General features: G+C 63.8%; 41 protein-coding genes and 1 other RNA gene. 11 read left to right on the forward strand and 31 right to left on the reverse strand.

The window, feature by feature from the left end; translation table 11 throughout:
- On the forward strand, nt 1–424 hold a 424-nt coding region (locus tag BMYO_RS08460; protein ID WP_233428228.1), incomplete at its 5' end, for a transposase.
- A gap of 256 nt (nt 425–680) precedes the next feature.
- On the opposite strand, the gene BMYO_RS08465 is transcribed toward BMYO_RS08460, so the two are convergent.
- Both BMYO_RS08465 and BMYO_RS08470 read right to left on the reverse strand, forming a co-directional pair.
- Nucleotides 681–1,643 carry a ribokinase gene (locus tag BMYO_RS08465; protein ID WP_094668052.1) on the reverse strand — a complete coding sequence of 321 codons (963 nt, stop codon included), beginning with the start codon at nt 1,641–1,643 and terminating at the stop codon, nt 681–683.
- 99 nt (nt 1,644–1,742) lie between these two features.
- Nucleotides 1,743–2,960, reverse strand: coding sequence for an MFS transporter (locus BMYO_RS08470; RefSeq protein WP_169834106.1), 1,218 nt, complete (start codon nt 2,958–2,960; stop codon nt 1,743–1,745).
- A 274-nt stretch (nt 2,961–3,234) separates the two neighbouring features.
- On the opposite strand from BMYO_RS08470, the gene BMYO_RS08475 reads away from it, so the two are divergent.
- On the forward strand, nt 3,235–4,770 hold the full coding sequence (locus tag BMYO_RS08475) for a DUF4153 domain-containing protein (protein ID WP_094668053.1): 1,536 nt from the start codon (nt 3,235–3,237) through the stop codon (nt 4,768–4,770).
- A gap of 151 nt (nt 4,771–4,921) precedes the next feature.
- On the opposite strand, the gene BMYO_RS12355 is transcribed toward BMYO_RS08475, so the two are convergent.
- Complete coding sequence (locus BMYO_RS12355; protein WP_267889625.1) at nt 4,922–5,056, reverse strand: hypothetical protein; 135 nt, start codon at nt 5,054–5,056, stop codon at nt 4,922–4,924.
- Here BMYO_RS12355 and BMYO_RS08480 point away from each other — a divergent pair.
- Nucleotides 5,037–6,683, forward strand: a complete 1,647-nt coding sequence (locus tag BMYO_RS08480; RefSeq protein ID WP_158216973.1) for an alpha/beta hydrolase — start codon at nt 5,037–5,039, stop codon at nt 6,681–6,683. The two genes, BMYO_RS12355 and BMYO_RS08480, sit on opposite strands and share 20 nt — an antisense overlap.
- Nucleotides 6,684–6,800: 117 nt before the next feature.
- Here the strand turns inward: BMYO_RS08480 and BMYO_RS08485 are convergent, their stop codons facing one another.
- The 3 genes from BMYO_RS08485 to BMYO_RS08495 form a co-directional block, all read right to left on the reverse strand.
- Nucleotides 6,801–9,164: a DNA gyrase/topoisomerase IV subunit B gene (locus BMYO_RS08485; protein ID WP_094668055.1), complete on the reverse strand. Its 2,364-nt coding sequence runs from the start codon at nt 9,162–9,164 to the stop codon at nt 6,801–6,803.
- Between the two features lie 171 nt (nt 9,165–9,335).
- Nucleotides 9,336–10,763 (reverse strand): RNA polymerase sigma factor, encoded by a 1,428-nt coding sequence (locus BMYO_RS08490; protein WP_094668056.1) that lies wholly within the window; start codon nt 10,761–10,763, stop codon nt 9,336–9,338.
- Nucleotides 10,764–10,970: 207 nt separating this feature from the next.
- The gene (locus tag BMYO_RS08495) at nt 10,971–11,585 is read right to left on the reverse strand and encodes a DUF4192 domain-containing protein (RefSeq protein WP_308810456.1); all 615 of its coding nucleotides are present in this window, start codon (nt 11,583–11,585) and stop codon (nt 10,971–10,973) included.
- A 385-nt stretch (nt 11,586–11,970) separates the two neighbouring features.
- Between BMYO_RS08495 and BMYO_RS08500 the strand changes: the two genes are divergently transcribed.
- Both BMYO_RS08500 and BMYO_RS08505 read left to right on the forward strand, forming a co-directional pair.
- Complete coding sequence (locus BMYO_RS08500) at nt 11,971–13,083, forward strand: polyprenyl synthetase family protein (protein WP_094668058.1); 1,113 nt, start codon at nt 11,971–11,973, stop codon at nt 13,081–13,083.
- Between the two features lie 89 nt (nt 13,084–13,172).
- On the forward strand, nt 13,173–15,485 hold the full coding sequence (locus BMYO_RS08505) for a protein kinase domain-containing protein (protein ID WP_094668059.1): 2,313 nt from the start codon (nt 13,173–13,175) through the stop codon (nt 15,483–15,485).
- A gap of 338 nt (nt 15,486–15,823) precedes the next feature.
- Here the strand turns inward: BMYO_RS08505 and BMYO_RS08510 are convergent, their stop codons facing one another.
- Nucleotides 15,824–16,573: a lysophospholipid acyltransferase family protein gene (locus BMYO_RS08510; protein ID WP_094668060.1), complete on the reverse strand. Its 750-nt coding sequence runs from the start codon at nt 16,571–16,573 to the stop codon at nt 15,824–15,826.
- Between the two features lie 49 nt (nt 16,574–16,622).
- Between BMYO_RS08510 and BMYO_RS08515 the strand changes: the two genes are divergently transcribed.
- Nucleotides 16,623–17,444, forward strand: a complete 822-nt coding sequence (locus BMYO_RS08515; RefSeq protein WP_094668061.1) for a hypothetical protein — start codon at nt 16,623–16,625, stop codon at nt 17,442–17,444.
- A gap of 145 nt (nt 17,445–17,589) precedes the next feature.
- Here BMYO_RS08515 and BMYO_RS08520 read toward each other — a convergent pair whose 3' ends face one another.
- The 6 genes from BMYO_RS08520 to BMYO_RS08545 all read right to left on the reverse strand — a co-directional run bounded on the left by BMYO_RS08520 (nt 17,590) and on the right by BMYO_RS08545 (nt 26,239).
- A complete protein-coding gene (locus BMYO_RS08520; protein WP_094668062.1) occupies nt 17,590–18,909 on the reverse strand; it encodes an ABC transporter substrate-binding protein in 1,320 nt (439 codons plus the stop codon).
- 114 nt (nt 18,910–19,023) lie between these two features.
- The gene (locus tag BMYO_RS08525) at nt 19,024–20,007 is read right to left on the reverse strand and encodes a carbohydrate ABC transporter permease (RefSeq protein WP_094668063.1); all 984 of its coding nucleotides are present in this window, start codon (nt 20,005–20,007) and stop codon (nt 19,024–19,026) included.
- On the reverse strand, nt 20,000–20,932 hold the full coding sequence (locus tag BMYO_RS08530) for a carbohydrate ABC transporter permease (RefSeq protein ID WP_211276839.1): 933 nt from the start codon (nt 20,930–20,932) through the stop codon (nt 20,000–20,002). Before BMYO_RS08530 ends, BMYO_RS08525 begins: the two co-directional genes overlap by 8 nt.
- A 250-nt stretch (nt 20,933–21,182) precedes the next feature.
- Nucleotides 21,183–22,229: an anthranilate phosphoribosyltransferase gene (trpD, locus tag BMYO_RS08535; RefSeq protein ID WP_094668065.1), complete on the reverse strand. Its 1,047-nt coding sequence runs from the start codon at nt 22,227–22,229 to the stop codon at nt 21,183–21,185.
- Nucleotides 22,230–22,423: 194 nt separating this feature from the next.
- Nucleotides 22,424–23,989, reverse strand: coding sequence for an MFS transporter (locus tag BMYO_RS08540; protein WP_094668066.1), 1,566 nt, complete (start codon nt 23,987–23,989; stop codon nt 22,424–22,426).
- A gap of 234 nt (nt 23,990–24,223) precedes the next feature.
- The gene (locus tag BMYO_RS08545; protein WP_158216974.1) at nt 24,224–26,239 is read right to left on the reverse strand and encodes a glycosyl hydrolase 115 family protein; all 2,016 of its coding nucleotides are present in this window, start codon (nt 26,237–26,239) and stop codon (nt 24,224–24,226) included.
- Between the two features lie 170 nt (nt 26,240–26,409).
- On the opposite strand from BMYO_RS08545, the gene BMYO_RS08550 reads away from it, so the two are divergent.
- Entirely contained in the window at nt 26,410–28,668 is a 2,259-nt protein-coding gene (locus tag BMYO_RS08550) for an extracellular solute-binding protein (protein WP_094668068.1), read from the forward strand.
- A 323-nt stretch (nt 28,669–28,991) separates the two neighbouring features.
- Here the strand turns inward: BMYO_RS08550 and secA are convergent, their stop codons facing one another.
- The 11 genes from secA to BMYO_RS11545 form a co-directional block, all read right to left on the reverse strand.
- On the reverse strand, nt 28,992–31,931 hold the full coding sequence (gene secA, locus BMYO_RS08555) for a preprotein translocase subunit SecA (protein WP_094668069.1): 2,940 nt from the start codon (nt 31,929–31,931) through the stop codon (nt 28,992–28,994).
- A 190-nt stretch (nt 31,932–32,121) separates the two neighbouring features.
- A complete protein-coding gene (gene hpf / locus BMYO_RS08560; RefSeq protein WP_094668070.1) occupies nt 32,122–32,784 on the reverse strand; it encodes a ribosome hibernation-promoting factor, HPF/YfiA family in 663 nt (220 codons plus the stop codon).
- Between the two features lie 214 nt (nt 32,785–32,998).
- Nucleotides 32,999–33,373, reverse strand: an RNA gene (gene rnpB / locus BMYO_RS08565) — RNase P RNA component class A.
- An 82-nt stretch (nt 33,374–33,455) separates the two neighbouring features.
- Nucleotides 33,456–34,025 (reverse strand): regulatory protein RecX, encoded by a 570-nt coding sequence (locus BMYO_RS08570; RefSeq protein ID WP_233428229.1) that lies wholly within the window; start codon nt 34,023–34,025, stop codon nt 33,456–33,458.
- 281 nt (nt 34,026–34,306) lie between these two features.
- Complete coding sequence (gene recA, locus BMYO_RS08575; protein ID WP_094668072.1) at nt 34,307–35,515, reverse strand: recombinase RecA; 1,209 nt, start codon at nt 35,513–35,515, stop codon at nt 34,307–34,309.
- Between the two features lie 377 nt (nt 35,516–35,892).
- A complete protein-coding gene (locus BMYO_RS08580) occupies nt 35,893–36,126 on the reverse strand; it encodes a DUF3046 domain-containing protein (RefSeq protein WP_094668073.1) in 234 nt (77 codons plus the stop codon).
- Nucleotides 36,127–36,434: 308 nt separating this feature from the next.
- On the reverse strand, nt 36,435–36,947 hold the full coding sequence (locus tag BMYO_RS08585; RefSeq protein WP_094668074.1) for a helix-turn-helix domain-containing protein: 513 nt from the start codon (nt 36,945–36,947) through the stop codon (nt 36,435–36,437).
- A 122-nt stretch (nt 36,948–37,069) separates the two neighbouring features.
- Nucleotides 37,070–38,419: an MFS transporter gene (locus tag BMYO_RS08590; RefSeq protein WP_158216975.1), complete on the reverse strand. Its 1,350-nt coding sequence runs from the start codon at nt 38,417–38,419 to the stop codon at nt 37,070–37,072.
- A 111-nt stretch (nt 38,420–38,530) separates the two neighbouring features.
- Nucleotides 38,531–39,064 (reverse strand): CinA family protein, encoded by a 534-nt coding sequence (locus BMYO_RS08595; RefSeq protein WP_094668076.1) that lies wholly within the window; start codon nt 39,062–39,064, stop codon nt 38,531–38,533.
- Nucleotides 39,065–39,383: 319 nt separating this feature from the next.
- Nucleotides 39,384–40,052, reverse strand: a complete 669-nt coding sequence (gene pgsA, locus BMYO_RS08600) for a CDP-diacylglycerol--glycerol-3-phosphate 3-phosphatidyltransferase (RefSeq protein ID WP_169834108.1) — start codon at nt 40,050–40,052, stop codon at nt 39,384–39,386.
- Nucleotides 40,053–40,300: 248 nt separating this feature from the next.
- Entirely contained in the window at nt 40,301–43,402 is a 3,102-nt protein-coding gene (locus tag BMYO_RS11545; RefSeq protein ID WP_158216976.1) for an FtsK/SpoIIIE family DNA translocase, read from the reverse strand.
- Between the two features lie 157 nt (nt 43,403–43,559).
- On the opposite strand from BMYO_RS11545, the gene BMYO_RS08610 reads away from it, so the two are divergent.
- Nucleotides 43,560–44,306, forward strand: coding sequence for a Fic/DOC family protein (locus BMYO_RS08610; RefSeq protein ID WP_233428232.1), 747 nt, complete (start codon nt 43,560–43,562; stop codon nt 44,304–44,306).
- Nucleotides 44,307–44,453: 147 nt separating this feature from the next.
- On the opposite strand, the gene miaA is transcribed toward BMYO_RS08610, so the two are convergent.
- Entirely contained in the window at nt 44,454–45,440 is a 987-nt protein-coding gene (gene miaA / locus BMYO_RS08615) for a tRNA (adenosine(37)-N6)-dimethylallyltransferase MiaA (RefSeq protein WP_094668078.1), read from the reverse strand.
- Nucleotides 45,441–45,528: 88 nt separating this feature from the next.
- A complete protein-coding gene (gene miaB / locus BMYO_RS08620) occupies nt 45,529–47,025 on the reverse strand; it encodes a tRNA (N6-isopentenyl adenosine(37)-C2)-methylthiotransferase MiaB (protein ID WP_169834110.1) in 1,497 nt (498 codons plus the stop codon).
- Nucleotides 47,026–47,241: 216 nt separating this feature from the next.
- Between miaB and BMYO_RS08625 the strand changes: the two genes are divergently transcribed.
- Nucleotides 47,242–47,916 carry a GTP pyrophosphokinase gene (locus tag BMYO_RS08625; RefSeq protein ID WP_308810463.1) on the forward strand — a complete coding sequence of 225 codons (675 nt, stop codon included), beginning with the start codon at nt 47,242–47,244 and terminating at the stop codon, nt 47,914–47,916.
- 462 nt (nt 47,917–48,378) lie between these two features.
- Here the strand turns inward: BMYO_RS08625 and BMYO_RS08630 are convergent, their stop codons facing one another.
- The 5 genes from BMYO_RS08630 to BMYO_RS08650 form a co-directional block, all read right to left on the reverse strand.
- A complete protein-coding gene (locus BMYO_RS08630) occupies nt 48,379–49,431 on the reverse strand; it encodes a DMT family transporter (protein ID WP_094668080.1) in 1,053 nt (350 codons plus the stop codon).
- 148 nt (nt 49,432–49,579) lie between these two features.
- Entirely contained in the window at nt 49,580–50,479 is a 900-nt protein-coding gene (locus tag BMYO_RS08635; RefSeq protein ID WP_094668081.1) for a Bax inhibitor-1/YccA family protein, read from the reverse strand.
- A 178-nt stretch (nt 50,480–50,657) separates the two neighbouring features.
- Nucleotides 50,658–53,042, reverse strand: coding sequence for an ArnT family glycosyltransferase (locus BMYO_RS08640; RefSeq protein WP_233428230.1), 2,385 nt, complete (start codon nt 53,040–53,042; stop codon nt 50,658–50,660).
- A gap of 59 nt (nt 53,043–53,101) precedes the next feature.
- A complete protein-coding gene (locus BMYO_RS08645) occupies nt 53,102–54,016 on the reverse strand; it encodes a dolichyl-phosphate beta-glucosyltransferase (RefSeq protein ID WP_158216977.1) in 915 nt (304 codons plus the stop codon).
- A gap of 144 nt (nt 54,017–54,160) precedes the next feature.
- Nucleotides 54,161–54,973: a DUF5067 domain-containing protein gene (locus tag BMYO_RS08650; protein ID WP_094668083.1), complete on the reverse strand. Its 813-nt coding sequence runs from the start codon at nt 54,971–54,973 to the stop codon at nt 54,161–54,163.
- 258 nt (nt 54,974–55,231) lie between these two features.
- Here BMYO_RS08650 and BMYO_RS08655 point away from each other — a divergent pair, with 258 nt between their 5' ends.
- Together BMYO_RS08655 and BMYO_RS08660 are read left to right on the forward strand one after the other, a co-directional pair.
- Entirely contained in the window at nt 55,232–56,875 is a 1,644-nt protein-coding gene (locus BMYO_RS08655; protein WP_233428231.1) for a sensor histidine kinase, read from the forward strand.
- 89 nt (nt 56,876–56,964) lie between these two features.
- Complete coding sequence (locus tag BMYO_RS08660; RefSeq protein WP_169834114.1) at nt 56,965–57,624, forward strand: response regulator transcription factor; 660 nt, start codon at nt 56,965–56,967, stop codon at nt 57,622–57,624.
- Nucleotides 57,625–57,671: the final 47 nt, after the last annotated feature.

Here is a 57,671-nt window from a genome sequence, read left to right on the forward strand (position 1 = left end):
ATACGCCGTGTTGAAGAACCCCGACCATCTCACCGACCGGCAGGACGAATCCCTCGCCGCATTGAGGAACACGGATCCCAAGGGCCAGCTCTACCGCGCATGGCAGCTCAAGGAACTGCTGAGGAACCTGCTCAAGCACCCGCTCGGACAGGCCACCGCGGAACTCAAACACTGGGTGTTCTGGGCGTCCCACAGCCGCATCCCCGAGATCGTCGAACTCTCCCAAAAGATCCGCAGACGGCGGCCCGACATCCTGCGCACGATCGAGCTGGGCTACTCCAACGCCAGACTCGAGGCGTTCAACAACAGGATCAAGGTCACCATCCGCATGGCCTACGGCTTCCACCACGTGGACAACCTCATCGCCCTGATCATGCTCCGATGCGGCGGCCTCGACATCCGACTACCAAAGCCCACAACCTAACCCACGAAAACAGCACAAGCCTCATTAATAAACGAATTTCTGGCGCGGCATACTAGTGGTCCGTCTCACAAATAATTGAGGGTCCCAACTTCTGTCTCTCCCCCAGTCAGCTTCGCTGCCAGCCCCCTCATCAGAGGGGTCAACTCTGTATGCCCGCCATGATGATACGGAGCTCACCAGCCTCCCCTCGTCATAGGGGGCCAACACCACTCAAGCAATGACAAGACGGACCACTAGATGAAACAAATCCGTGGCGTCAGCTGAAGTATGAGACGATCTCCTCGACGGTGCCGTACGCGGACTGCGCACCGAGCTTGGTGGCGGCATACGCGGAGACGTACGAACCGATCTGGGCGGACTGGAGCAACGTGTACCCGGCGGCGAGGCTGGCGAGCACGGTGCCCATGAACGAATCCCCACAGCCGGTGGTGTCAACGGCATCCACCTGCACGGCGGAGACGCGGTGCCAGCGCCCGTCCTCGATCACGATGGAACCGGAGGCACCGAGCGTCACGATGGCCCGGTCGAACCCGTAGTCCACGAAGCGCGATGTCACCTCATACCAGTCGTAATCGGCACCGCCGTCGTCCGGCAATCCGAGCAGCTGCGCCACCTCATGCTGGTTGACGAGCAGGATGTCGGTGGCCTCCACGAGTTCGTGGGGCAGCTCGTCCATGAACGGGGAATCGTTGAGCAGCACAGTCACGCCCGCGTCGTGTGCGGTCTCCGCGGCCGCGATCACAGTGGAGATCGGGCTTTCGAGGCACAGTCCCAACACCGCGCACTCGGCGATGGTGGCACGGTGCGACTGCACATATCCGGCGGTAGCCTTGGCATTGGAGCCCGGCGAATAGACGATGGTGTTCTCGCCCTCGGCGCTCACCGTGATAAGCGTGGTGCCGCTGGGGCCCTCCACATGCAGGATGTCGGTGGTATCCACGCCGGCCTCGTCGAGCTTGCCGATCAGGAAGTCCGCGTTGGCGTCCTCCCCCACCGCGCCCAGCATCCTCACGTTCGCGCCGAGGCGGGCGGCTGCGGAAGCCTGATTGGCTCCTTTGCCGCCTGGCAGAATCCGCATGGCACCACCATTGACGGTTTCACCGGGTTTGGGCAGCCGCTTGGTGGTGACGGTGTAGTCGGCGTTCATCGAGCCGACCACGATCACCGAGGCGGGCGCCTCGCCCAATGCTTCCAATCGGGCCCGAACCGGCTCGGGCATACGTTCATGCTCTTCTCTGTTTTCCATGGGCCCTTAGCATAGTAGCGGGCGGGCCCAAGTGGATTCGAGACGGCCGACACAAGGGCATCGGGGGGCATCTCAGCCGCGCAGCTTGCGCAGGCGTTCGTGCATGATGACCATGAGCACGAGGAACAGCAGCAGATACCACGGGTACAGGCTGATGGTCACATACTGGGCGATGACGCCGAACAGCGGCGGCATGAGCAGCGTGCCGAAATAGGCGCAGGCCATCTGCACGCCCACAATAGCCTGTGAGTTCTCCTCGCCGAAGTACGCGGGCGTCGAGTGGATGACGCACGGGTAGATCGGCGCGCAACCCAGTCCCACGATGATCAGACCGGCCACGACGCCCATGTGATGCGGCAGCGGCAGAAACATCGTGACCACGCCGAGGAGCACCAGCACCTGGCCGATGCGGATCATCACCGGGTCGCGGAACCGCATGGTCAGGAATCCGGAGAGCGCACGCCCCACGGTGATGCCCACGTAGAACAGGCTGGCCCAGTTGGCCGCCGTGACCTTGTCCACGCCGGCGTGCATCACCATGTAGCTGGACGCCCATAGGCCGGCGGTGCTCTCGATGGCGCAGTAGCAGAAGAACATGATGAGGATTTCCTTGGCGCCACGGATCGCCAGCACACCGGCCACGCCAAGCGGCTTGCGTTCCGCGCCGGCGGGCGAGGTCGCGTCGGCCCCGGCACCCTCACCGGCCGCGCTGTCACCGCCATTTACCTCGGCCACCGCGCGGCCGCGCGACTGCCATAGCGGTAGGCTCAGCACCAGGATCACCGTGAGCACGATCTGCAGGATGGCGATGTACCGGTACCCCCACGGCCACCCCTGCCCGTTGGAGAGCGCGTAGCCCATGATGTACGGGCCGATCGAGGCGCCGACGCCCCACATGCAGTGCAGCCAGCTCATATGGCGGCTCTCGTAGTGGATGGCGACATAGTTGTTGAGCGCCGCGTCCACGCCGCCCGCACCCAGACCATACGGCACGGCGATGAGCAGCAGCACCCAGTAGTTCGGGGCCACGGAGAAGCCGGCCAGCGCCATGGCGGTCAAGGCCACCGAAACCGCGGTGATGCGCCCCGTGCCGAAACGCAGCGTCATACGGTCGGACAGCAACGCCGAGACGATGGTGAACATCGAAATGACCGCGGAGATGCCACCCGCCCACGAGACCGGCACCGCAAGGTCCTGGCTCATGGTCGGCCACGCCGCGCCGAGCAGCGCGTCCGGCAATCCCAAGCTGATGAACGCCACATATATCACCGCAAGCAGCAGACTGGCCATTACGCGATTCCTCCCATCGTCGCAGACAACGTTGTGATAACGATGTCACCAGATTACCAAGTGGTCACTAGCCAACACGCGGACGAACGTACATTAATTCTCACCACAACCTCTGGCACAGGCGTCACGCCACGCAACCGCGCACGTCACGGCCGCGCGGCACCGCCGACGCCGCAATGCAGCCGCACGGCATATCGAAATTCGATATGAAACAACTGTAAAGAATCGTTTTACGATAGACATATATCGAATATCGATATCATACGATGCAGGCATGAGCACCACCACCAAGCAATATCCGGACGACACAACCCCCGAAGCGGGCACCTCCGCATCACTCGCAACCACCCAATCCACGGTCGCCTCATCCGCAACCGCCTCATCCGCAACCGCCTCATCTGCAACCACCTCATCTGCAACCGCGCAGTCTGCGGACACGTCACCCGCGGAGTCACCGCTCCCGAATGAAGCATCATCCGCCGCACCGACGCCTTCAATGCGCCGTCGCAGCGCCCTGATCGCCGCGGCGCTCGTCATCCCGTTCGTCTTCGACCAGCTCATCATCGTCCCTCCTTCGTTTACGAGCGGCGCGGGCACCACCGGCTGGCTTCCATGGGGCGTCCTCTGCCTTGTCATCCTCGCGACCGGTGTCCTGCTGTTCGCCGACAGGGCCCGCCGCACGCCGATGTGGTGGATCGTCGGCGCCGTCGCCGCGTTCTGCGCGGCATGGCTGGTCGCCCACGATGCCTCGTTGGCGGCCGATTGGCGCAACGCCTCCGGTCCGACGCCGAACTTCTGGTACTCGCTGATCACCGGCTACCTTGCCCTGCCGGCGTTGCTCATGCTGTTTCTGCAGCTGTCGAGCGCAACCTTCGACATCCGTCGTCCGGCCACGCTGATCGCGGACTGGTTCCTCGGATGGACGGTCAGCCCGTTCTCGCGCTGGCCGCTGCTCATCGACACGCTCGCACGGCTCGTCGATACGGCAACGCATCCGGATGGCAACGATGTCACGTCGCGATCGCCGGAGACCACACTGCGCAAAATCGGCATCGCGCTGCTCATCAGCCTGCCGATCCTCTGCCTGCTGACCCCGCTGCTCATGCAGGCGGACGAGGTGTTCGCCTACGGCGTGACCCACATGTTCGAACATATCGACCTCACGGGGTTCCTCTTCCATGCCGCCGTGGTCGTCATCCCCGCGCCGTTCCTGTTCTCATTGCTGGCGAGCGTGGAAACCCGGACCACGGAGCCGGAACTCGACGGCCTGCGGCGGGCCGAGCGACGCCGTCCGTTCGACCCGACCATCGCCGCGGTGGTGCTCGGACTCGTGCTGGCGTTGTACGCCGTGTTCTGCATCATCCAGTTCACGTTCTTGTTCGCCGGCGCGGGTCTGCCTGCCGGCTACACGTACGCCGAATACGCGCGTCAGGGCTTCTTCCAGCTGCTGTTCGTGGCCGCGCTCAATCTGGCGGGCTACGGCGTCGTGATGACGTTCGCGCCACGCACCAGAACGATGATCGGCCTCGAAATCGGCCTCATCACGGCGACCGTCGTGATGCTTGCCTCCTCGGCCACCCGTCTGGGCCTGTACATCGCCGCCTATGGAATGACCTGGCTCAGGTGGCTGTCGCTGACGTTCATCGCGTTGCTCGCGGTAATCCTGCTGCTGGCGCTGGTCCGTCTTTTCCGCGAACGTCTGCCGCTGATCGCCGTCGGATTCATCCTGGTACTCGTCTGGTGGGTGGCGCTGGGGCTGAGCGATCCGGACTGGGTAATCATGTCGTGGAACGCTAAACTGGGGGTATGAGCGCCCCAAACCCGCAACAGCCGCAACAGCCACAGCAGCCTTCATACGGCCCATCCGCTTCACCGCGATCCGGGCAATCCCCGCAATCTCCAGAACAGCCATACGCCACGCAGCCAAACGGCCCGCACGTCCAGACGCCCCGACCCTACGGTCAAACGGCGCGGCCCATGCCGCCGGCATCGTTCGCACCGCCGACATCACCGGTGCCGCCGGCCTCCCCGATTTCGTCAACAGCCGCCGTACCGCCGACGCCGCCCCGGCGGAGGATGCCGACCTGGCTCGTCATCGTCATCGCCCTCATCGTGGCGATCGCGCTCAACATCGCCATCATCTTCGGCATCACCAAGGGCGTGGGCGCGCTCATCCGCTCGGCCGGCGAACATGTCAGCAGCATCCACATCGACGACATGACCGTTCACGGCACCACCCCCGCTCCCGCCCCAGCTGCACGGCCCGATTCCGTAGGCGCCGCATTCGACAAGTACTATACGCAGGGCTACTCGTGGAAGCCATGCGATCAGGGCGACGCCTGCGCCACGTTCAAGGCCCCGTCCGACTGGTCCGACCCGAATTCGAGTCCCATCGAACTGCATGCAGCCATCCATTTCGCCGACGATATGCCCATGGGCACGGTGTTCGTCAACCCCGGTGGCCCGGGAGCTTCGGGCGCGGACTGGCTCAACGACTTCGTCAAGTACACCGCGACCGACGACCTGCGCGGGTCTTACGACATCATCGCCTTCGACCCCCGCGGCGTGGCCGATTCCACGCCCGTCACCTGTGGCGACGATCCGAAGCTGCTGGACGAGTACTTCCTCGCCGGCCCGATTGCCGCCGACAATATCGACCAAAGCCGCGCGCTCGCCGACCGGTTCGCCGCAGCTTGTCGCGCGTCGAGCAGCGATATCATCGACCACGTTGACACGCAGTCCGTGGCACGCGACCTCGATATGATGCGCGCGCTCGCCGGGCAGAATTACCTGAACTATCTCGGATTCTCGTACGGCACCTACATCGGCTCCACCTATGCGGCCCTGTTCCCCAAGCAGACGGGCCGCATCGTGCTGGACGGCGCGATCAACCCCGCTGAGGACGCGTCCACCTCGACCATCGAGCAGGCGGTCGGATTCGAGAACGCACTCACCTCGTATCTCGACTACTGCCTGAAGCATGACGGGACGAACGGTGGAAGCGACGACAGCAACGACAGCGACAGCAACACCTGCCCGTTCAAGGGCATGGACGCGGCCGGCGCGAAGCAACGAATCCAATCGTGGCTCTCGGAGGCGGATCGGCGCCCGTGGCCCACATCCAGCGGCAAGACGATGAACAGCGTCACGATGATGTACGGCATCATCATGCCTCTGTATTCGCAGGAGAACTGGTCGTATCTGACGAAGGGGTTCGGCGAGCTCGCTTCCGAAGGCAAGGCCGACACACTGCTGTTCCTGGCCGACACGTATCTGGGCCGTGCGCCGAACGGCACCTACACGGACAATTCGATGGAGGCCAATCTGGCCGTCAACTGTCTGGACGACCCCGCCACCTCGGATATGGACAAAGAGGCGGAGATCGCCAAGGAGCTCAATGATAGGGCGCCCACGTTCGGCAGGTTCATGGCGTACGGCAACATCGGCTGCGAGGCGCTGAGACAGGACCGATCCCATATCGAACGGCTCGACTATTCCGCGCCCGGAACCGATCCGATTCTCGTGGTGGGCACCACGGGCGACCCGGCCACACCCTACCAGTCAGCGGTGAATCTCGCGAATCTGCTGAGCTCCGGCGTACTGCTCACCTACAAGGGCGAAGGGCACACGGCATACTCCCGCACGAATTCCTGCGTGGCTGATGTCGTGGACGACTATCTCACGAAGGGCGAGGCGCCCAAGCAGGACGTGACCTGCGGCTGACAACGACGTGGCGCCGGCACACGGTCGAAACCCGCATGCCGGCGCCACCTCATCAGCCATCAGTCAGAGCGCCGGAGCCGCCGATGCGGCACATGGCAATCCGACTGAGACCATCCGTCACGTATCGATCTTGGAGCGATCGAAGTCATCGGCGTTGTCCACGATGAACTGCTTGCGGGGCGGCACGTCGTCGCCCATGAGCAGGCTGAACACCTCGGAGGCCTGCGCGGCGTCCTCCATGCGGATGCGGCGCAGCATGCGCGTACGCGGGTCCATGGTGGTGTCGGCCAATTGGTCGGCGTCCATCTCGCCCAGACCCTTGTATCGCTGGATGTCGTCGGCGTAGCCGATATGCTTGGCGTCCAATTCGGCGAGCTTGTCGGCCAGCTCGTCGTCCGAATACGTGTACAGGTACTCGCCCTTGTGTGAGCCGGTGAGCGCGATGCGATGCAGCGGAGGCACGGCCGCATACACGTAGCCATGCTCGATGAGCGGGCGCATGTACCGGTAGAACAGCGTGAGCAGCAGGATGCGGATGTGCGCGCCATCCACATCGGCATCGGTCATCATGATGATCTTGTGGTACCGGGACTGTTCGATGTCGAAGCTCTGGCCCGAGCCGGCGCCCACCACCTGGATGATGGCCGCGCACTCCTTGTTGGACAGCATCTGCGTGATGGACGCCTTCTGCACGTTGAGGATCTTGCCTCGGATCGGCAGCAGCGCCTGAAAGCCCGCGTTGCGCGCGGCTTTGGCGGTGCCGAGTGCGGAATCGCCCTCCACGATGAACAGTTCGGCCACGTCATCGTTGCCCGGCTGGCAGTCGGACAGCTTGGCCGGCATCGACGCGGATTCGAGCGCGTTCTTGCGCCGCGTGACCTCCTTGGCCTTGCGCGACTGGATGCGCGCATGCATCTCGCCCACGATCTTCTCGAGCACGCGGCCGGACTGTTCCTTGTAGCCGCGCTTGGCGCCGGTGATCATCTCGCCGAACTGCTTGTCGGTGATGCGGGTGACGATCGGCTTGACCTGGGCTGTGCCGAGCACGTCCTTGGTCTGGCCCTGGAACTGGGGTTCGGCCACGCGCGCGGTGACCACGGCGACGAGACCGGCCTGGATGTCGTCGCGCTCCACCTTCATGGCGGAGTCCTTGAGGTTCACCTTGAGCCTGCGGGCGTTGTCCTCCACGGCCTTGCGAATCTGCTTGGTGATGGCGTTCATGAAGCCGTCCACATGCGTACCGCCGCCGGGGGTCTCCACGATGTTCACGAAGCTGCGGATCACGGTGTCGTACCCGTTGACCCAGCGCAGGGCGATGTCGATGCCGCAGGTGCGTTCGATCTCCTGGGCGTGCAGCTCGCCGCCCTCGCCCACTGCCTGGGTCTCCTCCTTGTAGGTGCCCTCGCCTTGGATGCGCCAGATGTCGGAAATGGGCTCGCCCTTGGACAGGAAGTCCACGAAATCCTTCACGCCGCCGGTGTGGCGGAACTCCACGACGCGCGGGTGGGCCGGCTGCTCGCCGAACGCGCCGTCGGACATCTCGCCGGAAGCGCCGAAGGAGAAGTCCTCGTCCCGTTCGCCGGCGTCAATGGCATTCCCCTCGCTCCCGTCCGAACCGTTTTCGGATGGGACGTCCCCGATCCGAGCGTCCGCCACGGATGTCGGCTCCAGGACATCGGCTTTCGCGCCGGTGCCCGACGAATCCTCCACGTCCGACGGCCCGATCGTTTCGGATGAGACTCCGTCGCCTGTCTCCGACACGTTCTCGTCCGGCACGTTCTCGTCGATGATGGCGATCTTGAGCCCCGGCACCAGGAAGCTGGTCTGACGCACGCGGTCCACAAGCTGTTCGTATGAGAATTCGGCGGTCTTGTTGAAGATCTCCGGGTCCGCCCAGTAGCGGATGCGGGTGCCGGTGGTCTTGGGACTCACCGTGCCGATGATCTCGAGTTCGGTCGGACGGTTCTTGCGAGTGCGTTTGAACGGCGAATCCGGGGAGGGATTGGCCGGGTCGGCGTCCGTGTAGACGCCCGGATGGCCTTGGTGGAAAGCCATGTGATGGGTTTTGCCGTCGCGGTCCACCTCCACGTCGAGTCGCGAGCTCAGGGCGTTGACCACCGAGGAGCCCACACCGTGCAGGCCGCCGACCGCGTTATACGAGGAATTGCCGAACTTCGCTCCGGCGTGCAGCTTGGTGAGCACCACCTCCACGCCGGACAGTCCGGTCTTGGGCTCCTTGTCCACCGGGATGCCTCGGCCGTTGTCCGCCACCTCCACGGAACCGTCAGTGTGCAACGTCACGACGATATTGGTGCAGAAGCCAGCCAGAGCCTCATCCACCGAATTGTCGATGATCTCCCACAGGCAGTGCATAAGACCCTGGGAATCGGTGGTACCGATGTACATGCCGGGACGCTTGCGTACCGCGTCCAGACCCTCAAGGACGGCAAGGTCCTTGGCGCCGTATTCTTCTGTGGCCATAGTCCTTTTCTATCTCTACACACATCAGGCATCCCCGCCGGGCGGGGCACCGAAATGGATGGCTCCGTCGCGGGATCGCGCTGCCGAGCAGCGGCCAACGGATGGCTCCGTCGCCGGACAGTCCACTGGACTGTCCCACTCCTCGCGTGATCGCGCTGCCAAGCGGCGCGATCACTGATCCAAGAAGTCGCGCAGCGTCTGCGAACGGGACGGGTGGCGCAGCTTGGACATGGTCTTGGATTCGATCTGACGGATGCGCTCGCGGGTCACGCCGTACACGCGGCCGATGTCGTCCAAGGTCTTGGGCTGGCCGTCCTCCAGACCGTAGCGCATCTTGATGACGCCGGCCTCGCGCGGCGAGAGCGTCTCGAGCACCTGCTTGAACTGCTCCTGCAGCAGCGAGAACGCCACGGCGTCGGACGGGGCGATGGCGTCGGTGTCCTCGATGAGATCGCCGAACTCGGAATCGCCGTCCTCGCCGAGCGGGGTGTGCAGCGAAATCGGCTCACGACCGTACTTCTGCACCTCCTGAACCTTCTCGACCGGCATGTCGAGCTCGCGGGCCAGCTCGTCGGGCGTGGGCTCGCGACCGAGGTCCTGCAGCATCTGGCGCTGGACGCGGGAAAGCTTGTTGATGACCTCCACCATGTGCACGGGCACACGAATGGTACGGGCCTGATCGGCCATGGCGCGGGTGATGGCCTGACGAATCCACCATGTGGCGTACGTGGAGAACTTGAAGCCCTTCTTCCAGTCGAACTTCTCGACGGCGCGGATAAGGCCCAGATTGCCTTCCTGAATCAGATCGAGGAAGAGCATGCCACGGCCGGTGTACCTCTTGGCCAGGGAGACCACGAGTCGCAGGTTGGCCTCGAGCAGATGGTCCTTGGCCTTCTTGCCGTCGGCGGCGGCCCACTTGAGCTCGCGCTTGCGCTTGAAGTCCATCTTGTCGCTCTCGGTGTCGAGCAGGTGCTGGGCATACAGGCCGGCCTCGATGCGCTCCGAGAGGTCCACCTCCTGCTCGGCGTTCAGCAGGCTCACGCGACCGATCTGCTTCAGGTAGTCCTTGACCGGATCCGCGGTGGCGCCCGCGGAGATCACACGACGCTTCGGATTGCCGGCGGGGATGATGTTCTCATCCTCGTCGTCCGTGTCGGAGACCACGTAGGCGCCCTTCTCCTTGGGCACTTCGGGGGTCTTCGGCTTGGACTCCTCCTCATCCTCGTCGTCCACGTCCTCATCCTCGAGGTCGTCGTCCTGCTCGTCCTCTTCCTCGGCCAGATCGTCGTCCTCGGCGTCGACGTCGTCCACGTCCTCGTCGAGGTCATCCACGTCGAGGTCGGCGTCGACGTCGTCCTCATCCTCGTCGAGGTCGTCGTCGAGCTGGGACTTCTCGTCCTTGACCTCGTCCTCGGCGGTGTTCTTGGCGGCCGTCTTGCGCGTGGTCTTCCGGGCCGGCCCCTTGGTCTCGGTCTTGGCCGACCGTGTGGTCTTGCGCGCGCCGGTCTTGCGCGTCGTGGTCTTGGAGCTGGCCTTCTTCTCCGTGTCTTCGCTCGAATCGGTTGCCTGCTTGGTTGCCGTCGTTTCCTTCGTGGCCAAAACTGCTCCTCCTGATCTCTCGCCGTGGGCCCATATACCATATGGGCCCACTTCTGGCAAGGGCAAATCGTCAACTATGTGAGTAAACCACCCTCTACGGACGATTATTCCCGCAGCGATCGCGTCGGGACGCCGCCGGAACCGTGGGAACAGCCCGGCGGCGCGCCTCCGCGTCCGCCATTCGGCCCGTGCCGGGCGTCTATACGACTATCCGCCCATCGAAGGCCTTCCGGTCTGGCACCATGCGGGCGCCACGCCCCTGTCGGCCGCCGAGAAGATCATCGCGGCCAGCGAACAGTCCTCGTCGAGCAACAGGCATTGCAACGCGAACTCCATCGCCTTGGGCTCGCCCATCCACCACAGCACGTAGGAGGCCACCGCCAACGGTTGCACGCAGTACGGCACCGGCGCGGCGATGGCCATCTCGAGCATCAGATCGACGCCCGTACTGCAACGGTCCATGTCCGGCACGATGCCTTCGTCCTCGAACGCCCACGTCAGCAGCCGGCTCATGGTGCGTTTGGTGCGTGCCTGATGCGGGCGCGCGGCGAATTCCATCAGCTGGCTTTTCGGACAGTGCCGCTCGTCGATCACCAAGGACAGGATGAGCGCGTCCCGGATCGACAGGGTCTCGCGCATCCCTGCCACAAGGGCCATCATCGTGCCACGCTCCACCGGACTGCGGCCGTCCAGCCCCTCGAGCCAGTCGTCCAGGGGCTCGTCCACCCAGTCGGCGTTGGCCGCCTGAATGCCGCGACGGTGACGGTCCTCGCGGAATTCGGCGACCATGCGCTCAAGCTCGTCGTAGTCGAACGGGTCCATGAACTCCTCCCCGTCCTCGCATTCGAAGTCCAGATATCGCCCCTGCTCCCGGTATTCGTCGAAGCAACGCTCCTCGGCGCGGGGCCGGCCCGGTCGCGTCTCGCGCGGGCGCCGTCCGCGGCCGCCGCGTGCGGAAGCGTGCGGTTGCTCGTATGGCATTTCATATGACATGTTGTCCTCCTTGACGACGCATGGTTTGTCGCCCATGCATGGCTATGCGCGGCGCCGGTTCTCCGGCCGCGCCCGCCCGGATTGGGGCGTGATGCCCACTATGGCGCGGCAACGGTGATGGCGCCGCTCCGATCCGGTCATGTGGTTCCAGCTTCGCGGCCCTTGATTTTCCAACGTTCTTGTGTTCTCCATACCCTGTGGATAAGTTAGAGGCATGTGGACAACCGATCATGACCTCGCCATCATCGAACCGCGCATCGTCGAACTGGTGCGTGAATTGACGGACGCCCCCGCCACCGGGGCGGTGGCCGTCGCGCTCCGACCGGTGATGGACCAGGTCGTCGAGCAGGCCGTGGCCTCCAGCGAGGGCGGCAAGCGGCTGCGCGCGCTGCTGACGCTCGCCGCGTTCGACGCGCTGCGGGCAGACACTGCCGCCGACTCTGGCGACCCAGCCGACTCTGCCGACCCCGAACGCGCGTCGATGGCCGATCTCGCCTGCGCCATCGAAGTGTTCCAGACGGCGGCGCTGGTGCATGACGACATCATCGACGAGTCCGATTTGCGCCGCGGCAAGCCGAGCGCCCACCGCGCGCTCGAACATGCCGTGCACAGCGGGGTCATCGGCCGTGGACTCGGCCTGATGCTGGGCGACATCCTGGCCACCGCGTGCATCGAGATCGCGCGACGCGCATCGCAAGGGCTCAATAACGCGGCATCCATCGACGAGGCGTTCCTCACCATGCAACGCGAGGTGGAAATCGGCCAGGTGCTCGATCTGGGCGTGGAGATGACCCCGTTGGATGATCCCGAGGCGCTCGCCGACGCCTCACTCAACGTGTTCCGCTGGAAGACCGCCAGCTACACCACCATCGCCCCGCTGCTGTTCGCCTTCCTCGCCGCCGGCTTCGCCCCGGAGCGCGCGCGGGCCCACGCGCTGGCCATCGGCGGGCCGCTGGGCGTCGCATTCCAGTTGGCGGACGATCTGCTGGATGTCATCGGCTCGAGCCGCAACACCGGCAAGCCGGTGGGCGGCGACATCCGCGAAGGCAAGCGCACGGTGCTGTTGGCCGACGCGTTGGCCGGCGCACGAGCGGACGAGCGGACGGAGCTCCTCGCCATGTTCATGGCATCCCATCGCAGTGAGGAGCAGGTGGCGCGCGCGATCGCGCTGTTCGAATCCACCGGCGCCATCGAGCGGTCGCGCGCACGCATCGGGAGCCTCTGGCGCGAATCCCGCACGGCCATCGCCGCCCTCGGCCTGTCCGGGGAGCGCGAACGGAGGCTGTCCGACGCATGCGCCCGGTTCGTGCCCGAATCGATGCGGTGAATTCTTCGCAATCCTCCCCGGCATGCGTAGCCCGGCCCATGTAGACTGAACATGTTCAGCAGTGATTCAAAGGAACCGAACAGCACAACATGAGTGAGAACGAGCCCGCACCAATGATCGAGGGACGCTACCGCATCGTGCGCAACATCGCCGAGGGCGGCATGGCGACCGTCTACGAGGCCGTGGATGAGCGTCTGGGACGCACCGTGGCGCTCAAGGTCATGCACACGCAGCTCGCGCAGGGCCCGCATCGGCAGCAATTCGTGGAGCGGTTCCGCCGCGAGGCCAATTCCGCGGCCGCGATCGCCAATCCCCATGTGGTGCAGGTCTATGACACCGGCGAATACAACGGCCTTGATTTTCTGGTGATGGAATACGTGCATGGTGTGAACCTGCGCCATGAGATGAACGCTCAGGGCACGTTCTCGGTGCGTGAGACGCTGCGCGTGGTGGCGGAAACGCTGGACGGACTCGCCGCGGCGCATCGCATCGGCGTGGTGCACCGCGATATCAAGCCCGAGAACATCCTGCTCAACGACCGCGGGCATGTGCAGATCACCGATTTCGGTCTGGCCAAGGCCGCCAGCCAGGCCACGCTGAGCTCCACCGGCATGCTGCTGGGCACGGCCGCCTATCTGGCGCCCGAGATGATCGAGAAGAACCAGGCCACTGCACAGGGCGACCTGTATTCCGTGGGCATCATGGCATGGGAGATGCTGGCCGGCAAGGTGCCGTTCGACTCCGACAATCCGGTGACGCTGGTGTTCAAACATGTGCATGAGGACGTGCCGTCCGTGACGACCGTGTGTCCCGGCATCGACCCGTCCGTGGCGGCGTTCATCGCCCATCTGACCGCGCGCAGGGTCGAGGACCGGCCCGTCGACGGCATGACCGCAGCCGAGGAGCTGCGCCGGATCGCCGCCAAACTGCCGATGTCGGCGTGGCAGTACCGTCTGCATACCGAACCGGCCGGCACCGGACGGACCGACGCCACCGCCCCGGCGCTGGTGGGCGCCATCGGTTCGCCTGCAGGTGACGCTTCCCATCGTGCGGCCGCCGCAGGTGCGGGCGATATCAGCGACACCACGCTCCCGTCCAAGACGAACGGTGGTGGTGCCGGTGCATCCTCAGGCACTTCTGCCACCACCGCTGTTCCCGCTTCCCCGTCCTCGCAGCCGGCGTCCCGAGGGATTCCTGCTCCCCCTGCGCCTCCGGTGGCACCCACCACGGCCATCGACCCCGGCAAGACGCAGGCCGTGCCGCAGCCGGGTAGCGAAACGCAGGTGCTCTCCCCGCTCGACCCGTTTGCCCAGGCCATCACGGACGCGGACGGGTCCGTGTCCGCATCCGATGGCGGAACGCCGGAAATCGGTCAGCATGCGGACGATGCCATCATCGCGAAGCCCTGGTGGAAGCGCGCGCCGTTCATCGTCACGATGGTGGTCGTGCTGGTGCTCGCCCTGATTGGCTCCGGTGGCGGCTGGTGGTGGTTCGCCGGGCCGGGCAGCTACTGGAATGTGCCGCAACCGCAGGACGTCACCTGTTCGTCCGACGGCGCCGCATGCCCATTGACCGGCGCCGACTGGACCACCTACGAGAGCACGCTCAAGGCGCTGGGCATCCCCTACGAGACCACGCAGGAATACAGCGATGACGTCACCGAGGGCAAGATCATCTCGGCGTCCGTCGCCGGCGACGATGCGGTGGTGAACAGTCGCATCAGCAAACGGCACGACCAGAAACTCGATATCGTGGTCTCCCGCGGTATCAGGATGGCCACCATCCCCGCCGACATCCTCGACGCGAACTCCGCCAACGGCAAAAGCCCGCTCGACGCCCTGAAGAAGGCCGGATTCACGAACGTCAAGCATGATTCGTCCAAGGACGAGTACTCGATGGACAAGCCCGAAGGCGCGGCGCTGACCATCTCCCCCGATCCGGGGACCACGGCCAAGCACAACGCCGAGGTGACCGTCACGTTGAGCAAGGGCCCGATGCCGGTGAGCATGCCGGACATCGTGGGCAAGACCAAGGACGAGATGCAGGCGGCGCTGAGCGAGCTCAAGCTCACCGCCAACGTCACCGAGCAATACGACGACAAAATCCCGGCCGGGGAGGTCATCTCCGCTTCGCAGCAGGCCGGCGCGCAGCTCAAGTGGGGCGACACGGTGGACGTCGTGATCTCCAAGGGCCCGGAAACCACGGTGCTGCCCAACGTGGTGGGTATGAAGTACGACGACGCCGCCGCACAGCTCAAGAAACTGGGCTTCACGGTGAAGAAGTCGGCGCCGTTGGGCGACATCACCCATGAGGTGCGTGTGCAGAGCCCCAAGGCCGGCGAAACGGTCCGTCTGCGCGACGAGAACGGCACCCCGACCACCATCACCCTCACCGTGGTGTGACCGGTGTGCTTTTCCCTCGGATTCCGCAGATTCCGAGGGAAATCGATGAATCCGGTAATTGTCGCTTGATTCCGATGGCTCCGATTGTCCATTACTTCGTGATGATGCCAAGACTTCGTGGGATAATCCTCAGCCAAATGGGACGAAACGTAAGTCAGCGACGATGCCATGTTACGTTTCGTGCCGTTTGACCATGCCAAAACGGGACGAAACGTAACATCATGTCGTTGGAAAGTTACGTTTCGTCCCGTTATCGTCGGCAAGGCATCGTGACGTCCCCTATCGGATTGCATTGTGGCCCGGCCAAGCGAGCCGCAAGTCCAAGGAGCCAGACAGAACTACTTGCCAGCCTCCCCGGACTCCGACTCGGCGGTACCGGCATCGGCGGCCTTTGCCTCCTCGGCCTCCTTGGCGGCCTTGAGCTCCGCCTTGACCTTCTGGGCGTACTCGTTCACGTATTCCTGCCCGCTCATCTCACGAATCGCGGCGGACACACGGTCCGTGAGCGCGCGCAAATCGTCGTGCGTGATCTCGTCGGCCGACTTCTTCTCCACATCAATCGGCTTGCCGTATTTGACCTGGGTGCGGCCCTTCTTCGGAATCGTGGTGCCGATGGGTTGCAGCAGATTCGAGCCGATGATGGCGGTCGGCACAATCGGACAGCCGGTCTCCAGCGCCAGACGTGCCACGCCCGTGTGACCCTTGTACATGCGACCGTCGGGGCTGCGCGTGCCTTCGATGTGAATGCCGAACAGGTGGCCGTCCTCGATGATCTCGCGCGCATGCTCAAGCGCACCAAGCGACTTGTTGCCGCCGGAACGGTCCACCGGGAACACGCCCACGGACGTGAACCACCACTTCTTGAACTTGCCCTTGATGCCCTTGCCCTCGAAATACTCGGCCTTGCCCATGAAGTGCACCATGCGCGGGCAGGTGATCGGGATGAGCGCATCATCGATGACGGCCAGATGGTTCGCGGCGATGATGGCGCCACCGGTACGCGGCACGTTGTTGAGGCCCGTGACGGTGGGGCCAAGACGATGACGGGCGATGGGACCGAAGACCTTGACGAAGAACCAGTACAGCACTTGGCGTTTCCCTCCCTGCGCGGTGGGGCGACAGATTACAGTGGTATATATGACTGACCTCAACAATACCAACGCGGCTGACGAGCCCACAACACCGATGCCGAATGACGGTGCGAATCCCGGCGATTCGGCTGGCGTCCCCGCCGACGGGGATGCTCACACCCCGGCGTCGGGCACCCCCTCGGCCGGTTCCCCCGCCCCGGCTGACCTCGGCAACCTCGACGAGGCGTGGGCGGCGTTCGAGGCCGAGCACAAGGCCGATCTCCATGACGTGGCCTCCTCGCGGCAGGCCAGGAAGTTCGAAAAGCAGGCGAAGCGCCGCGAGAAGGAGGCGCTGCTGTCCGTCGACGACCTCGACATGGGTGTGTTCACCGATGACGCAAAGCCGTTGGGAGGCGGGCTGGGCGGCGGCCTGCGCGACCGTCTGCGCGGCGGCAAGCGCACTTCACGCAACCGCACCGACATCCCGAACGGGGATTCGCACGACGGCGGGGCCGCAGGAAGCACTTGGGGAGACGGGGACAACCCGCAACGCGGCCCGCGCGATTTCACCGGTAGGAGCTGGCTGGATACGGATGATGTGATGGACCAGTACGATGATGGCGGCTTCACTCCCCCGAACCCGGAACTCGGCCCGGTCAGAACGTCCACCGCACTGCTGGTGGCATTGCTGGTCATTGGATTGGCTGGCACCATCGTGATGGTGCTGGTGCCGAGCCTGTACGGGATTCCGGTGGTGAGCGCACTGCTCAACATCGCATTCGGGCTGTGCACCATACTCGGCTTGGGAGGGCTCATCGTCAAGGCCCTGAACCGCAAGGACCGCCCCGGCGACCAGGGCGGCTACTACGACGACGGGGCGAAGGTGTGAGTCCCGCCGTTCTTGGCTCCCTTCTCTGAGGGGAGCTGTCAGCGTAGCGGACTGAGGGGAGTCCGGATATTACCGGAGACCCCCCTCAGTCGTCTTCGACGCCGATCCCCTCAGAGAGGGGAGCCAAGCATGGCGCCAGCACGGCTCACGATGCGAAATCGATGGATTCCTGCAGTTCCGCAATCATGCTCTTGGCCGCATCAAGCGACTTGCGCTTGCCGAACACCACATCTTGCTGGTACCGCACGATGACCTTGTCCAGTTCCGAAGCACCGTTGGGCGTAATCGCCGGGGCGTTCCCCAGCATGGGCTGGATCTTGTCGACGAAGTCAAGTGCCGCCCGATCCGTTCCGTCAGCCTCGGCGGCCAAAGACTTACGGATATCGTTGTTTGCCGGAATGCCGCGTTCGGTGCCGAGAATCTCACCGGCCTTCGGGTCGTTGAGGAGATAGTCGACAAGCATCGCCGCTTCGGCAGGGTGCTGGGACTGTGAGGAAATCGCCCAGTACATACCAGGTTTCAGGTACATGGTCTTCGCACCGGGCTTGACTTGGGGCATCGGTACGAGCGTCATGTTCTCGGTGCCGGCGGCTTGAGCGTACGGGGTGATCATCGTAGCCTGCGTGATCATCATCGCCTGCCTGCCCTTGCCGAAATCACTGTCGTTCATGGCGGCTGCGGTGTTCTCACTCCAACGTTCCGCGCTGCCTTCGATGCCGTTCTTCGCCCAGTCCGCGGGCAGCTGCAGGAATGATGCAAGCGTTTCGGGGGAAATCGTGATGCGGTTGCCGTCGAACAGCCGCTCGCCGTGCTGACGCGCCCACAACTGCAGGCCGTATCCGTTATTCGGGGCGATTGAACCGATATCCTTGCCGCCGGATTTCTCCGTGACCTGCTGCGCGAATGCGGTGAATTCTTCCCAGGTCCAGTTGTCGGTATCCGGCAGGGTGAGTCCGAGTTCGTCGAGCACATCGTTGTTGACGATGACCCCATACTGGGCGGTGGTCATCGGGACGGCAACTTGTGCACCCTCCACCTGGCCCATAGTCTTCAGTGAATCATCCATACCGCTCATATCAAGGTAATCAGATGCTTTGCCGAGATCGAGCAACGACCCCATCGATCCGTAGAACGCCAGATACAGCTCATCCATCTGCATGACGTCCGGCGCGTTGCCGCCTGCGGACTGCACGGCGAGCTTGTCCCAATATCCGGTCCAGTCGGAGTATTCCATATCGACGTGGATGTTGGGATGCTCCTGCTCGAATCCCTTGACCGCTTCCTCGGTGGCCTTGACGCGGGCGTCGCCGCCCCACCAGCTCAGGCGGATGGTCACATCACCATCCGCCGGCACCACCGGCACATCGGACGCGCCGACCGAACTGCCGCATGCAGCCGTGACACACAACGACATCGCCGCCATCACTGCGGCTAGATACTTCTTCCACAAACGCTTGAACATCATTGTTGTCCTTCATGATTGGAAATGGTATGGATGCGTGCGGCATCAAGGCGCACCGAGGGAAGGCATACGAAGGTACGTCGACCGAGGGGCAACGCGGATGACGCTCCATCCATGTCATTTCCCTCCCGTGGTGGCGATTCCCTGAACCAAGTACTTCTGACCGAACGTGAACACCAGGAAGAGCGGAATTAGCGAGACCACGCTCATCGCGAACATCGGGCCGTAGCTGGACTGGGACTGCGAGTCGATGAACGTGCGCAGCGCGATCGGCACAGTGTACATATCCGGCTTGGTCAGATACAGCAACTGGCTGAAGAAGTCGTTCCATGTCCAGATGAACGTGAAGACCGCGCAGGTGCCGATGGCCGGCTTCATCAGCGGCAGCAGAATCTGGAAGAAGATGCGCACATGGCCGGCGCCGTCCAGCTTGGCCGCCTCGTCGAGGTCGCGCGGCAGTCCTCGCAGGAACTGATAGAACAGGAAGGTGAAGAAGCCGTCCATGGCGAGGAACTTCGGCACGATCAGCGGCACGAACGTGTTGATCATGTGCAACGAGTTCCACATGATGTACTGCGGGATCACAATCACATGAATCGGAATCATGAGCATGAGCAGCATGAATCCGAACAACACGCCGCGGAACCGGAAGTTCAGTCGAGCGAAAGCGTAGGCGGCCATCGAACAGGTGAGGATGTTGCCGATGATGGCGAACACGACGATGATCAGCGAGTTCAGGATGTAACGCCCGAACGGCTGGCTGAGCGCGTTCCATCCGGCGACGTAGTTCTCCCAGAGCGGATTGGTGACCACCAATCCCATATTCGTGAAGATATCCTCCTGCGGGCGCAACGAGCTGGCAATCATCCACAGGATCGGGTACAGCATGAGGATGGCCACGAGCAACACGACAACCTGCTTGGCCACGGCCACGACCACACGGCCGACGCTACGGGCTCGGTTCGGACGCATGCCCGCGCCGGAGCCGAGCTCCGCATAGGCCGCATTGCCGCGATTGCCTGTGTCCAGCTCGTGAGCGGCGTGGTTCCCATCGGTTTCGCCGGAGCCAATCATGGCGTTCATCGTTGCAACATCAGTCATCGTAATGCACCCAGAATTTAGAGAGAGCGAAATTGATTCCGGTCAGCAAGGCCACGATCAGCACCATGATCCATGCCAGCGCGGAGGCGTATCCCATGCGCAGCGAGGCGAAGCCCTGCTGATAGAGATACAGCGTGTAGAACAGCGTGGAGTCGGAAGGACCACCGGTACCGCCGGAGACCACGTAGGCCTGAGTGAACGTCTGGAAGGAGTTGATCACGCTCATCACCAGATTGAAAAAGATGATCGGCGAGAGCATCGGCAGGGTGATTGAGCGGAACTGACGCCATTTTCCGGCACCATCCACGCTGGCCGCCTCATACAGCTCACGCGGAATCTGACGCAAACCAGCAAGGAAGATGACCATTGGCGAGCCGAACTGCCAAACGTGCAACGCCATAAGCGTCCAGTTGGCCGTGTCCGGGTTGGCAATCCAAGACATCGACGTGTCGATGCCGAAGATGCCGAGGAACGCGTTGAACAGGCCGTCCGCACCGAACACCATCTTCCAGAGCACCGCCACGGCCACTGATCCGCCAAGCATCGACGGCAGGTAGAACGCGGAGCGATAGAAGGCGAGCCCCCTCATGCCGCGATCAAGCAACACGGCCAGCGCCAATGCGGCGATGAGCTGCAGCGGCACGGAAATAATCACGTAGGTCAGGGTCACCTGCAATGAGCTGATGAATCGCGGGTCGGCGAGCATGTGCCGGTAGTTCATCAGCCCGACGAACTGCGGCGACTTGATCATGTTGTATTTGGTGAACGAAATCCCCAGCGAGTACAGCATCGGAATAAGGCTCAGGAACACCGCGCCGATCAGCCACGGTGCCAGAAATCCCAACGCCACCTTGGTGTCGGTCGGCCTGTCTTTCGGCTTATGCCGGTTTTTGACCAGCGATCCGAATTCCGTAAACGAACTCACGACGTTCCCTCCATGATTCCAGACCTTCATCGGTCGAACATGGCTCAAGGATATGCGAGAGTCCACCGTCGTTGCCATTTGTTGCCAAAGTTGCATAGACGGAGCATGGCATGCGCATGCGAGGAACCATCGCCATAGGCACCACATCAATAACGATTGAGGGGAAGCAACGGAAATACGCTGCTTCCCCTCAACACATCCTTCCGACAGTCTCCTTATGGAAGAAGAATGCCTAACGTCCTACGACGCATCACGCCTTGGACTTGGCGGTGGCCACCCACTTGTCGAGCAGGGCCTGGGCCTTGCCGGAGTCCACGGCATCCTCGGCCAGCTTGTAGGCTTCGCGGAAGCGCTCGCCCAGCGTGCCCTCGCCCACCAGATGACCGTCGGCGACGATGGCGGAGGCGGCGTTGAGCAGTGCGGTGGTGCGGGCCGGGATGTCCTTGCCGGCCACGAAATCACGGAAGGCGGCAGCGTTGACCTCGGGCTCGCCGCCCTTGAGATCGGTGACGTCGATCTTGGCGAGGCCGAGCTCCACGGTCGGGTCGAAATCGGTCTCGGTCACCTTGCCGTCGCGGATCTCCCACACGGAGACCGGGCCGGTGGGGGCGAGCTCGTCCATGCCCTCATGCGAGGTGTAGACCATGCCGGACTGGCCGTTGGCGGCGTATACGGCGGCCATAATCGGGCTCATCTCGCGCTTGGCGCAGCCGATGGCCACATGGGCGGGCTTGGCCGGGTTGGTCAGCGGGCCCAGCACGTTGAACACGCACGGGATGCCGAGCGCGGCGCGGATCGGGCCGACGAAGCGCATGGCCGGGTGGAAGGTGCGGGCGAACGCGAAGGTGATGCCCACCTCGTCGCCGACCTCGCCGACCGCCTCGGGCTTCAGGTCCAGCGGCAGGCCGAGCGCTTCGAGCACGTCGGCGGCACCGCACTTCGAGGAGGCTGCGCGATTGCCATGCTTGACGATCTTCACGCCCGCGGCCGCGGCGGCCACCGAGCCCATCGTGGACAGGTTCACCGTGGCGAAGCCGTCACCACCGGTACCCACGATGTCGGTGGTCTCACCGGAGACGTTGAGCGGCACGGCGTGCGACACCATGGCTTTGGCCGCGCCGGACACCTCCTCGGCCGTCAGCCCCAGCTGCTGCTGGAGGGCGAGCGTGGCGCCCACGGCGGCGGGATTGGCGTTGCCCTTCATCAGATCATCGACGAACCATTCGGATTCCTCGGCGCTCAGGTGGTCTCCCCCGACCAGCTTGGTGAGAATCGACTTCCATGTGATCTCGGCCATTGTTCCTCCTTGGCGCACTCGCGCCCGATAATCAGTGACGCGGCCAATTGTAATGGCCATATATTGCGTCTCCGACATGTTCTTTCATATTGCAGAACGCGAAAGGCTCCCCGCTTAATGCGGGGAGCCAATCACTCATTAGCCATCTGCAACCGGCTGGTTAGCAATAGCAGTCGCTAGTCAGACTCACCGCATCACTCGGCGGTCTGCGGCCAGCACTTCTCGTACTTGACACCGGTGAGCTGCTCGACGACCTTCTTGGTCTCGGGATCGACGTCGGCCTTCTTGCCACCGTTCTGGAGACGGTCAATCTCCTTCAAAAGCACCGCATCGGTCTTCTTGTCCAGCTTCAACGTAAACGAGATGATCCATGCAATCGCGAGACCCGCGATGATCCACCACACCAGCACCGTGCCGATCGCGTTGACCGCCTGGTCAGGCTGCGGCTTGCCCGCCTTGAACGCGTCCTCCACGAACCCGTTCGCACCCAGGAACCAGCCCCATGCCATCGCGGACAGTCCGGCCGTGATCTTACGAGCGAACTGCTGGAAGCCGATGTACAGGCCACCACGGTTCTCGCCGGCCATGATCATGTCCACATCCGGGATGAACGGGAATACGTTCCACGGGATGAACCAAGTCATGGCGCGGAAAATCAGCCACCAGACCATCACCACGTACAGCATGGCGTTCCATGCGGACGTTTCGTTCTGAGCGGCGGTCTGCCACAGACCCCACAGGCCCAGCAGACCGATGATTGCGCCCGCGAAGTTCAGGGAGAACATCTTGCGTGGGCCGAGCTTGGCGAAGAGCCAGCCGAAGACGGGCTTGAGGGGCTCGCCGATCAGGGCCATGCCCAGCAGGGCGGAACCAAACGCGACCGGCTTGTTGAGGTTGTACAGCACGAAGAACAGCCACACCTGGCCGAAGATGTCGAGGAACGACTGGCCCAGCAGATAGATCAGGATATGCTTGCGGAACGTCTTGTTGCGCAGCGTGGAGAAGTAGCCGACGAAGATGTCGCCCACACCCTTGAGCCACTTGCCAAAGTCGAACGCCTCCTTCTTCTGGGCTTCGATCGCGACCTCGTCAAAACCTGCCTCCTCTGGGGTCAGCTCCCATGTGGACTTGTACGCGATGAACACGCACACCGCGAACAGCGCGATGAAGCAGCCCATGGAAATCGTGTAAGACGAGCTCTGCTTGTCGCCGAGGGCCTTGAGGAAGGCTGCCATACCGAGCGGCACCACCGCAGTGGAGATGCCGGAGAACAGCATACGCGTCGTCGACAGCATGGTACGACCGTTAAAATCGGTGGTCATCTCATTCGGGAGCACCGAGTACGGGGTCATGATCAGCTGGTTGGCGATGATCCACAGCGCGTACACCACGAAGTAGGCCCAGAATGGCATGCCCGGCACGAACATGAGAATGGTGACCAGCAACAGCGGCACACCGAGGAGGATCAGGAAACGACGACGGCCAAACTTGCGGCCGATCTTGTACTTGTACAGGCTATCGGACAATGTGCCGAACACCAGGGCGGAGAACGCGGCGAGCATCGTCGCGATACCGACGATGGAACCTGCCTGCGCGACCTTGAGACCGGCGAACGTGGTCCAGAACAACGTCAGGTAGGTAGCGATCTGGCCGAAGCCGCCGCCATAGAAGTCACCGAACGCATAACCAACCGCGTTCAGCAGCGTGATTTTGCGTCCCTTAGGCGCGCTAGCCTGAGAGGTGGTTGCCTGCTGTGTCATTGCAGCATCCTTTCCATTCCTGTATGCGGGAGGCACCCCGCTACAGGTTTTTTCTTTTTCTCGCAGGATTCAGGAGGCACCCTGAAATCCGCGAATTCTCTTCTCTGGCTCCCTCTGATGAGGGAGCTGTCGAACACAGTGAGACCGGGGGAGGGAACTCGAAGGTATTTTCGTCTGGGTCTCTCCCCCACCCGCTCCGCGGGAGGCTTCCTCGTCAGAGGGAGCCAATAACAGCTACTTCTGCCACTTGGCCTTCATGGCCTTGAAGATCTCGCGGTCGGTAGGGTGGTTCTCCATGTTCATGATCACGAACACGTCCTTTTCCCACTCGGGGTAGCAGAAATCGCGCAGCCACTGGAAGTAGTGCGGACCGTCGCCCACGCAGCGCAGGTAGCCCATGAGCTGTTCGGCGACCCATGCGGACTGCTTGATGTCCGTGAGGCAGTCGTTACGCCAGAAGCCGGCCCACTTGCCGTGTTCGCGGTCGCGCATCGCACGATCGCCCGCGGTGAACTCCTCGGCGGCCAGACCCGCGTCGTAGAAGGCGTGCCGCCAGTCCTCGTCGTAGCCGGCAAGCAGGGCGTCGCACACATGCACGGACGCGGCCACGGAGTGCTCATAGATGCCGGCCTCGACGCCGATGGAGTCGCGGATGAGCTCGGCGGCTTCCTCCTCACCGCGCAACTCGGCGGAGATGGCGGCCAACTCGACCTTGTCGGCGAGGTCGGCGTAACGCTTGACGGCCGGCTCGATCAGGTCGCGGTAGAACGTGATCTGTTCCTTGAGTGTGTCGGCCTCGTGCATCCAGCGAAGGTCCTGCGCCGGGGCGTTGCGGTCCTTGAGCCACTGGGTGATGAGCATGCGCGGCACATGGTTGAAGTACTGCTCGCCGGCGTGGTCGTCCCAGTTCGGGCCGTACTGCACGGCCGACTTCCAGTATTCCTCGTACAGGTCGAACACGGCGTCCACGTTGTCCTCGCCGTAGTAGTCGGCGATGTAGCGCTTGGCGACCTGCTCGAAGTCGATTTTGCCGTCGCGCCAGATCGCAGCAATGAAGTTGAGGAAGTAGACGTGGGGCTTGATGTTGGATGCGTTGACGATCCACACGTCAGCGCCGCCGTGCTCAATCACCTGTTCAAGCTCGCCGGCCACCAGACGCGGGTCGTTGGTGATGTCGGTGGTGTGGTTGGCGGCCTGCAGGTCGTAGAAGCTGGCGTGGTAGTAGATGCCGTTGTCGCCGTCGTTCGTCGGCATGGCGGGCACACGCGGGTTGTTGTTCTCCTGACGGCGGGAGACCATGCGGCCGAATCCGTTGTCGGCCCAGATCTTGGCCACCTGCTTGGGGTAGGTCAGCACGCCCGCGCGGTAGAGCTCCATGGCCTCGCCGTACAGGTAGATGCAGCACTGGGCGCCGGGGTCAGCCTCCTGCACCATGTCGTACTGCTTCTGGATGATGTCGGAGAGCAGCTTGCCGCGCGCCTCATCGGTGGCGTAACGAGGGTCGAAGTTCCAGAACGGCTGGTCGCCTTGGCCGCGGAAGCCGAGCGTCCATACGGTGCGCTTGCCCTTCTGGGCCTCGATGGCCTCACGCCACAGCGCCTCGAAGCGCGGCTCCTCCTCGGGCCACTTGGGCTGCACGCCCGGGTAAGCGGCGGCGAACATGCGCGCGCCGAGCGGGCAGGCGTGATGTTGGTTGATGTAGAAGCCCATGTCCTGCGCGAGCTTCAGGTGCGGTTCGCCACGCTGGCCGGAGCCGGGAATCACCATGTTGCCGCCCAGACGGTAGACGGTTTCGAAGGCGAGACGCCAGGTCTTGTCGAGGTCGTTGTCGACCTTCCAGTCCTCGAGCAGCACCTCATCGTTGATGAAGAAGCCCTTGTACTTGACAGCCGTGGGCTTGGATGCGAGCGCGAAGTCGTCGGCCAACTCGATGCTCGGTACCGGCTCAAACCGCTGATCGTTCCAGAACCAGAAGTCCTTGACGCCGAGGACCTCGCGGCTGACGGCGTACAGGCCGTAGATGAAACCGAAGTCGTCGCCCGCATGAATCTCGAGATTGTCATCGGCGACGCGCACCTCCCAGGTCTCGGGGTTATGCGTACCCTCGACGAGCACGATGTCCGCGCCGGGCTGGTCGGACGGCGAAATCGTGGCCTTCAGGTCACGCTCGATGTCCTCGACCGCGAACGCCACGGCCTTGGACGGCGTCGCCCCCGTCACCTTGGACGCGGATGTGATGGAAATAGACATGGTTCCTCCAAGTGAACTTGTCTGTTGCTTTCGTACGTTCCGGTGCGCTTCCACGCGCCCGAACCGCTGACAGGAACCATAATCGTTCATCATGGAACACACGTTGCGATTGTTGCCAAAGGTTGCCATAATGTTGCGCAACGTCTTCGACAAGAGCGGGGAGACAGCATATGGGCAAGGGCAAAACCACCATCTATGACATCGCGCGCGAGGCCGGAGTTAGCCCGTCCACCGTCTCGCGGGCGCTCAGTCAGCCGGGACGAATCTCGGCGAAAACCGAATTCCGCATTCGCCGAGTGGCCGAGCAACTCGGCTACCTCACACCGGACACCGCCGACGACGGCGACACTCCCCTGCCGGCCACCGGCATGATGGCGGCCATCGTGCCCACGCTGGCCAATCCCCTGTACGCCACCACGGTCAATGCCCTGCAGGAGCATCTGGAGTCAAAGGGCTACGGCCTGATCACCCTGGACACCAATGAGAAACCTGCCGTCGAGCGCAAGGCCATGTCCTATGTGATGCGCAACGTGGATGGCGTCGCGCTCATCTCCTCACGTCTGAGCGAACCGGATATCCGTCGCATCACACTGGTCAAGCCGGTCGTGCTCATCAACCGCACTATTCCGGGATTGGCGAGTGTGACCGTGGATGTGGCCGGTGCCATCGACGACGCGGTGCACGCGCTGAAATCCTCCGGTCATTCGTCGATCACCTATCTCGCCGGTCCCGTGAGCTCATGGTCGAACGAATACCGTCGACGTTGCATACGCGCCTCCGCGTTCCGTTACGATATGACCTACCGCGTGGTGAGGGAATGCGAACCAAACCTCTCCGGCGGAGCGAAAGCCGTAGAGCAATATCTTATCCGCCCCACGGATGCGGTGTTCGCGTTCAACGATTCGCTCGCCGCAGGTTTCATGACAGCTGCGAGGCGTCAAGGCCTGCGTATCCCGGAAGATGTCTCAGTCATCGGATTCGATGACATCGAAATGGCCGCGCTGCTCACGCCCTCCTTGAACACCATAAACATGCGAAGTGCCACCATCGCAGCCGAGGCTGCAAACGCCTTGGTGAACGCGACACGCACTGGCTCATCCCGACCTGAACCGATTGCGCTCGAAGCGCGGTATATATCGCGCGATTCGGTGAACCAGCACAAGCGTTCCACGATGAAGCTCGGCCCGTACGCCGAGCTCACACGTTCCAGCGACACCATTGTGCTCACCCTGCTGTCCAACGCCTTCAACGAAACGATGCCTCGCATCAACGAGTTCATGCGCATTCATCCGCATATCGTCATCGACCCGATCGAGGGCCGCACCCAGGAAAACACGCTCTCCCTGTACTGGGAGCGAATCATCAATCGCCGTCCCGTACCTGATATGGTCAATGTGGAGCGCACCGCCCTGCCACAACTGGCGGCATCCGGTGCCCTGCTCGATTTGACCGCCTTCGCCGGCGAGGAGCTGGAACGCGAGGTAGCTCCCCAAGTGGACCCCGCGTCGTGGCGTTCGGCTCACTATGCCAGCAAACTGTATGGTATCCCCGGCGACCAATCGCAGACGGCGATGTTCTACCGCGAAGACCTGCTGAAGCATTACGGACTTGCCGTGCCGCACACATGGGACGAGTTCTACGACGAAGGCGTGGCCTTGCACGCGCGCAATCCCAACCGGTACATGGGAATCCTCGACACCACCGATGTGCAGCATTACCTCTCGTTCTTCCGCATGGCCGGCGCCAAGCCGTGGGTGGTGGAGGATGACACCGCGATTCGCTTCCAGATGACCGACGACCGCGTACGGTTCGTGGCCAAGTTCCTGCAGCAATGTCTGGACGACGGCGTGCTCAAGGCCGAACCGCTGTGGGACAACCGCTATATGCTGCCCACATCCGGCACCTATCTGACCATGACCTACGCGAACTGGATCGGCAAGATCCTCGCCGCATCCTATCCGGCCGACAAGGGTCTGTGGAAGGTGGCGCTGCCGCCCGGATTCGTGGACCCCAGCCAGATCATGACCGCGGAGATCGGCGGTTCGACGATGGCGATCAGCGCGAAGCTGCCGCCGGTCCGCCAGCGGGCGGCGCTGACGTTCATCCGCTGGTTCCAGCTCGACCCGGCCTCGGTGGAACTGCGGGCACCGGGCGGCGTGTCCGCAGCCGCCGGCTATGTGGAGGACCTGACACGCCGCGGCACGCGCGACCCGTATTTCGACCAGCCCATCTACGACGTGTACGCCAAATCGGCGGCGCGCGTGAACCGTGATTGGGACAACCTGCCGTTCTACAGCCAGCTGGATGCGGAGTTCACCCGTCTCATCGTGCCCGCGCTGCGTCCCGGCGGCCGCAGCGATGACCGCTTGGACGAGTGGGAGCGCCGCCTCAAGCTCTACGCCACCTCGCAGGGCTTCACCGTGAAATGAACGGCATTATGCACATAACCGCCGACGACGACGATGCTACGCATGGGGTTACGCCACTGCGCCGTGCCACATGCCCCATGTTGTAGGGATTTTCACATGGTGTAGGGAACGGGTTTTGCGATTTCGCGGAATTCCGCCTTTTTATGTCCCTACATCATGGGCAATTCCCTACATCATGGGATTTTCCCTACACCATGGGGCATGTGATGGGCATGTGTCAAGGAGCACACGAGAAGCACACGAAGACAGCAACGCAAAGGGGTCTCTCCTCGGTGGAGAGACCCCTTCAATCATCGATGCAGTGCGACGCTAGCGAACGATCATCACTTCTCGTTCTGGCCGTGGCACATCTTGTACTTGCGACCGGAACCGCACGGGCACGGGGCGTTCCTGCCGGTGCCGGGGAAGGTGCGACCGTCGGCCCACGGCACGCGCAGCTCCTCGCTCTTCGGGCGCTTGGAGACCGGGACCTTGCCTTCGGCGTGGCTGATCGGGGCCGGGCCGGTGATGGCGGAGGTGGTCTCGCCGGCCTCAGAGGCCTTGGCGGACTCGGCGATGGCCTTCTTCTCCTCCTCGTCGTCCTCATCCTCGACTTCGCCTTCGGCGGCCTCGGCTTCGGTCTCGCCGTCCTCGTCCGGGCCGGCGGCCACGGTGGCGGCGGAATCGGAGCCTTCGCCGGTGGCGGTGATGCCGGTGGCGGACTCGGCGGCGTCAACCGCGGCGTCCTCATCGGCGGCGGAGGTGTGATCCTCGGTGGCCGCCACCTGCTTGACGTCGATGTGGAAGAGCAGCTGGACGGACTCCTCCTTGATCGCCTCAATCATGGAGTTGTACATCTGGTAGCCTTCGCGCTGGTACTCGACCAGCGGGTCGCGCTGGCCCATACCACGCAGGCCGATGCCGTCCTTGAGGTAGTCCATCTCGTAGAGGTGCTCGCGCCACTTGCGGTCGAGCACGGCGAGGACCACGCGGCGTTCGAGGTCGCGCAGGCCAGATTCGCCGATGGTCTTCTCGAGCTCGGCATACTTCTCCTGGGCGTCCTTGACGATGAGGTCGCGCACGGCGGCCACGGCCTTCTCGGCCTTGAGGCCTTCGGCCGCCTTCTGGGCCTCCTCCTCGGTGACCTTGGTGGGCACCACGGTGTTGAGGGCCTTGAACAGGCCTTCCCAATCCCAGTCCTTCGGCTTCTCGGAGCCGTTGTTGGCGCCCTTGATGTAGGACTCGACGGTCTCGGAGATGAAGCGCTCGACATCCTCGTGAATGTCCTCGCCCTTGAGCACGGCCTGACGCTCGGAGTAGATGACGGTACGCTGCTTGTTCATCACGTCGTCGTACTTGAGCACGTTCTTACGAATCTCGTAGTTGCGGGATTCCACGGCCTTCTGCGCGGTGCGCACGCCCTTGGTCACGGACTTGGCCTCGATCGGCTGGCCCTCCTCCATGCCCTTGGCCATGACCTGGGCCACGAGCTGCGTGTTGAACAGACGCATCAGATCGTCTTCCAGGGACAGGTAGAAGCGGGACTCGCCCGGGTCGCCCTGACGGCCGGAACGGCCGCGCAGCTGGTTGTCGATACGACGGGACTCGTGGCGCTCGGTGCCGAGCACGTACAGGCCGCCGAGCTTCTTGACTTCCTCGTGCTCGTCCTTGACCTGGGCCTTGATCTCGTTCAGGGTTCCCGGCCAGCGCTTCTCGTACTCCTCCGGGGTGTCCTCCGGGGAGTAGCCCTCGGACTTGAGCTTGGCGTCCGCCAAGAACTCGACGTTGCCGCCGAGCATGATGTCGGTACCACGGCCGGCCATGTTGGTGGCAACGGTCACGGCGCCCTTGCGGCCGGCGACGGCGACCACGGCGGCTTCCTTCTCGTGCTGCTTGGCGTTGAGCACCTGATGCGGGATCTTGGCCACGTCGAGCAGCGTGGAGACCACCTCGGAGCTTTCCACGGAGGCGGTGCCGAGCAGGACCGGCTGGCCCTTGGCGTGACGCTTGGCCACATCCTTGACGATGGCGGCCAGCTTCTCCTTCTTGGTGCGGAAGATGAGGTCGTCCTGGTCCTTGCGGATCATCGGGCGGTTGGTCGGAATCGGCAGCACGCCCAGCTTGTAGGTGTTCATGAACTCGGCCGCCTCGGTCTCGGCGGTACCGGTCATGCCGGCGAGCTTGTCGTACATGCGGAAGTAGTTCTGCAGGGTGATGGTGGCGAAGGTCTGGTTCTCGGCCTTGACCTCCACGCCTTCCTTGGCCTCGATGGCCTGGTGCAGGCCCTCGTTGTAGCGGCGGCCCGGCAGGATACGGCCGGTGTGCTCATCGACGATGAGGACCTCGCCGTGGGTGACCACGTAGTCCTTATCGCGCAGGAACAGCTCCTTGGCCTTGATGGCGTTGTTGAGGTAGCCGATCAGGGCGGTGTTGGCCGGCTCGTACAGGTTGTCGATGCCGAGAAAGTCCTCGACCTTGGTGATGCCCGGATCGAGGATGCCGACGACCTTCTTCTTCTCGTCGACGTCGTAGTCCTCGTCACGGGTGAGCTTCAGGACCAGCTTGGCGAAGGTGCGGTACCAGCGGGTCACGTCGCCTTCGGCCGGGCCGGAGATGATGAGCGGGGTACGGGCCTCATCGATGAGAATGGAGTCGACCTCATCGACGATGGCGAAGTGGTGGCCGCGCTGCACCAGATCGGCCTTCTCCCACGCCATGTTGTCGCGCAGGTAGTCGAAGCCGAACTCGTTGTTGGTGCCGTAGGTGATGTCGGCGTTGTACTGCTTGCGGCGCTCCGGCGGCTTCTGCTCGGTGATGATGCAGCCGACGGACATGCCGAGGAAGCGGTAGATGCGGCCCATGAGCTCGCTCTGGTAGCTGGCCAGGTAGTCGTTCACGGTGACCACATGCACGCCCTTGCCCTCGAGCGCGTTGAGGTAGCTCGGCAGGGTGGCCACGAGGGTCTTGCCTTCACCGGTCTTCATCTCGGCGATGTTGCCCCAATGCAGGGCCGCGCCGCCCATGAGCTGCACGTCGAAGTGACGCTGGCCGAGCGTGCGCTTGGAGACCTCGCGCACGGTGGCGAACGCCTCGGGCATGATGTCGTCGAGGCTCTTGCCGTTCTCGATCTGCTGCTTGAACTTCGGGGTCTGGGCCTTGAGCTCCTCATCGGAGAGGGCTGAGATCTCGTCCTCCAGCGCGTTCACGGCCTTGGCGACGTTCTCCAGCTTCTTGAGCTGGCGCCCTTCGCCCATGCGCAGGGCTTTGTCAATGATATCGACCACTGGGTTTCTCCCTTGATTGGTTACGGTGGTTCCGGGTATTACCTTACCGTCCCGCGTCACCAGCGGTCATCTTTTTCGACCATTTTACGAAAAAAATGGACCGCCTCCCTTGCCGGGAAGCGATCCATCATCGTGTCATGCGATTGACTTCATACAATCGACCGGTCGGCCGACAGACCAGTCAGTCCTTTCAGTCTTTCTTGACGTTTTCGGGGGTGTCGATCTCGAACACGCCGTAGCTCCAGCCGTGACGGTGGTAGACCACGGACGGGCGACCGGTCTCCTTGTTCACGAACAGGAAGAAGTCGTGTCCGATAAGCTCCATCTCGTACAGGGCCTCGTCGATGCTCATCGGCTCGGCGATGTGCAGCTTGCGACGGATGACGATCGGGGTGTCGCCGACCTGGACCTCCACGGATTCGCCGGGGCCGAGATCCGAGGCGACCGCAGCCTGCGGGCTGTTGTTCGGCTCCTCCTCCGATTCCTCCACCTCGGGCTCCGGAGCGGCCACGCCCAGATCCACCGGGACCGGGTTCGTGTAGCCGCGACGGTGGTCCTTGCGGCGGTCGCGGGTGCGACGCAGACGAAGGGTGAGCTTGTCCAGCGCCATGTCCAGCGCGCTGAACTCGTCCGTGCTGGAGGCCTCCGCACGTACCACGGTGCGGCCGGCGATAACGGTAATCTCCACGCGCTTGGCGGTATCGGCCTGACGCGGGTTGCCCTCATGGGTCAGCACGATCTGCGCGCGCTGTGCATCCGGGGCGATAGCGGTCACACGATTCATCTTGGTCTCAACCACATCACGGAACCTCTGCTTGACCTGCGTGTGGCGTCCGGTAACGACGATTTCCATGTTGACCTCCTATTTGACTCAAGCGGTGTTGCCCGCTATATGCGTCCCGTACAGCATCATTACCGTGCGGGTAAGTTTCATTGTAGACGAACTCTGCGTAAACAGTCGGCAACTCGCCCAGAGCATGATGTTTCTTTCCTGAGCGAATCATGAATGGCGAATCATGAATACACGTCGTCGCTGGCGAAACACGATGCGGGAAAGACCATGAAGTGTGATGAGACCTCTTATACCCCGGGTTCTGTCGTGTCGCGCGCGAACGCACGGCACGGATGACCATCCATCTCGACCTGACGTTGCCGTCAGGCTCTAGCAGCCTACCCGATGACACGGGCGAGCAGCCCTTACCGCCATCTGCTTGGCCTTGCTCCCGATGAGGCTTGCCATGCGGCCGACTGTTGCCAGCGGCCCGGTGGTCTCTTACACCGCCGTTTCACCCTTACCCGTCGAGGACGGGCGGTCTGTTCTCTGTTGCGCTATCTCTCAGGTCGCCCTGGGCGGACGTTATCCGCCATCGTGCTCTGCGGAGCCCGGAAGTTCCTCAGCCGATCCCAATGAAGGTCACGGCCGCGGTCATCAAGAGGTCTCAAGCGGACTATTATACATAGCCCTTGGAGAAGCCCACGGAAGCTCTCCCATCAGAGGGAGCCACGATGATCAAGCCGCCGAACTCAGTTGAAGAGCTCGGCGGCGACGCGACGCAGGGTCTCCGGATTGTGGCCCTTGCGACCACCGGCGGCCCAGAAGCGGCGTTGACGAACCTGACGGTCAAGCCCCTGCGTCTTGCGAGCAGTACGTCGGCCAAGCTCCCAAGCGGCATCCTCGAACACACCCTGCCGCTCCGCCTCGTCCAGGACCTGTACGGCAAGCGCGCGGTCCACGCCTTTGCGATCGAGCTCCATCGCCGCGCCGCGACGGCCCATCATGCGACCGGCGCATACCCGGACCACCGATTCGGCGTAGTCATGGTCGTTGATCAGCAGCAGATCCACCATGCGTTCGACGACCCGTTCCACCACGGCCTCGTCAAACCCTTTGCCCAGCAGCCGGTCCCGCAACGCCCCCGATGAGCGCGGCGCCGCATCAAGCAATCGCAGGGCGGCTTCACGGCAGGTGTCCTCAGCGTTCCGGTCATCGACGGCGACATCATTGGATACAACACCAGCAGTTGCGACACCATCAGCTGCGACACCAGCGGTTCCGGCATCATCGGCTGCGGCATCAACAGCGCTATCGCCCACGGACCCATAGCGAATTGCCGGCCGACCGAATCGCATGGCCCGCGCACCGGTCACAGTCCTCGTGCTCGACGAAGCCTTCGAAGTCTCCAAAGCCTTCGGAACCCCAGAAGCTTCAGAAACTCCAGAAGCCCCAGAACGACCCGGGACCCCTCCGAGCTCCGGAGTGCTTCCGAACCCGCCGCGAGGTATATGGGCGACCGGTTCGGAAGGCTCATCGTCTTCGCTCCTCCGAATCAATACGGGATTGGCACGAAGGAACGCTTCAGCGTCGATCATATGCGTCAGGCCTTGGCCGCCGCGTCCTTGGCCGCATCGGCCGTCTTGGACGACTTGGCGGTCTGCCTTGCGGCGGCGGCCTTGTCGTCCTTGGCCGCGTCGGCGGCTGCGGCCTCGCTCGCCGCTGCCGCCGCGGCCGCCTCCTCATCCTCGGCGAACTGGTCGGACGGGGCTATCAGGCCGAACTCCGCCTTGACCTTGTTCTCGATTTCCTCGGTGATGGCCGGGTTGTCCTTGAGGAACTGACGAACCTTCTCGCGGCCTTGGCCGAGCTGGTCGCCTTCGTAGGTGAACCACGAACCGGACTTCTTGACCACGCCGACCTGCTGGGCCATGTCGATGACCGAGCCTTCACGGGAGATGCCCTCGCCGTAAAGCATGTCGAATTCGGCGGACTTGAAGGGCGGGGCCATCTTGTTCTTGACCACCTTGACGCGGGTACGGTTGCCCACGGCCTCGTCGCCGTTCTTGATGGTCTGGATGCGGCGGATGTCGAGTCGGACGGAGGCGTAGAACTTGAGTGCCTTACCGCCGGTGGTGGTTTCCGGGTTGCCGAAGAACACGCCGATCTTCTCGCGTAGCTGGTTGATGAAGATGGCGGTGGTGCCGGCCTGCGACAGGGCGCCGGTCATCTTGCGCAGGGCCTGGCTCATGAGGCGGGCCTGCAGACCCACATGGCTGTCGCCCATATCACCGTCAATCTCGGCCTTGGGCACCAGCGCCGCCACCGAGTCGATGACGATGACGTCCAAGGCGCCGGAACGAATGAGCATATCCGCGATTTCAAGCGCCTGTTCGCCGTTATCGGGCTGGGAGACGATGAGCGAGTCAGTGTCCACGCCAAGCTTGCGGGCATAGGCGGGATCGAGGGCGTGCTCGGCGTCGATGTATGCGGCCACGCCGCCCTTCCGCTGGGCATTGGCCACCACATGCAACGCCAATGTGGTCTTACCCGAGGATTCGGGGCCGTAGATCTCCACGATACGCCCCTTGGGAAGACCTCCGATGCCGAGGGCCATGTCCAAGGCGAGCGACCCGGTGGAGATCACCTCCACGTTCTGCTCGGGGCGATCGCCAAGACGCATTGCGGAGCCCTTGCCAAAGCTCTTCTCCACCTGGGCGAGCGCTGTATCCAGCGCGGCCTTGCGCTTGGGATCGATCTCATGCTTGTCCGGAGCGGCCTGCTCCTTGGCCGCTTTGTTCTCAACTGCCATGTTCTTCTCCTTATCGAAGTCGTGTGCGGACAGGTCGCCTTCCACCGTAGAGAAGGCCCGTCCGCCACATCGGGCGGGGCGAACCATGTGGTTCCAGCTCCGGTTCCCAAACGGGCCGAAACCCCCTGCGCCCCGTCAAGACAAGGCGTACGGCATTTGGCGAGCACCCATCGCACACGGGCGTGGCTGCCTGTCACTGTGGATAACTATACCTCAAGATGCGAACATTTGTTCGATTACGGATTATCGAGTGTCGCGCCCGCCGATACCAACGGCCCATCCGAACGATACCGTCCACCAAGACAATCCTCACGGGGTACCACCACAACGAGCCACCCAGACAAGCCAACGGCGTATCGGCCCGGCACAACGAGCCGTCACCGAACGGGCATGGGCGGCGCGTTATGGTCGTGGCCCCAGCGTCGGGAATCCGGCACCTCCATCTGGTCACACAGCACGTTCCACACCACGCGAGGCTCCTCCCCCGCGTCCAGCGCCTCGACCGCGGTCATGTTCGCCAATTTCGGCATCCGCTGGTCCCTGGCCAGCGACCGGCCATAGGTGCGACCGAACACCTCCTCGACCAGCTCCCAGAATTCCCGTTCATGCATGCCCACCAGTGTGCCACCACCCACGGGACACCTGCACGGAACATGCGAGAGGACGAATCGCCACATACCGTACGGCGGCACGCGGCACGACGAACATACGCACCGACACGACGCATATACGGCTACCATCCCAGAGCGCATGGGGAGGCAATCGAAAGCGCCCGAAGACGAAGAAAACCCGCCGCGTCATGCGACACAGCGGGTTCACACCATCATCGGACCGCAGCCTTCACCTCGTTCTTACATCCGGCCCATGCGACATCATGCCGCACAGGACGCAAACGCCACGGTCCACAGACGATCAGACGTCACCCCTGCACGGAATCCAGATAATCGGCCACCATGCGCAGCATCTGCGCGGTGGTGACGCCGAGCGCATCGGCAATCGAGCTGAGCAGTTCGGAGCTGGCCTCCTTCTGCCCACGCTCCACCTCGGACAGGTAGCCGAGCGACACACCGGCCTTCTCGGACACTTCGCGCAGCGTGCGGCGATCGCGCGTGCGCAAATCGCGCAACACATGACCGATGGCCTCGCGCAGGGATACCGCACGAGGCTCCTCGACAGTCACCGGCTGGGCGGCGGCACGCGGCTTGTATTCGGCGTCCTCCTCCTGCCACATGCGATCGCGAGCCGCCTGACGCTCATCCTTGGCCTTCTTAGCGGCCTGCGCCTTGAGCACCTGCTGCTGGGCGAACATCACCGCACGGCGCTGGGCCGGGGTCAGCTCGCGCATACGGGCGACGCCCGGCCGAACGGTCATCGGCTTGTTGGCGGTCACATTCATCTGCTCATCGACGCGGGTCATCGTTTCCATCACCATCGCCCCTTTCAGGTCGGTTCAGCGTTCCTGCTATCTGCTATGTACAACACCGCGACCCCGCAGGTTTATTCCTGAAAACTTGCTGGTAATACACTCAAGTTTCGCTGAGCTGGTTGTCGCGGCTAGTCGGCGGCCTCGCCTCGGGTGATGAACGGCATGCAGGAGAGGGCGAGCGCGAAGAGCACGACGGCGTAGATGAACATCCACCGATAGGAGCCTGTCGCCTGCTGGATGAGGCCGAAGATGGTCGGGCTGATGGCCGCGCCGAACGAGGTGGCGAGGTAGTAGTACGAGGTCATGGCGCCGGTGTGCTCAAGTCCGCCGAGCTCAGTAATCCACGGCAGTGCGTTGACGATCACCAGAATCCAGAACACGCCGAACACGAACGCCAGATACGGCACCATGAACGGCCGGCCGAGCCACGGCATCGGCGCGAAGAGCACCGCGGAAAGCACCAGACCGGCACTCATGGTGACCTTGCGGCCGAATCTGCTGCCGATGATGCCGGCCGGAATCGCGAACGCGAGCATGCCCACGGCATACCAGACCAGGTTGCCGCCGGCGACCGCCGCCTCCATGCCCAGATCATGCGTGGCATAGAGCGTGAAATAGGTCTCCACGGCGTTCCCGCCCATCGTGTACAGGAACAGCACCAGCAGGATGAGCGCCAGACTGCGCCTGCCCTCGCGGTCGAGTTCCAGTCTCGGGGCGACGGCGTTTCTGAACTCGGTCCATGAGACGAACGGCAGACGGGCCTTCTCGCCGGGCTTAGTCACGAACTCCTCGTGTTCCCGCACCAGATGCATCAGCGCGGTGATGGCGGTCACCATGACCAGCGCGCCGGCGACGAACGCCGCGGACATGCCGAACCGCTTGTACAGCAGGCTGCCGCCGGCCAGTGCAATCACGTTGCCGATGGAGCCCATGAAGTTGATGATGCCGTTGGCCTTGCTGCGCAGGCGGGAGTCGGTCACGTCCGGCATGAGCGCCACGATCGGCGCGCGCGATGTGGCCATGACCAGCGCATACGCCACGATTGCCGCAACGGTGAGCGGCACGTTCGGCGCCAGCGAGATGAGCACGAGGAACAATGCGCCGAGCGGTATGGAGATCAGCGCGAACGGGAGGCGTCGGCCCCAGCGGGTGCGTACCTTGTCCGAAAGGATGCCGAAGAGCGGCTGGATGGTGAAGCCGCAGAAGTTGTCGATGCCCATGATCATGCCCACCACGGCGGTCGGCAGCATGAGGTCCTTGAGTTTGATGGGCACATAGGCGTTGTAAAGGGCCCATGCGGCGGATATGGCAAGGAAACCGAATCCGATGGAGAAGGTCTGCGCATAGTCGAGCTTCGGCGTGCGGCCGGCGGGAGCGCGGCCTGCGGGAATGCGGTCACTGCGGCCGATGCGGTCAATGGGGTCGTCGGGTTTCTGCGAATCGGCGGACATACCGGCAGCGCTGGGGGTCTGGTTCATGGTGCTCACATCCTTGTGTTGTAGCCGTTTCATCGGCCGGCATCGTTGCCGGGAGCCGACGTGGCGGTGAAGTTGCGGAAAATATGCGGTGAACGGCCAGTTGGGCGGCCGCTACGACAGTCGCTCGTGCAGTTTTTGCAGCACGTTGAGGACGGTGGCGAGGCGGACTTCCTCGCGCGAGCCGGTGAGGTGCAGTTCGGCGGCTTCCACCAGCTCGTTGCGCCCTGCGACAAGCCCGGCCGGGATACGCAGTCCGATGTATACCAGTCCGGCGGGCTTGTCGCCGTCCGGGCCGGGACCAGCCACGCCGGTGGTGGACAGTCCGATGACCATGTCGCCGTATTCCGGCTGCGCGTACAGCCTCGCGGTGGCCGCCGCCATCTGACGGGCGACTTCCGGGTGCACGGCGCCCTCCCGGTTCAGCAGGTCGCGGTCCACGCCGAGGATCGAGGCCTTGGCCTTGATGTCGTAGGTGACGGCTGAGCCGAGGAACACGTTGGATGCGCCGGGGATGCGCACGAAGGCGTCGGCGAGCAGGCCGCCGGTCAGCGATTCGGCGCAGGCGATTTTGGCGCCGCGCGCCTCGCAGGTCTTGAGAATCGCGGCGGCCAGGGTATCACAGGATTCACGTACGTCGTCAACCATGTGCCGACTCCTTTCCGAACGTATCCGGGCCACGGATTGCGTATGTTGCGGCGGGTGTGCGGGGATGCCGGGAGGCTCCCGTTGCGAAACCCTCAGTCACTTCGTGACAGCTCCCCTCGTAGAGGGGAGCCAACTGCGTGAACTTGGACGGACGGGCCAGTTCGGTGACAGCCGCACACAGAGGGAGCCCGACGGTGGCATTTGCGGCCGCAGCGGGAGCACGACAGCCCCCACAGGGGAACCACCCGCATCCACCCCGGCCAGACCGTCACCTCGTGACGCCTCCCTCAGAGAGGGAGACACGTTAAAACACAACCGTTTAGGCGGCTTTCTTGGAGCCGACGAACGTGTTGTAGAGGTAGATGCCGCCCGAGTAGAGGCACAGCACCAGAGATACGTAGATGACGGCGTAGGTGAGGAAGTAGTACGCGGTGAGCCAGAACGGCGTGGTCTGGCCGTTTTCGAGCGACCAGAACGGCAGCAGCAGCATGGACAGGCCGATGCACTGGAACAGGGTCTTGAGCTTGCCGGGCCATTCGGCGGCGATGACCTTGCCGCCCGGGCGCTCCATCACGAAGAAGCGCATGACGGTGATGCCGAGCTCACGCACGAGGAAGAGGGCCACCACGACCCAGCCCCAGACCGCATTGCCGAACTCATGGAAGGCGGCCGCGACGATCAGAGCGCCGCAGGTGAGCAGCTTGTCGGCGATCGGGTCCATGAGCTTGCCCATTTCGGTCACCTGATTGTATTTGCGGGCCATCCAGCCGTCGATCTTGTCGGTCGCCGCCGCGATGATGAACAGCACCGCCGCGACCCAACGCAGGGTGAGGTTGTTCGCACCCCATGCGCCCGCCATGATGTCGAGCACAAGGAAGACGACCACGAGCACGATACGCGAGTAGGTCACCAGGTTCGGCGGCGCGTTCCAGCCGTCGAAGAGCGACGATTTGGGCGATGACTGCTTGTCCACGGTGTTCTCATTCATAGAGTTCACATTACCCCCACACTGATACGTAGTATGACTGAAAGCTGATTATCCGCTCATGGAATGCCGCCAGAAGCCTGTGACTGACGAACGGACGAACGCCACTGCCGGACGGACGAAGAGATGCATTAGAGACCGCATGAATATAGAGATATAGTCACGCGGATAGGCGCAAACACAGACAGGCCTGTCGCCCCTGAGTCACCAACGTGAGGCCTCTGCCCAAGACGACAACCGCACGCCGCGAATCACTGTCCCAGCTCGCCCTGTTGGGCGGAAGAGTTCGGCGCGGACGGCTCGAGCGAGCTGGTCTCACCGCGGATGAAGGCGAGCACCTGAGGCAGATCCTGCGGCTGGACAAGCACCTCGCGCGCTTTCGACCCCTCGGAGGGGCCCACCACGCCGCGCGATTCGAGCAGGTCCATAAGGCGGCCGGCCTTGGCGAAGCCGACGCGCAGTTTGCGCTGCAGCATCGAGGTGGAGCCGAACTGGCTGCTCACCACGAGCTCGGCGGCCTGCAGCAGCACGTCCATATCGTCGCCGATCTCCTCGTCCGGCTCCATAGCGTCCTTCTTGTCGGCGTCCTTGGCCATCTGTTCGATGTCCTCGCGGTACTTGGGCTTGCGCTGGGTGCGTACGAACTCCACGGCCTTGCGAATCTCCGATTCGGACACCCACGAGCCCTGCACACGAATCGGCTTGGCCGAGCCCATCGGCAGGAACAGGGCGTCGCCCTGGCCGATGAGCGTCTCGGCGCCGACAGTGTCGAGGATGACGCGGGAATCGGTCGCGGAGGAGGTGGCGAACGCCAGTCGGGACGGGATGTTGGCCTTGATCAGACCGGTCACCACGTCCACGGACGGGCGCTGGGTGGCGAGCACGAGATGCACGCCGGCGGCTCGTGCGAGCTGGGTGATGCGCTGGATGGAGCTTTCCACGTCGTTCTTGGCCACCATCATGAGGTCGGCCATCTCGTCGACCACCACGAGGATATACGGGTAGGGCGCCACCTTGCGCTTGGAGCCAAGTGGGGCGTGGACCTTGCCGGCGCGCACGGCCTCGTTGAAGTCCTTGACGTGGCGGAACCCGAAGTATTCGAGGTCGGAGTAGCGCGCGTCCATCTCCTTGACCACCCATTCGAGGGCCTGCGCCGCCTTCTTGGGGTCGGTGATGATCGGGGTGAGCAGGTGCGGGATGCCAGCGTACGCCGAAAGCTCCACACGCTTGGGGTCCACCATGATCAGACGCACCTGATCGGGCGTGGCGCGCATGATGATCGAGGTGAGCATCGAGTTGATGAAGCTGGACTTGCCGGAGCCGGTGGCGCCGGCCACCAGCAGATGCGGCATCTTGGTCAGGTCGGCGGTGACAAAGTGGCCCTCGACGTCCTTGCCGATGCCGGACAGCATCGGATTCGGGTCGCTCAGGGCCTTGTCGGAGCGCAGCACGTCGCCCAGATGCACGATCTCGCGGTCCTCGTTCGGGATTTCGATGCCGATGGCGGATTTGCCGGGAATCGGCGAGAGGATGCGCACGTCGGAGCTGGCCACCGCATAGGCGATGTTCTTCTGCAGGTTGGTGACCTTCTCCACCTTGACGCCGGGGCCAAGCTCCACCTCGTACTGGGTCACGGAGGGGCCACGCAGGAAGCCGACCACCTTGGCGTCCACGTTGAACTGCTCGAACGTGGAGGTCAGGGCCCGAATCACCCGGTCATTGGCCGGGGTGCGCATGGCGTGCGGCTGGCCCTTGACGAGCAGGTTCAGATCGGGCAGCTGGTATGGACGATTGGCGTCGTCATCACCGTCGCCGCCGCCCGTACCGGCCGCGGACGAGCCGTCGGCGCCGTCCGGACGGGGGACGCCCTGTCCCACGCCGCTGCCGTCCGCATCGGCTCCGGCGTACGCGCCGGTCGCGTCGCCGATTCTGGTGACCCGGGTGGCGTCGTCATCGCCGTCAACAAGTTCGCCAGTTGTGGGGTTGACGAGTCCGGCCTGGGCCGCGCTAGGCGCCCACGGATCGTTGACCGCGGCCGGTACGCCGGAGAGTGCGGCCGTCGTAGCCGGTATGGCGGCGCCAGTGGCGGTGGCGTTCGGCACTGTAGCGTCTGGAATGGCGGCACCTGCGACACCGGCCGCAATCGCACCGGGGATACCCGCACCCGGCACAATCGCACTGGGCATAGTTCCACCGGGCATGGCCGCACCCGGCATACCCACGCTCTGGCCTCCCGTGATCACTCGCGGGCGGACGGGCTGCTCGCCGCGCGGCTCGCCGATGTGCGGGCGCCCGTCATATGAGGAGGACGCGATGGTGCGGCCGACCTGTCCCGAACGTGTGGAACCGTCCACCACCGGGGTTTCGGCGGTCGCGCCATGCTGGCTGGCCGCCTTGTCGAACGGATCGTCGGCGGCGTACTTGTCAAGATGGGAGTCGCCGTTGTCGCCACCGCCACGGACACGGCCGAACAGGCGCGCGAAGAAACCGGGCTTGGCGACGCCGTCGTCGGCGTCATCGTTCTCGTCATCGTCATCATGTGTGGGCACGCCGTCGGCGAAGGCAAGGGTGGTGTCCCCCACGCGCACCTCATTGGGGAACTGGTCGTTCTCGCCACCGTCCGCATCCTTGCCCTTGCCTGCAGCTTTGGCGCCGGGCTTGAACGGTTTGCCTTGGATTTTGGCGACGAGCGCGCGGACGTCGTCGGGCAGATCGGTCACATGCGTGCCGGTGATCATGAGCAACGAGAACAGCGCCACGATCACGAACACGATGATGGCGAAGGCGTTGGAAAGCCCCCACGCGAGCGGAGAGCCAAGGAAGAAGCCGAACAGTCCGCCGGCGGATTGCAGGACGGTGATGTCGAACTGGGTGTGGTCCGCAGCGAGCGCCACGTCGATGATCGAGCAGATGGACCACAGCAGCAGCACCCAGCCGGTGACCACGCGCGGGTTGTTGGAGCCCTTGCCCGAGTTGCGCATGAGACGGATGGCCACGGCGGCGAGCAGCACCGGCAGGATCACGCTCATCACGCCGAGAATGCCGGAGGCGATGGCATGCAGGAGCTGGCCGAACGCGCCGTGGACGCGGAACCACTCGGAGGCGACGAACAGCACGGCAAAGACGAGCAGCAGGAAGCACAGGCCGTCACGTCGATAGGCGGGGTCGTAGTCGCCCACGCCCGAAAGCGTGCGTACGCCGGCGCCGAGGGCCCGGGGCACGGCGAGCAGGGCCTTCTTCCAGGCCGGCTCGAGGTCGAGTTCCGGCTGGACCCTGGTTTCGCCGTCGTGCGCGGGATCCCCGCCGCGCGGTTTACGGGGTTTGGTGCTGTCTGAAGATGATGTTCGTGCCATAGCGCGTCCGATTCTACTAGTACGGGCGTTCATGACTGCGTTCATGGGCGTCGATTCCGCCGATTTACGGTGCGAATGCCTTATCATGGTTGGCATGACACCCGCAGAGCGTGCGAGCGCAGTCGCATTTGCACTCAGGAACTGCGCATTGGAGGCGATGATGCCCGGCGAGGCGACGATGCGCGCCGCGGCCGCCTACGAACGGGGCCATGAGGATGTGAGCCATCTCATCGACGTGGCCGACGAGCAGACCGCCATGCGTCTGCACATCTCGTCCGGCAGGGAATCCGACAGGCTGGCGGACGGCAGTCTGGACGACCACGCCACGGACCGCGCCGATGCGGTGTTCGCGCGCACGGTGCTGCTGGCGGAACGCCGGTGGAACCCCTCCGGCGACTTGGACGAACTGGTGGCCATCCATAAGGGACTGTTCGAGGGCGTGTTCGACGACGCGGGCAAGCTGCGCACGTCGGACACCACGCGCGAGGTGACCAACGACCGGGCGCGGGCAGCCAATCCTGAGGCGTTCTTCCCGGCGGGGCTCATCGAGACCGGCGCGCTGAACATCTCGACGGAGCTGGCCGAGAAACGCAATCTGCATGCGATGGACCGCGACGTGTTCATCCCTGCGTTCACAGTGATCTATGACGAGCTTGGCTATCTGCATCCGTTCCGTGGCGGCAACGCGATGGTGTTGCGCATGTTCGGCTCGCGGCTGGCGCATGACGCCGGCTGGGACCTCGACTGGGGCGAGGTGACGCGCGAGATGTACCGTACGGCCAAGCACACAGCGTACCGGGGCGATCTAACGGCGTTCGAGCGCATGTTCGATGCGATGATCCGGCCGGCCAACCCGACCCGCGTGTTCCTTATCGCCGGCTGGGACCAGGGGCCGGCGCACTGAGGCGAGGGATTTGCGGGGAGATGGTGCGCACTGATTGGTGCGCTCGCTCCTCTGTTCGCCACTCCCTATTCCTGGCTCCCCGGCTTCCCTCAGTCAGCTTTACTGACAGCTCCCCTCGAAGAGGGGAGCCAGAACCTGTTGCGGTGCTTACGCGGTGATGTCGCCTAGGTGGTGCTGGACGTATTCGTCGGCGTGGGCGTCAATGGGGTCGTACTCCCCTGCGTCGGCGTGGGCGATGATGGCCATGGCGTTGTCCACGAGCTTCGGATTGAGCGCCTGCAGCCAGTGGATGCGCGGATCGCGGCCGAACCAGCCCATCTGCTTGCGGGCGAGCCGTTTGGTCTTCTGCGCGATGTCCGCGAAGGCGTCGTATTCGTCCCAGATGCCGTCGAGCAGGTCGATGATCTGCTGGTAGCCGAGCGCGCGCACGGCGGTGGCCCCGAGATGCGGGCGCAGACGGGCGACCTCGTCCACGAACCCCTCCTCCATCATCTGTTTGGTGCGCAGGTCGATGCGGCGGTCCAGATCGGCACGGTCCAGATCGAGGCCGATCTGCACGGACGGAATCACGTACCGGTAGCGCGGCAAACTCGCCGAATACGGGCGGCCGGTGAGCTCGATGACCTCCAGCGCGCGAATCGTGCGTCGCGGATTGCGCGGGTCCATGCGGGCTGCCGCTTCGGGGTCCTTGGCCCGCAGTTCGTCGAACAACGCCCCGGCGCCTTCGGCCTTCTCCCGTTCCTCAAGCTTCCTCCGCACCTCCGGATCGGTGCCGGGGAAGCTGATGTCGTCGATGGCGGCGCGAGCGTAAAGGCCTGAGCCGCCGACAAGGATCGGCCGGATGCCGCGCGATTGCAGGTCGGCGATGGTCTCGCGGGCGAGCTGTTGGAACCGCGCCACGCTCATCGCGTCATCGGGGTCGATGATGTCGATGAGGTGATGCGGCACGGCGGCCTGCTCCTCGGGCGTCGGCTTGGCGGTGCCGATGTCCATGCCGCGGTACATCTGGTAGGCGTCCGCGTTGACGATTTCGGCGCGCTCGCCGCGCTCGGCCAGTCGTTTGGCGATGGCGATGCCCAGGCCCGTCTTGCCGGAGGCCGTGGGGCCGACGATTGATACGACGCGCTGAGTCACAATGATTCCTCCCAACATGACTCCCCTCAGTCCGCCATGCGGCGGACGACTCCCCTCAAAGCCCTCAACGAGAGGAGCCGAAACATGTTCAATGCCGCACGGAGTAGGTCTGGCCGGCGGACGGGTCGGGGTCGGCGAGCAGGTTGTGGCGGCCTGCATGGGTGACGGTCACGGTCACGAAGTCGCCGATCTCCGGCACGGGCTCGCCTTCCGGCACGCCGATGTGCACCAGCACGCCGGTCCTCTCGCGGCCGGTGACGCGGTGCGTGTCGCTGTCCTTCTTGCCGAGCTTGCCGGTAATCATCACCTCGACGTCGCGGCCCACGAAGCCCTCAAGGTTCTCCTCGGTGATCTTCTCCTGCAACGCCACGAGACGGTCGAACCGGTCCTGCACGACGTCGCGCGGGATCTGCGGCATGGATGCGGCCGGCGTACCGGGGCGCGGCGAATAGATGAACATGAAGGCGGACGAGAACCGGGCCTCACGCACCACGTCCAGCGTGGCCTGGAAGTCCTCCTCGGTCTCGCCGGGGAAGCCCACGATGATGTCGGTGCTGATCTGCGCGTCCGGCATGGCCTTGCGGATGCGGCCGAGGATGTCGAGGAACTTGGCGGACCGGTACGAGCGTCGCATGGCCCTCAGGATGCGGTCGGAGCCGGACTGCAGCGGGAAGTGCAGCTGGTGCATCACGTTCGGCGTTTCAGCCATCGCCGCGATCACGTCGTCGGTGAAGGCGGCCGGATGCGGCGAGGTGAAACGCACGCGCTCCAAACCCTCGATGTCGCCGCAGGCGCGCAACAGCTTGCTGAAGGCGTACCGGTCGCCGATGCCGTAGCCGAACGAATTGACGTTCTGGCCGAGGAGCGTGACCTCCTTGGCGCCGTCGGCCACGCACTGGCGGACCTCGGCGAGGATGTCGCCGGCGCGGCGATCGCGTTCCTTGCCGCGCGTGGTGGGCACGATGCAGAACGTACATGTGTTGTTGCAGCCCACGGAGATCGCCACCCAGGAGCTTACGCGGGAGGCCCGGGCGGCGGGCAGCTCGCTCGGGAACTCCTCGAGCTTGTCGGCGATGCGCACCTGCGGCTTGTCGGTGAGCCGGTTCTGTTCGAGGAGCTTGGGCAGATCCTCGATGTTCTTAGTGCCGAACACGGCAGCCACCCACGGCTTGCGCTGGGCGATGCGCTCGCGGTCGAGCTGCGCCATGCATCCGCCGACGGCGATCTGCAGGTTCGGGCGTTGCAGCTTGATGCGATTGAACAGGCCGATTGTGCCGTACATGCGTTCGGCCGCGTTCTCGCGCACCGCACAGGTGTTGAGCACGATCACGTCGAAATCGTGCGAATCGATCTGCTCTTGGGTGGCCGGCACGTAGCCATTGGCCTCAAGCACGCCGGCGATGCGCTCGGAGTCGTGCACGTTCATCTGGCAACCAAGCGTATGGATATGGAACACACCCTTGCCGCGGCCGCCCGCGTCCGGTACGGTAGCTTCCATATTCGAATCGACCTCGGAGGACGGGCCGCTCACACCCGTGGCCGTAATCGAGGCGCGCTCCGCCTCGGTCATCATGTCTTCGTTCATAAGGGGCGATTGTATCCGCCGGGTTCGTCATGGCCCGCGCCGGGATTTCGCCGCGCCAGAACCTCGGTTCCATCGCGACCGCGCATGGTATGGGACAAACTGAGGAGATTGTACGGTGACGTTCAGGTTCGCACGAAGCGGACGGGTATATTTGCAGACGTGATACTTGACCGACATAACCGACTCAACACCGCCGATCTCAATGCCCGTCTGAAGATGCTCGACCTGCCGGGCGGCAGCTTCAACGCCGACCAGATCACCGAATTCATCGATCTGATGCAGGTGTACGAGGGCGCGATGTACGAGATCAGCACCAAACTGGAGATTCTCGACGACGAGTTTCAGGTGCGGTTCAGCCATGACCCGATTCATCACATGGAGCGGCGCCTGAAGTCCGTCAACTCGATCATCGGCAAACTCGAGCGCAAGGGTCTGCCCGTCTCGGTGAACGCCGTGAAGGACAACCTGTTCGACGTGGCTGGCATCCGTGTGATCTGCAACTACCGGGACGACGTGTACTCCGTGTCCAACTACCTGTCCTCGCAGTCCGACATCCAGGTGCTGCGGGTCAAGGATTACATCAAGAACCCCAAGCAGAACGGCTACCGCTCGTTGCATGTGATCTACGCCGTGCCGGTGTTCCTCTCCTCGGGCGCGCACTACACGCCCGTGGAGGTGCAGTTCCGCACCATCGCCATGGATTACTGGGCGTCGCTCGAGCATGCGCTGCGATACAAGTCCGATCTGCCGGACGCCAAGCTCAGCGAGCATTCGCAGACGCTGCTCGACTGCGCGAGGTCCCTGCAGAACATCGAAGTGCAGATGCAGAACATCCACCGCGACATCAACGGAGCGCCGCAGGTGGGAGAGGCGCCGAAGGCCGCGGTCTGACGACGCCTGATCGCGGGCCGGGGAAGCAGCCGCGTACCTGCAGTCCCCCGAAGGCCTGAAACGGACTGTATGTACGCGCGACCTTCGACCGGACACGAACATACAGTCTCCGACTAACCGGAACGGACCCTTTGGAGGGCAGAACGGACTGTAAGTATGCGGGATGACGAAGCAGCCGCGTACTTACAGTCCCCTGGAGACCTCAAACAGACTGTAAGTACGCGCGACCCTCGTCCAGACGCGTACTTACAGTCTCCGGCAAGCCGGAACGGGACCTCTGGAGGGCAGAACGGACTGTAAGTACGCGGAAGGTTGAACCAACCGCACGCATGCCGGTCCCCGTACGCGAAATCCGGGCCATCCCCTGTCATGGGGACACGGATGGATGCACGCGTATGCCCCGTACGCGAAATCCGGGCTGTTTTGCGCCGCGGTGACGTCGCGCGCGTCCGACACGGCGCGCTAGGATGCGTTTCGACGCAGGAACTTCGGGAGTTTGGCGGGGGCTTGGGCCAGCAGGGTGCCGAAGAAGATCAGCGCGCAGCCGAGGTATCCGCGAGGGGTCATGACCTCGCCAAGGAAGATTGCACCGCCCACGGCCGAGAAGAACGATTCGAGACTCATCAGCAGGCTTGCGCGCGTGGGCGGCACCCACTGCTGCCCCACCGCCTGCAACGTATAGGCGATGCCCACCGAACCGATGCCGGCGTAAAGGATCGGCAGCCACGAATGCGCCGCCCCGGCCCAATCCACCGAGCCCTCGATTAACGAGCCGATCCAGCTCAGGACCGCGGTGGTGCAGAACTGGCCGAATGACAGGACGACGGCGTTCACCTTGGCCCCCATCGTGTCGATGATGAGGATGTGCGCGGCGAACAGCACGGCGGTGAACACCAGAAGGATATCCGCCAGACCGATTGAGCCGAACCCGTCGGTGACGCACAGCAGATAGAAGCCCACGACGGCAAACGCCACGGCCGCACCGACCAGAATGCCGATGCGGCGGCGGAGGAACACGAAAGCCAGCAGCGGCACCATCACGATGTACAGGGCAGTGAGGAATCCGGCCCGGCCGGCCGATTTGCCATAGAGGATGCCATACTGCTGCAGGGTGCTCGCGGTGAACAGCACCACGCCACACAGCACGGAAACCGCGATCGGATTGGCGAGCCATGCCGCCCAGAACGGCACGCCGTGCGCGTCATGCGCGGATGCGTCTTCCAGCGTATCGGGGGAGGCTGAAACAGGTCGCCCGGAGTCAACAACCGCGTAGACGCCATTCTCGACACCGTCGGCTCCGGCAATCCCCGCAGCAGTCGTTGCACCATTCGCGGCGGCGACGGACGATTTCGCCCTCCCCCGCCATCGCTGCCACATCAGAATCGGCACGAGCGAGAGCGCGCCCAACGTGAATCTGGTGGCATTGAAGAACATGGGCGACATCGAATCCATGCCCTGCACCTGCGCCACGAACGCGAAACCCCAGATCAGCGCGGTCAGCATCAGGCAGAACATGCCCACAAGTTCCTGTCTTCTCATGGGTCACCAACCTAACTCGCGCAAGTGACGGGCATGAAAAAGCCCGGCCACAATGTGGTCGGGCTTGATGCGGGTGTCGGGCTTGATGCGCGGCCTGCCATGGCGCAGGTGCCGCCCCGCATGCTCAGTCGCGGTTACCGAGGAGCTGGAGGATGTAGAGGAACATGTTCACGAAGTCCAGATACAGGTTGAGCGCGCACAGGATGGAGATCTTCTTGACCATCTCCGGGCCCTGGGCCTCATATTCGGTGAGCAGCGCGCGCGTGGACTGGGCGTCGTAGATGGTCATGCCGGCGAAGATCACCAGACCGATCGCGCACACGATGCGGGTCATGCCGCCCACGGGCAGGAACATGAGCACGAACTGGGAGATGATGAGCACCAGCAGCGCCACCATGAGGATAGGACCGGCCTTGAGCATGTTGATCTTGGTGGTCATGCCGAACATGGTGAGCGCGAAGAAGAACGCGGCGGTGATGCCCAGCGCCAGTCCGATCGAACCGAGGTCGTAGACCATGAAGATCGAGCTCAGCGTGAAGCCCATGAGCGCGGCGTAGACGTAGAACATCAGGCGCGCGGTGCCGGACTTCATCTTGGTCACGCGCATGCCGAGCACCACGGCGAGCGCCACCTGCGCCACGCACAGGCCGATGAGGCCCACCATGCCGGTGGCCATCAGGAACGTGGCGTAGGCGCCGGTGATCTGGCCGAGCACGGCCACCACTGCAGTGACGATGAGGCCCAGGGTCATTTCGCCGTAGACCTTGGTGACGGACACGCGACGGGCCTGCTCGTAGTTGTAGGTCATCGTGGTGTTGATGGCGCCGGTGCCGGCTCCGGCCGGCGCGTACTGGTACGTCGCGTTCTGCGCATTGGCGTACTGGAAGTTCTGCTGGCCGTACTGGCCGTAGCCGTTCTGCGCGTACTGCTGGCCATATCCCGCCTGCTGGGCCGCGTTGTAGTCGGGGGTGTTGTATTGCGGGTTGTACTGCCCGTTATTGCGGGGCTGCTGACCGAATGTCATATTCGCTCCTTTAATCGTTGTCGTGTCCATACTACGGTCACCAACCTGAACGTTCCATGAATCCGTCGTCTCAGAGCGAAACGCGGCGGCCGGCGGCGGGGCTGGTTGTGCAGTCCGCCGCCGGCCGGCTGGTTTGCGAGCATGCTTAACGCCCTGCAGCCACTACTCGAGCAAGCTGCTACTCAGTCAAATCGTAGATGGTCACGCCGTCCACGGTCTGGGCCTCGAAGTTCTCGGCCACCCACGAGGCGATTTCGCTGGCCGCGTCCGAGCCGCCCATCTGGTTGCCGCCCATGCCGCCGCCGGAGATGTAGTAGTGGATGAGGCCCTGCTTGACGTAGCTCTTGAACTGTTCGAGCATGGGGGCCGGATCGGAGCCGTTGAAGCCGCCGATAGCCATGACCGCCTGCTCGCTGGCGAGCTGGTAGCTGGCCGCGTTCTGCGAGCCGGTGGTGGCGGCCGCCCAGCGGTATTCGCCGGCGTCTTTCTGCAGCATGGCGACGATCTCGCTGCTGGCCGTGCCGCCGCCGAGCAGTCCACCGCCCATGCCGCCGCGCCCACCGCCGAAGCCGCCGCCGTTGCCGTTGCCGTTCGGCTGGCTTGAGGATGACGAATCGTCGTCTTCTGTGGACTGGCCGTTGGACTGTCCCTTGGTGCCGGATTGACCGTCGATGGCGGATCCATCGTTCTGGCCCGGCATCGCGGGAGGCGTGGATTGGGTCCCGGACTGGCCATCGGTCTGATTGCCGGACTGGCCATCGGACGAAGAACCATCAGAAGAGGAACCATCAGACGAAGAACCGTCCTGACCGGGCATGCCCATGCCGCCGAAGCCGTCATTCTGGCCACCGGGCCCGCCGAAGCCGCCGGGAGTCCCGCCTCCCGGGCCGCCTCCGGGGCCGCCGCCCATGCCAACGGAGTTGGTGACGTTCGGTCCGGCGGTCACGATCGATCCGGTGTGACCAGTGGATACGGTGTATGCGGTCCATGCCACCGGGCCGGCGTAGAGGGCCACGGCGGCGAGCACGATGCCGGCCACGCCCATCACGCCGATCACGCGATTGGCACCGGCCGTACGCAGGAAGCGGAATTCGCGCATCGGCACGGCGGCCACAGCCGCGGCGAGCAACAGCAAACCGGCGATGAAACCGGCGAACAGCACCGCCACCTTGAGCCAGGGCAGCCATGTGGAGCGGCCGAGCAGTTCGACGGCCCAGAACGTGTTCACGAACACGAGCAGCGCCGCCACGGCACGGGCCCAAAACGTCTGACGCTTGGACCACAGACCGATGATGGCGATGGCCGTGAGGGCGGCCACGGCGGGCGCGAGCGCCACGGTGTAGTACTGGTGGAAGATGCCTGCCATGAAGCTGAACGTCAGCCATGTGACCACCAACCAGGCACCCCAGATCAAGGCGCTGGCGCGGCGCAGATCGGTGCGGCGTGCGCGGTGAGCCACGATGAGACCAATCACGATGCCGGCGAAGGCGAGCGGGGCGAGCCAGGCGATCTGACCACCGTATTCGCCGTCGAAGAGTCGGGTGAGACCGGTCTGTCCCCACATGCCGCCGCCGTTGCCACCGGCGCCCGAGCCACCGGCGCCGGTGGCAACGGCGCCGTTCTCGTTGCCGGTGATGCGACCCAGACCGTTGTAGCTGAACGTGAGTTCCAGGAAGGAGTCGGTCTGCGAGCCGCCAATGTACGGGCGCGAACCGGACGGCACAATCACCGTCAGGGCCACCCACCATCCGGCGGAGACGACGACGGCGAGCACGGCCACCAGCCCATCGACGATCCGGCGCCACAGATTGGTGGGGGACGCCATGAGGAAGACCAGCGCGAAACCGGGGACGACGAGGAACACCTGCATCTGCTTGGTGAGGAATCCGAAGCCGATGCACGCGCCGGCCAACGCCATCCACAGGGTGCGGCCACGGTTGCCGGAGCGGGTGTCGGGGTATTCGAGCGAGCGCATGACGGCGGCGGTCGCAGCGGTCATCAGCAGCACGAGCAGGGCATCCGGGTTGTTGAAGCGGAACATGAGCGCGGCGACCGGCGTGACGGCGAGCGTGAGGCCGGCGATGACGCCCGCCCAATTGCCCCACTGCCGGCGGATTGTGGGGTAGAGTATCCACACACTGGCCATGCCGCACAGGGCCTCGGGCAGCAGGATGGCGAAGGAGTTCAGTCCGAAGACGCGCACCGAGAGCGCCATGAGCCAGATTGCCGCCGGCGGCTTGTCCACGGTGATGGCGTTTCCGGCGTCAAGCGAGCCCCAGAGGAAGGCCCACCAGTCGGTCGCCCCGGCCTGGGCCGCGGCGGAATAGAACTCGTTGGCGTAGCCGGAGGCGGTGAGGTTGACGAACATGATGACGGCGGTGATTCCCATCATGCCGCCGAAGCCGATCCAGTCGGCGAGGGTGCGGCGTTCGGCTACGCTGGCGCGTACGGTGCGCGTGGTGTGGGTGTCCACGAACCGGCCGCCCGGCATGGACGCGAAGGCGGGGAGTCCGAACCGGCCGCGTGGGCGTTCGGCGGAGGCCGGTATGGTAGCGGTGCTCATGATTGGTGACGATGCTCCTTGCATTGCATTGGATTGCGGAATGGGATACGAATCGCAGATCAGGCCGCGGTGGCCAGTCGCATGCGGTTCAGCGTGCCGTTCATCCGCCACATGCCCTTGAGGTCCTTGGCGACGGTGTCGGGGATGTTGACTGTGGTGCCGGGGTCTTCGATCCAGTGCACCGGGAATTCGTACATGCGCATGTTGGTGGCTTGGGCGAGCAGAAGAAGCTCAGTGTCGAAGAACCACTCGTTGTCTTGCACATAGGGCAGCAGGTGCCGTGCCGCGGGGGCGGTCATGGCCTTGAATCCGCACTGGGCGTCATGGAATGCGGCGCCGAGCAGCACGCGCAGCATGCCGTTGTAGGTGCGGGAGATGAATTCGCGTTTGGCGGAGCGCACGACCTGCGATTCGTCGAAGAGACGGCATCCGAAGGAGACGTCCGCGCCGCCGTAGAGCAGGGAGCCGATGAGCACGCCGGTCTGGGCGATGTCGGTGGACAGGTCCACGTCCATGTACGCCACGGTTTTGGCACGGGATTCGCCCCAGGCGAGTTTGAGCGCGCGGCCGCGGCCTTTGGCGGCGATGCGTACGGCGCGCACACGGTCCGGGTATTGTGCGGCGAGCCGGGACGCGATGGGCCAGGTGTCGTCCGTGCTGGCGTTGTCGGCAATGACGATCTGCCAGGTGTAGGCCCATCCTTCGATCTGGCTCGATGCCAGATGGCTCATGAGTCTGAGGACTGATTCGGCGAGCTGTTCCTGCTCGTTGTAGACGGGGATCACGATGTCCGCGTCCACGTCGCGTGGCTCTCCCGCGCGTTCCACAATCGAGGAGGCGTTCACGGCGGCGGGAGCATTGATGGAAGATGCGATGGAGTCGCCGGAAATCGTCGTGACGGAAGCGTTGGCATGGCCGTTCGTGGCCGGGGGCTGCGATGTCGCGGCAGCTGGCGTTTGCATTGCGGTGTTCATGGTTTCATCAAACCGCCGCATTCCTAGCGCTGTCTTAGCCGAACGTGAAGCTTGCCCGGCAGTCCAGGAAAAACAGGCTCCACGTTTCCTGAACACTGTCTGGAAACGTGGAGCCTGTGGATTGGTGTCGTGGTCTACAAACCGCTATTGCAGATTGAAGGTATGCACAACCTTGGTCGTATCGTCTGCGGAGAGGAAGGCGGAGATGTCCACCGTGACCGGCGAGGTGTCCTGCAACACGTACCCAAGGGTCACGGTCGCGGTCGCATTCGGCTGGATTTCAGTCGTATACGAGTTGACATCATAGCCTTCGGGCGTATCCATGTATATGGCAGTATCCAAGGCCTTGCCGTTCTGGAACACCTGCGGATGCGCCAAGCCGGCGAACGAATTGTTCTTCGTCGTCTTATTGGTCCACTCATACGTGACCAACACCGTCGGCTTGCCCTCATAATCGTTCACGCTCAGCGCGGCGGAAACGATCTTGACATGCAATCCCTCCACGTCGCCTTCCATATCCTGTTCACCCTTCGGCTGGGCATCCTTGCCGACCGACGATTTTGGTTCCGCGGAACTACCGGACTGGGAGGTGTCGATGCCCTTCGATTCCTTGATCGAATCGTCGATGGCCTTCGACGTGGCGGATTGCATGGCCAGGGTGATGACCACGGACAGCACGCACAGCACGGTAGCCACAACGGAAAGCACCTTGCCGCGCTTCTTGCCGCCGAAAGTGCCAACCAGAGCGATGATGCCCAGAATCGCACCGATGAAGCCCAGAATCGCAGCCACGTTGTTCACGATCGGAATGAAACTCAGAACAAGTCCCAAAGCGCCGAATACGACGGAGATGATTCCGCATATGGTCACATGCTGCGGGGCGGGACGATGCCCTGCGGCAGGCATGGGCTGCTGGGGTGGTCGCTGCGCCGGCTGCGGAGTGATTGGAGTGGTCATGGTTCCTTCTTTCTTTCCTCTGAAGTCATTCCCTCTGAAGGACTATCGCGGTCAATGCGTCGGTCGGCGTCGGCACATGGCCATGGCCATGGCGGCGGACGACGAACGGCGCATCTGCATCCGACGCTACCGAATCGCCATCGCGCGCGTCAGTGGACGAACGGTCATTCCCGTCTGCCCTTTTGGGCAGAACCGGCCGCCGACCGGTGCCCGCATGTCCAGTGGCGACGGCTGGAGGCGGGCCATACAGTAGGAGACATGACCAATCCGCAACGCACCACCATGCCTTTCGCCGGCAGGCCGGGAACAGGCCCGTCCATCGGGTCACCGTCCGCCGGGTCACCCTCGCCAGGTCGCGGCACCGGCGGCGCCGGACAGTCACGTGGCACCCAACCGGCCGAACTGGACGACGTGCCGGTGCACACCCAGGTCTGGTGTTCGGTGGTCATGGTGCCGTTGGCGAGTTTCATGTGCATGGCGCAGACCTCGTTCTTCTCGCAGAACTTCGACCAGAATTCCGCAGGGTTCCTGCTGATGATTCTGTGCCTGCTCGTCGCCATGCCCTCTGGGTTCCTGCTGCTGGCACGCTCCGAATACCCCGAGCCGACGTTCTGGATCGCCTGCGCACTGGCTGCGCTGCTCCCGTACGATTCGCTCATCGTGCTCATGGCGATGAGCGCGCTGCTGGCACGCCGGTCGGACCGCAGAACCGGCATCCGCGCGGTCGCGGCAGGCACGCTGGTGACCGTGTGGTCGCAGGTGCGCGACGCGATACAGCCTCCGAACGCCTCGCTGTGGCACGTCGTCTTCGCCAAGCCGCGCACGAACACCGAAGAGGAACCGATCGTCATGCTGGCCGAAGAGCCGACCATCGTCATCACCGCGGTCGTGACGGCGCTTGTCGCCTCTGCCATCGCCGTGTTCGTGGGACTGCACATCCGCTCTCGCGCCAGGCTGCGCACGGCCAACGCGGTGGCCAGCGCCGCCACCGATCACGCCGCCACCCTGCAGACCGATCTCAACAACCAGCAGCTGGCCGACGCAATCGCCGCCGAAGCGCACGATACGCTCGCCCACTCGCTGTCGCTGATGGCCTTGAACGCGAGCGCGCTCAAAGCGGAAGCCGACCGGCTCGGAGACTCCCCCGAGGCACGCGCCCTGGCCAGCAAGGCGGAGGATATCCGCAGGCAATCGGCGGGAGCGCTGGATGAGGCGCACGCGATCATCGACATGCTGCGCAATCCCCAGCAGGCATGGGAACAGCTCGCCCCGTCCGACGACACCTCGCTGACCCGCGAATCGCTGGACGCGCTCATCGCCGACGCGCGCAACTCGGGCACGCAGCTCAATACATGGATCGATATCCAGCAGTTGAGCGGACTGGACGAGACCATCGGCAAAGTAGCCTACCGGGCCATCCAGGAGGGGCTGACGAACGCGCGTCGCCATGCGCCGGGAGCACCGGTCTCGTTGGAGGTCACGGCCGGACCTGCCGCCGGCGTGCATCTGCATCTGAGCAATCCGATGACTCAGCTGGAAGGCGAAGTTCCTGATGCCGCCCGCCCGGGGACGATGGTCCCGGCCTCGATTCCGATCCGCACCCCGATTCCGGTTCCGACTGCGCCGTCAGGCACACCGACGAGCGCGTCATCAAGTACGTCTGCGGCCATGAGCGGTGCCGTATCCACGCCGGACGGCCGCCGGGCCACGCCGTATCACGATGGCTCTGTATCGTCCCATACCGCGTCCCATACCGTGCCCCACGCCGCGGACCGCCCCACCCATGGAGCCGGACTTCCCGGTCTCGCCGCACGCGCACGATCCGTGGGAGGCCAGTGCCGCTATGGCATGGATGATCGTCATCTCTTCCATGTGGACGTTCAGCTGCCGTGGCGCGGCTAGCAACGGCTACTATGACTATCGTGAGCGAACAGAGCGGAATACCATCATCGGAGGCGGCACCGGCGGCAGAGGTCGCATCGGCAGCGCCGATGCGCGTAAGCGTCATCGACGACGACCCGATGATCTGCCAGGCCATGAGTCTGATTCTCACCGATTATTCCGATGGGCGCATCACCGTGGCCTCCACGTCCACGGATGGCGAGGACTGCATTCGCCGGGCAGCCGACGAACATCCCGACGTGGTGCTTATGGACATCGCGATGCCCGGAGTGGACGGTATCGAGGCGACGCGACGGCTTCGCGCACTTCCCCGCGCGCCGCATGTGCTTATCCTGACGTCCTTGAGCCCTTCGGGCACCGTGGAGCGCGCCATCGAGGCGGGTGCCGAGGGATTCGTTTCGAAGACGGATGCGCCCGACGAGATCATCCGACGCATCATCGGCGTGTGCACGGGCGCCCCGCAGTTCAATACCGCCAGCCAGCGTCAGCTCATCGACGAGCTGAGCCGCACCCGTTCGCGCATGCGTAGGGATGACGCGCGCGCACTGCTGGACACATTGCCCGAGCGCGAGCGCGAGGCGGTGATGTTGGCGGCCGAAGGATATACGAACGCCGAAATCGCCTCCCGCATGTTCATTTCGGAGCGTACCGCCAAGGCGCATCTGTCGTCCGCCGCGGACCGGCTCAACATGGGCCGCGTCCAAATGGCGCGGCTGGTGGAACGCGCCGATCTGCCCGCACGGCTGTAGGTGTGAGCCGTGGGGCGACGGCGTTCACGGCCATCAATCCGACGAGA

This window comes from Bifidobacterium myosotis (genome assembly GCF_002259745.1).
Lineage (GTDB): Bacteria > Actinomycetota > Actinomycetes > Actinomycetales > Bifidobacteriaceae > Bifidobacterium > Bifidobacterium myosotis.

Coding starts and splice junctions, on each gene's coding strand:
- BMYO_RS08465 (WP_094668052.1), bottom strand. CDS start 1,643: ATGCCCGAGCCGGTTCGGGCCCGATTGGAAGCATTGGGCGAGGCGCCC.
- BMYO_RS08470 (WP_169834106.1), bottom strand. CDS start 2,960: ATGGCCAGTCTGCTGCTTGCGGTGATATATGTGGCGTTCATCAGCTTG.
- BMYO_RS08475 (WP_094668053.1), top strand. CDS start 3,235: ATGAGCACCACCACCAAGCAATATCCGGACGACACAACCCCCGAAGCG.
- BMYO_RS08480 (WP_158216973.1), top strand. CDS start 5,037: ATGCCGACCTGGCTCGTCATCGTCATCGCCCTCATCGTGGCGATCGCG.
- BMYO_RS12355 (WP_267889625.1), bottom strand. CDS start 5,056: ATGACGAGCCAGGTCGGCATCCTCCGCCGGGGCGGCGTCGGCGGTACG.
- BMYO_RS08485 (WP_094668055.1), bottom strand. CDS start 9,164: ATGGCCACAGAAGAATACGGCGCCAAGGACCTTGCCGTCCTTGAGGGT.
- BMYO_RS08495 (WP_308810456.1), bottom strand. CDS start 11,585: ATGGACCCGTTCGACTACGACGAGCTTGAGCGCATGGTCGCCGAATTC.
- BMYO_RS08500 (WP_094668058.1), top strand. CDS start 11,971: ATGTGGACAACCGATCATGACCTCGCCATCATCGAACCGCGCATCGTC.
- BMYO_RS08505 (WP_094668059.1), top strand. CDS start 13,173: ATGAGTGAGAACGAGCCCGCACCAATGATCGAGGGACGCTACCGCATC.
- BMYO_RS08515 (WP_094668061.1), top strand. CDS start 16,623: ATGACTGACCTCAACAATACCAACGCGGCTGACGAGCCCACAACACCG.
- BMYO_RS08520 (WP_094668062.1), bottom strand. CDS start 18,909: ATGATGTTCAAGCGTTTGTGGAAGAAGTATCTAGCCGCAGTGATGGCG.
- BMYO_RS08525 (WP_094668063.1), bottom strand. CDS start 20,007: ATGACTGATGTTGCAACGATGAACGCCATGATTGGCTCCGGCGAAACC.
- trpD (WP_094668065.1), bottom strand. CDS start 22,229: ATGGCCGAGATCACATGGAAGTCGATTCTCACCAAGCTGGTCGGGGGA.
- BMYO_RS08540 (WP_094668066.1), bottom strand. CDS start 23,989: ATGACACAGCAGGCAACCACCTCTCAGGCTAGCGCGCCTAAGGGACGC.
- BMYO_RS08545 (WP_158216974.1), bottom strand. CDS start 26,239: ATGTCTATTTCCATCACATCCGCGTCCAAGGTGACGGGGGCGACGCCG.
- BMYO_RS08550 (WP_094668068.1), top strand. CDS start 26,410: ATGGGCAAGGGCAAAACCACCATCTATGACATCGCGCGCGAGGCCGGA.
- hpf (WP_094668070.1), bottom strand. CDS start 32,784: ATGGAAATCGTCGTTACCGGACGCCACACGCAGGTCAAGCAGAGGTTC.
- recA (WP_094668072.1), bottom strand. CDS start 35,515: ATGGCAGTTGAGAACAAAGCGGCCAAGGAGCAGGCCGCTCCGGACAAG.
- BMYO_RS08580 (WP_094668073.1), bottom strand. CDS start 36,126: ATGCATGAACGGGAATTCTGGGAGCTGGTCGAGGAGGTGTTCGGTCGC.
- BMYO_RS08585 (WP_094668074.1), bottom strand. CDS start 36,947: ATGGTGATGGAAACGATGACCCGCGTCGATGAGCAGATGAATGTGACC.
- BMYO_RS08590 (WP_158216975.1), bottom strand. CDS start 38,419: ATGAACCAGACCCCCAGCGCTGCCGGTATGTCCGCCGATTCGCAGAAA.
- BMYO_RS08595 (WP_094668076.1), bottom strand. CDS start 39,064: ATGGTTGACGACGTACGTGAATCCTGTGATACCCTGGCCGCCGCGATT.
- pgsA (WP_169834108.1), bottom strand. CDS start 40,052: ATGAATGAGAACACCGTGGACAAGCAGTCATCGCCCAAATCGTCGCTC.
- BMYO_RS11545 (WP_158216976.1), bottom strand. CDS start 43,402: ATGGCACGAACATCATCTTCAGACAGCACCAAACCCCGTAAACCGCGC.
- BMYO_RS08610 (WP_233428232.1), top strand. CDS start 43,560: ATGATGCCCGGCGAGGCGACGATGCGCGCCGCGGCCGCCTACGAACGG.
- miaB (WP_169834110.1), bottom strand. CDS start 47,025: ATGAACGAAGACATGATGACCGAGGCGGAGCGCGCCTCGATTACGGCC.
- BMYO_RS08625 (WP_308810463.1), top strand. CDS start 47,242: ATGCTCGACCTGCCGGGCGGCAGCTTCAACGCCGACCAGATCACCGAA.
- BMYO_RS08630 (WP_094668080.1), bottom strand. CDS start 49,431: ATGTTCTGCCTGATGCTGACCGCGCTGATCTGGGGTTTCGCGTTCGTG.
- BMYO_RS08635 (WP_094668081.1), bottom strand. CDS start 50,479: ATGACATTCGGTCAGCAGCCCCGCAATAACGGGCAGTACAACCCGCAA.
- BMYO_RS08640 (WP_233428230.1), bottom strand. CDS start 53,042: ATGAGCACCGCTACCATACCGGCCTCCGCCGAACGCCCACGCGGCCGG.
- BMYO_RS08645 (WP_158216977.1), bottom strand. CDS start 54,016: ATGAACACCGCAATGCAAACGCCAGCTGCCGCGACATCGCAGCCCCCG.
- BMYO_RS08650 (WP_094668083.1), bottom strand. CDS start 54,973: ATGACCACTCCAATCACTCCGCAGCCGGCGCAGCGACCACCCCAGCAG.
- BMYO_RS08655 (WP_233428231.1), top strand. CDS start 55,232: ATGACCAATCCGCAACGCACCACCATGCCTTTCGCCGGCAGGCCGGGA.
- BMYO_RS08660 (WP_169834114.1), top strand. CDS start 56,965: ATGCGCGTAAGCGTCATCGACGACGACCCGATGATCTGCCAGGCCATG.